Origin of the sequence: Acinetobacter sp. YH12142, from assembly GCF_013418435.1 — a bacterium.
Classification (GTDB): Bacteria; Pseudomonadota; Gammaproteobacteria; order Pseudomonadales; family Moraxellaceae; genus Acinetobacter; species Acinetobacter amyesii.
Genome location: NZ_VPCB01000016.1, coordinates 1 through 57,671 on the forward strand (window position 1 = coordinate 1; position 57,671 = coordinate 57,671).

General features: G+C 40.6%; 59 protein-coding genes (1 of these 59 running past the window's edge). 44 read left to right on the top strand and 15 right to left on the bottom strand.

Annotated elements, in window-relative coordinates; genetic code table 11:
- Window positions 1–150: 150 nt before the first annotated feature.
- The 19 genes from FTU77_RS12320 to der all read left to right on the top strand — a co-directional run bounded on the left by FTU77_RS12320 (window position 151) and on the right by der (window position 20,023).
- Window positions 151–975, top strand: coding sequence for a hypothetical protein (locus tag FTU77_RS12320; protein ID WP_257222235.1), 825 nt, complete (start codon window positions 151–153; stop codon window positions 973–975).
- An 834-nt stretch (window positions 976–1,809) separates the two neighbouring features.
- Window positions 1,810–2,310 carry a hypothetical protein gene (locus tag FTU77_RS12325; protein WP_180005392.1) on the top strand — a complete coding sequence of 167 codons (501 nt, stop codon included), beginning with the start codon at window positions 1,810–1,812 and terminating at the stop codon, window positions 2,308–2,310.
- 92 nt (window positions 2,311–2,402) lie between these two features.
- The gene (locus FTU77_RS12330; RefSeq protein WP_180005391.1) at window positions 2,403–3,131 is read left to right on the top strand and encodes a molecular chaperone; all 729 of its coding nucleotides are present in this window, start codon (window positions 2,403–2,405) and stop codon (window positions 3,129–3,131) included.
- A gap of 5 nt (window positions 3,132–3,136) precedes the next feature.
- Window positions 3,137–5,446: a fimbria/pilus outer membrane usher protein gene (locus tag FTU77_RS12335; protein WP_180055928.1), complete on the top strand. Its 2,310-nt coding sequence runs from the start codon at window positions 3,137–3,139 to the stop codon at window positions 5,444–5,446.
- A gap of 13 nt (window positions 5,447–5,459) precedes the next feature.
- Complete coding sequence (locus tag FTU77_RS12340) at window positions 5,460–5,870, top strand: hypothetical protein (protein WP_078189619.1); 411 nt, start codon at window positions 5,460–5,462, stop codon at window positions 5,868–5,870.
- A 369-nt stretch (window positions 5,871–6,239) separates the two neighbouring features.
- Complete coding sequence (locus FTU77_RS12345; protein ID WP_180055929.1) at window positions 6,240–7,814, top strand: 7TM diverse intracellular signaling domain-containing protein; 1,575 nt, start codon at window positions 6,240–6,242, stop codon at window positions 7,812–7,814.
- A gap of 57 nt (window positions 7,815–7,871) precedes the next feature.
- The gene (locus FTU77_RS12350; RefSeq protein ID WP_180055930.1) at window positions 7,872–8,156 is read left to right on the top strand and encodes a sensor histidine kinase; all 285 of its coding nucleotides are present in this window, start codon (window positions 7,872–7,874) and stop codon (window positions 8,154–8,156) included.
- A gap of 119 nt (window positions 8,157–8,275) precedes the next feature.
- On the top strand, window positions 8,276–9,553 hold the full coding sequence (locus FTU77_RS12355; RefSeq protein ID WP_373685823.1) for a glycosyltransferase family 4 protein: 1,278 nt from the start codon (window positions 8,276–8,278) through the stop codon (window positions 9,551–9,553).
- Window positions 9,554–9,746: 193 nt separating this feature from the next.
- Complete coding sequence (locus FTU77_RS12360) at window positions 9,747–10,298, top strand: phosphatase PAP2 family protein (protein ID WP_180055932.1); 552 nt, start codon at window positions 9,747–9,749, stop codon at window positions 10,296–10,298.
- Window positions 10,299–10,419: 121 nt separating this feature from the next.
- A complete protein-coding gene (iscX, locus tag FTU77_RS12365) occupies window positions 10,420–10,620 on the top strand; it encodes a Fe-S cluster assembly protein IscX (protein ID WP_078189615.1) in 201 nt (66 codons plus the stop codon).
- A gap of 109 nt (window positions 10,621–10,729) precedes the next feature.
- Window positions 10,730–11,161: a nucleoside-diphosphate kinase gene (ndk, locus tag FTU77_RS12370; RefSeq protein WP_078189614.1), complete on the top strand. Its 432-nt coding sequence runs from the start codon at window positions 10,730–10,732 to the stop codon at window positions 11,159–11,161.
- Between the two features lie 123 nt (window positions 11,162–11,284).
- On the top strand, window positions 11,285–12,520 hold the full coding sequence (gene rlmN / locus FTU77_RS12375; RefSeq protein WP_078189613.1) for a 23S rRNA (adenine(2503)-C(2))-methyltransferase RlmN: 1,236 nt from the start codon (window positions 11,285–11,287) through the stop codon (window positions 12,518–12,520).
- A gap of 15 nt (window positions 12,521–12,535) precedes the next feature.
- Window positions 12,536–13,339, top strand: a complete 804-nt coding sequence (gene pilW / locus FTU77_RS12380; RefSeq protein ID WP_078189612.1) for a type IV pilus biogenesis/stability protein PilW — start codon at window positions 12,536–12,538, stop codon at window positions 13,337–13,339.
- Window positions 13,330–14,124 carry a RodZ domain-containing protein gene (locus FTU77_RS12385; RefSeq protein ID WP_111884744.1) on the top strand — a complete coding sequence of 265 codons (795 nt, stop codon included), beginning with the start codon at window positions 13,330–13,332 and terminating at the stop codon, window positions 14,122–14,124. The genes pilW and FTU77_RS12385 overlap by 10 nt, the downstream gene beginning before the upstream one ends.
- A 23-nt stretch (window positions 14,125–14,147) precedes the next feature.
- A complete protein-coding gene (ispG, locus tag FTU77_RS12390) occupies window positions 14,148–15,269 on the top strand; it encodes a flavodoxin-dependent (E)-4-hydroxy-3-methylbut-2-enyl-diphosphate synthase (protein ID WP_180055933.1) in 1,122 nt (373 codons plus the stop codon).
- 3 nt (window positions 15,270–15,272) lie between these two features.
- Window positions 15,273–16,568, top strand: coding sequence for a histidine--tRNA ligase (hisS, locus tag FTU77_RS12395; RefSeq protein ID WP_180055934.1), 1,296 nt, complete (start codon window positions 15,273–15,275; stop codon window positions 16,566–16,568).
- Between the two features lie 30 nt (window positions 16,569–16,598).
- The gene (locus FTU77_RS12400; RefSeq protein WP_078189608.1) at window positions 16,599–17,297 is read left to right on the top strand and encodes a tetratricopeptide repeat protein; all 699 of its coding nucleotides are present in this window, start codon (window positions 16,599–16,601) and stop codon (window positions 17,295–17,297) included.
- Complete coding sequence (gene bamB, locus FTU77_RS12405; RefSeq protein WP_180055935.1) at window positions 17,294–18,439, top strand: outer membrane protein assembly factor BamB; 1,146 nt, start codon at window positions 17,294–17,296, stop codon at window positions 18,437–18,439. The genes FTU77_RS12400 and bamB overlap by 4 nt, the downstream gene beginning before the upstream one ends.
- A 174-nt stretch (window positions 18,440–18,613) precedes the next feature.
- Window positions 18,614–20,023, top strand: a complete 1,410-nt coding sequence (gene der / locus FTU77_RS12410) for a ribosome biogenesis GTPase Der (RefSeq protein WP_078189606.1) — start codon at window positions 18,614–18,616, stop codon at window positions 20,021–20,023.
- Window positions 20,024–20,099: 76 nt separating this feature from the next.
- Here the strand turns inward: der and FTU77_RS12415 are convergent, their stop codons facing one another.
- Window positions 20,100–20,669 carry a hypothetical protein gene (locus tag FTU77_RS12415; RefSeq protein ID WP_180055936.1) on the bottom strand — a complete coding sequence of 190 codons (570 nt, stop codon included), beginning with the start codon at window positions 20,667–20,669 and terminating at the stop codon, window positions 20,100–20,102.
- A 277-nt stretch (window positions 20,670–20,946) separates the two neighbouring features.
- On the opposite strand from FTU77_RS12415, the gene FTU77_RS12420 reads away from it, so the two are divergent.
- Window positions 20,947–21,588, top strand: coding sequence for a 4'-phosphopantetheinyl transferase superfamily protein (locus FTU77_RS12420; RefSeq protein WP_180055937.1), 642 nt, complete (start codon window positions 20,947–20,949; stop codon window positions 21,586–21,588).
- An 86-nt stretch (window positions 21,589–21,674) separates the two neighbouring features.
- Here FTU77_RS12420 and FTU77_RS12425 read toward each other — a convergent pair whose 3' ends face one another.
- The gene (locus tag FTU77_RS12425; RefSeq protein WP_078192655.1) at window positions 21,675–22,094 is read right to left on the bottom strand and encodes a hypothetical protein; all 420 of its coding nucleotides are present in this window, start codon (window positions 22,092–22,094) and stop codon (window positions 21,675–21,677) included.
- Between the two features lie 165 nt (window positions 22,095–22,259).
- Window positions 22,260–23,036: an SDR family oxidoreductase gene (locus FTU77_RS12430; RefSeq protein WP_180005383.1), complete on the bottom strand. Its 777-nt coding sequence runs from the start codon at window positions 23,034–23,036 to the stop codon at window positions 22,260–22,262.
- Window positions 23,037–23,140: 104 nt separating this feature from the next.
- Between FTU77_RS12430 and mazG the strand changes: the two genes are divergently transcribed.
- The 9 genes from mazG to yjgA all read left to right on the top strand — a co-directional run bounded on the left by mazG (window position 23,141) and on the right by yjgA (window position 29,814).
- Window positions 23,141–23,935, top strand: coding sequence for a nucleoside triphosphate pyrophosphohydrolase (gene mazG, locus FTU77_RS12435; protein WP_180025977.1), 795 nt, complete (start codon window positions 23,141–23,143; stop codon window positions 23,933–23,935).
- Window positions 23,913–24,344 carry a ComEA family DNA-binding protein gene (locus FTU77_RS12440; protein WP_180055938.1) on the top strand — a complete coding sequence of 144 codons (432 nt, stop codon included), beginning with the start codon at window positions 23,913–23,915 and terminating at the stop codon, window positions 24,342–24,344. Before mazG ends, FTU77_RS12440 begins: the two co-directional genes overlap by 23 nt.
- Window positions 24,345–24,478: 134 nt before the next feature.
- Complete coding sequence (pcnB, locus tag FTU77_RS12445; protein WP_180005385.1) at window positions 24,479–25,948, top strand: polynucleotide adenylyltransferase PcnB; 1,470 nt, start codon at window positions 24,479–24,481, stop codon at window positions 25,946–25,948.
- Window positions 25,945–26,430 carry a 2-amino-4-hydroxy-6-hydroxymethyldihydropteridine diphosphokinase gene (folK, locus tag FTU77_RS12450; protein ID WP_168378465.1) on the top strand — a complete coding sequence of 162 codons (486 nt, stop codon included), beginning with the start codon at window positions 25,945–25,947 and terminating at the stop codon, window positions 26,428–26,430. The genes pcnB and folK overlap by 4 nt, the downstream gene beginning before the upstream one ends.
- Window positions 26,431–26,476: 46 nt before the next feature.
- The gene (gene panB / locus FTU77_RS12455) at window positions 26,477–27,286 is read left to right on the top strand and encodes a 3-methyl-2-oxobutanoate hydroxymethyltransferase (protein ID WP_180020987.1); all 810 of its coding nucleotides are present in this window, start codon (window positions 26,477–26,479) and stop codon (window positions 27,284–27,286) included.
- 3 nt (window positions 27,287–27,289) lie between these two features.
- Window positions 27,290–28,138, top strand: coding sequence for a pantoate--beta-alanine ligase (panC, locus tag FTU77_RS12460; protein WP_078192648.1), 849 nt, complete (start codon window positions 27,290–27,292; stop codon window positions 28,136–28,138).
- Window positions 28,139–28,160: 22 nt separating this feature from the next.
- Window positions 28,161–29,012 (top strand): RNase adapter RapZ, encoded by an 852-nt coding sequence (rapZ, locus tag FTU77_RS12465; RefSeq protein ID WP_078189595.1) that lies wholly within the window; start codon window positions 28,161–28,163, stop codon window positions 29,010–29,012.
- A complete protein-coding gene (locus tag FTU77_RS12470; protein ID WP_067763492.1) occupies window positions 29,009–29,278 on the top strand; it encodes an HPr family phosphocarrier protein in 270 nt (89 codons plus the stop codon). Before rapZ ends, FTU77_RS12470 begins: the two co-directional genes overlap by 4 nt.
- A 2-nt stretch (window positions 29,279–29,280) precedes the next feature.
- A complete protein-coding gene (gene yjgA, locus FTU77_RS12475; protein ID WP_078189593.1) occupies window positions 29,281–29,814 on the top strand; it encodes a ribosome biogenesis factor YjgA in 534 nt (177 codons plus the stop codon).
- Between the two features lie 175 nt (window positions 29,815–29,989).
- On the opposite strand, the gene FTU77_RS12480 is transcribed toward yjgA, so the two are convergent.
- Window positions 29,990–31,630, bottom strand: a complete 1,641-nt coding sequence (locus FTU77_RS12480) for an acyl-CoA synthetase (protein ID WP_180055939.1) — start codon at window positions 31,628–31,630, stop codon at window positions 29,990–29,992.
- A 535-nt stretch (window positions 31,631–32,165) separates the two neighbouring features.
- Between FTU77_RS12480 and FTU77_RS12485 the strand changes: the two genes are divergently transcribed.
- Together FTU77_RS12485 and FTU77_RS12490 are read left to right on the top strand one after the other, a co-directional pair.
- A complete protein-coding gene (locus FTU77_RS12485; RefSeq protein WP_180040930.1) occupies window positions 32,166–33,446 on the top strand; it encodes a D-arabinono-1,4-lactone oxidase in 1,281 nt (426 codons plus the stop codon).
- Window positions 33,447–33,503: 57 nt separating this feature from the next.
- Window positions 33,504–34,655, top strand: coding sequence for an alanine racemase (locus tag FTU77_RS12490; RefSeq protein WP_180055940.1), 1,152 nt, complete (start codon window positions 33,504–33,506; stop codon window positions 34,653–34,655).
- Window positions 34,656–34,684: 29 nt separating this feature from the next.
- On the opposite strand, the gene FTU77_RS12495 is transcribed toward FTU77_RS12490, so the two are convergent.
- Window positions 34,685–35,992 carry an FMN-binding glutamate synthase family protein gene (locus FTU77_RS12495; RefSeq protein ID WP_218947326.1) on the bottom strand — a complete coding sequence of 436 codons (1,308 nt, stop codon included), beginning with the start codon at window positions 35,990–35,992 and terminating at the stop codon, window positions 34,685–34,687.
- 33 nt (window positions 35,993–36,025) lie between these two features.
- Window positions 36,026–36,274, bottom strand: a complete 249-nt coding sequence (locus FTU77_RS15890) for a Rieske 2Fe-2S domain-containing protein (protein ID WP_218947327.1) — start codon at window positions 36,272–36,274, stop codon at window positions 36,026–36,028.
- Window positions 36,275–36,593: 319 nt separating this feature from the next.
- Here FTU77_RS15890 and thrS point away from each other — a divergent pair, with 319 nt between their 5' ends.
- A complete protein-coding gene (gene thrS / locus FTU77_RS12500) occupies window positions 36,594–38,516 on the top strand; it encodes a threonine--tRNA ligase (RefSeq protein WP_180007231.1) in 1,923 nt (640 codons plus the stop codon).
- 5 nt (window positions 38,517–38,521) lie between these two features.
- Window positions 38,522–39,070 (top strand): translation initiation factor IF-3, encoded by a 549-nt coding sequence (infC, locus tag FTU77_RS12505; protein ID WP_078192643.1) that lies wholly within the window; start codon window positions 38,522–38,524, stop codon window positions 39,068–39,070.
- A 701-nt stretch (window positions 39,071–39,771) separates the two neighbouring features.
- Here infC and FTU77_RS12510 read toward each other — a convergent pair.
- Window positions 39,772–40,233 (bottom strand): Hsp20 family protein, encoded by a 462-nt coding sequence (locus tag FTU77_RS12510; RefSeq protein ID WP_168378471.1) that lies wholly within the window; start codon window positions 40,231–40,233, stop codon window positions 39,772–39,774.
- Between the two features lie 315 nt (window positions 40,234–40,548).
- On the opposite strand from FTU77_RS12510, the gene FTU77_RS12515 reads away from it, so the two are divergent.
- Window positions 40,549–41,166: a glutathione S-transferase N-terminal domain-containing protein gene (locus FTU77_RS12515; protein WP_168378472.1), complete on the top strand. Its 618-nt coding sequence runs from the start codon at window positions 40,549–40,551 to the stop codon at window positions 41,164–41,166.
- 28 nt (window positions 41,167–41,194) lie between these two features.
- Here the strand turns inward: FTU77_RS12515 and FTU77_RS12520 are convergent, their stop codons facing one another.
- Window positions 41,195–41,515 carry an energy transducer TonB gene (locus FTU77_RS12520; RefSeq protein WP_168378473.1) on the bottom strand — a complete coding sequence of 107 codons (321 nt, stop codon included), beginning with the start codon at window positions 41,513–41,515 and terminating at the stop codon, window positions 41,195–41,197.
- Between the two features lie 274 nt (window positions 41,516–41,789).
- Here FTU77_RS12520 and FTU77_RS12525 point away from each other — a divergent pair, with 274 nt between their 5' ends.
- Together FTU77_RS12525 and FTU77_RS12530 are read left to right on the top strand one after the other, a co-directional pair.
- Complete coding sequence (locus FTU77_RS12525) at window positions 41,790–42,074, top strand: hypothetical protein (RefSeq protein WP_078192639.1); 285 nt, start codon at window positions 41,790–41,792, stop codon at window positions 42,072–42,074.
- Between the two features lie 12 nt (window positions 42,075–42,086).
- Window positions 42,087–42,515: a YqaA family protein gene (locus tag FTU77_RS12530; protein WP_078192638.1), complete on the top strand. Its 429-nt coding sequence runs from the start codon at window positions 42,087–42,089 to the stop codon at window positions 42,513–42,515.
- Between the two features lie 56 nt (window positions 42,516–42,571).
- On the opposite strand, the gene FTU77_RS12535 is transcribed toward FTU77_RS12530, so the two are convergent.
- Both FTU77_RS12535 and FTU77_RS12540 read right to left on the bottom strand, forming a co-directional pair.
- Window positions 42,572–43,306 carry an energy transducer TonB gene (locus tag FTU77_RS12535; RefSeq protein ID WP_180055941.1) on the bottom strand — a complete coding sequence of 245 codons (735 nt, stop codon included), beginning with the start codon at window positions 43,304–43,306 and terminating at the stop codon, window positions 42,572–42,574.
- 104 nt (window positions 43,307–43,410) lie between these two features.
- Complete coding sequence (locus FTU77_RS12540) at window positions 43,411–44,664, bottom strand: MFS transporter (protein WP_180055953.1); 1,254 nt, start codon at window positions 44,662–44,664, stop codon at window positions 43,411–43,413.
- Between the two features lie 223 nt (window positions 44,665–44,887).
- On the opposite strand from FTU77_RS12540, the gene rpmI reads away from it, so the two are divergent.
- The gene (gene rpmI / locus FTU77_RS12545) at window positions 44,888–45,082 is read left to right on the top strand and encodes a 50S ribosomal protein L35 (RefSeq protein ID WP_065994397.1); all 195 of its coding nucleotides are present in this window, start codon (window positions 44,888–44,890) and stop codon (window positions 45,080–45,082) included.
- 11 nt (window positions 45,083–45,093) lie between these two features.
- Entirely contained in the window at window positions 45,094–45,453 is a 360-nt protein-coding gene (gene rplT, locus FTU77_RS12550) for a 50S ribosomal protein L20 (protein ID WP_004647525.1), read from the top strand.
- Window positions 45,454–45,530: 77 nt separating this feature from the next.
- Here the strand turns inward: rplT and FTU77_RS12555 are convergent, their stop codons facing one another.
- Complete coding sequence (locus FTU77_RS12555) at window positions 45,531–46,673, bottom strand: hypothetical protein (RefSeq protein WP_180055942.1); 1,143 nt, start codon at window positions 46,671–46,673, stop codon at window positions 45,531–45,533.
- Between the two features lie 575 nt (window positions 46,674–47,248).
- On the opposite strand from FTU77_RS12555, the gene FTU77_RS12560 reads away from it, so the two are divergent.
- Together FTU77_RS12560 and FTU77_RS12565 are read left to right on the top strand one after the other, a co-directional pair.
- On the top strand, window positions 47,249–47,800 hold the full coding sequence (locus tag FTU77_RS12560) for an adenylate kinase (RefSeq protein ID WP_180055954.1): 552 nt from the start codon (window positions 47,249–47,251) through the stop codon (window positions 47,798–47,800).
- A gap of 109 nt (window positions 47,801–47,909) precedes the next feature.
- On the top strand, window positions 47,910–48,122 hold the full coding sequence (locus FTU77_RS12565; protein ID WP_111884721.1) for a hypothetical protein: 213 nt from the start codon (window positions 47,910–47,912) through the stop codon (window positions 48,120–48,122).
- A gap of 84 nt (window positions 48,123–48,206) precedes the next feature.
- Here FTU77_RS12565 and FTU77_RS12570 read toward each other — a convergent pair whose 3' ends face one another.
- Window positions 48,207–49,235 carry a hypothetical protein gene (locus tag FTU77_RS12570; protein WP_180055943.1) on the bottom strand — a complete coding sequence of 343 codons (1,029 nt, stop codon included), beginning with the start codon at window positions 49,233–49,235 and terminating at the stop codon, window positions 48,207–48,209.
- A gap of 159 nt (window positions 49,236–49,394) precedes the next feature.
- Between FTU77_RS12570 and pheS the strand changes: the two genes are divergently transcribed.
- The 3 genes from pheS to FTU77_RS12585 all read left to right on the top strand — a co-directional run bounded on the left by pheS (window position 49,395) and on the right by FTU77_RS12585 (window position 53,180).
- The gene (gene pheS / locus FTU77_RS12575; protein ID WP_180024390.1) at window positions 49,395–50,375 is read left to right on the top strand and encodes a phenylalanine--tRNA ligase subunit alpha; all 981 of its coding nucleotides are present in this window, start codon (window positions 49,395–49,397) and stop codon (window positions 50,373–50,375) included.
- A gap of 130 nt (window positions 50,376–50,505) precedes the next feature.
- Window positions 50,506–52,887, top strand: a complete 2,382-nt coding sequence (gene pheT, locus FTU77_RS12580) for a phenylalanine--tRNA ligase subunit beta (RefSeq protein WP_180055944.1) — start codon at window positions 50,506–50,508, stop codon at window positions 52,885–52,887.
- On the top strand, window positions 52,884–53,180 hold the full coding sequence (locus FTU77_RS12585) for an integration host factor subunit alpha (protein WP_004649746.1): 297 nt from the start codon (window positions 52,884–52,886) through the stop codon (window positions 53,178–53,180). The genes pheT and FTU77_RS12585 overlap by 4 nt, the downstream gene beginning before the upstream one ends.
- A gap of 292 nt (window positions 53,181–53,472) precedes the next feature.
- Here FTU77_RS12585 and FTU77_RS12590 read toward each other — a convergent pair whose 3' ends face one another.
- From FTU77_RS12590 to trxA, 3 genes are all read right to left on the bottom strand, one after another.
- Complete coding sequence (locus FTU77_RS12590; protein WP_078192631.1) at window positions 53,473–53,718, bottom strand: hypothetical protein; 246 nt, start codon at window positions 53,716–53,718, stop codon at window positions 53,473–53,475.
- 413 nt (window positions 53,719–54,131) lie between these two features.
- Window positions 54,132–55,400: a transcription termination factor Rho gene (gene rho, locus FTU77_RS12595; RefSeq protein ID WP_067731074.1), complete on the bottom strand. Its 1,269-nt coding sequence runs from the start codon at window positions 55,398–55,400 to the stop codon at window positions 54,132–54,134.
- A gap of 323 nt (window positions 55,401–55,723) precedes the next feature.
- A complete protein-coding gene (trxA, locus tag FTU77_RS12600; protein WP_078192629.1) occupies window positions 55,724–56,050 on the bottom strand; it encodes a thioredoxin in 327 nt (108 codons plus the stop codon).
- Between the two features lie 266 nt (window positions 56,051–56,316).
- Here trxA and ppx point away from each other — a divergent pair, with 266 nt between their 5' ends.
- A protein-coding gene (gene ppx / locus FTU77_RS12605; protein WP_180055945.1) for an exopolyphosphatase crosses the window boundary here: on the top strand, window positions 56,317–57,671 show its 5' portion. It continues 166 nt past the right edge of the window; 1,355 of the gene's 1,521 nt are visible here — the first part of the coding sequence; it begins with the start codon at window positions 56,317–56,319; its stop codon lies beyond the right edge, outside the window.

The window sequence follows — 57,671 nt, forward strand, 5'->3', positions numbered from 1 at the left end:
GTATTTGGATTGTCACTGCTTGCTCCAAAGTTAACATGTTGAGCAGTCCAAAATGACCGCTATATTAACCAAGGGGGTCAGTTTTTAAATGCCATTAGGGGGTCATTTTTACACTGCCGCTAACAATGCTGCATGGAGTGTGTAATTGCAATGAAAATATCAAAACTCTCTCTCTTACTCGCTCTTTGTCTACCTGTGGTGAGTTTTGCACAAGTTTCAGATATAGCACAGTCTGAGTTAAAGCCTTTACCTGATGTTCGGATATCCATGCAGCGGATGCTTCGCTCTACTGAAGGGCGTTATTTCTTAGATTTGTATGCTGGCATATGGAATCCGCACGGGACTTTGACTGATTTGCAAGAGCCCAAACAAATTAACTTTAAAGGGACTCAAAAAGCAGATTTTATTGACTTGAATTCAGTCAATGTTGGGACGGAACAAAGTGCTGCAGCAGCTTATCGATTGGCAGGTACATTGAATGCAAATACAGGCTACTTTAAAGCTGAACTGACGGAACAAACGGCACCACCATCTACAAGTTATCTACAGTTTGAACCTGCGTTTAAAGCTGCAGATAAACCTATCCTGCTGTTTAAGTTTTATGGGGTGCAATCCGCAGACCAACCTTATGGGAAGTCTCTAAAACGCGTAGATGTGATTAATAAGTCAAATGGCACAGTACTACAGTCTTTACAAGGCTTTAATGCCTTTGGGAATAGTATGGGATTCTTAGATGTAAACTTTGATGGATACTATGATGTTGTACTTTCGGATACCTCTGATGGTCGAAAAATAGAAGATAAGCGATTTATTTATTGGATGTACAATCCTAAAACGAAGAATTTTCAACGCTCACCGCAATTGGAGAAAATTGCTGGCTTTCCAAAATTAAAAGGAGAGCTGCAGCAGATCGACTTTGGATCAGGTCAAATCTTTCGAGTCGATCAAGGATTGCTTTATCCAGTCAGTGAGTAAGTTAAATTTTTTAAAAAGCCCCATAACTTGGGGCTTTTTTATTTATAGAATTTTCTAAAGAAGAATCTAGGCAGTTTTAAAAGAGGTAGTCAGTATTTTGAATAAAAAATCAAAGTAAAAAGTGCGTTGAAAGAGAGGGGCAGAATTTCAATATGTGTGATAATTCATGTAATAAATGAGATTCTAAAAATTTAAAAACAAAAATCTGAAATTTAAAGAAAGAAAATATGATTTACAAAAGCTTAACATTGGAAACTAAGCCGTGATTCAAAACCTGTAATTTAATACAAAGGCTCAGTATTTGGTGACGTAATTCTTGTATTGCGTTTCAAAAGACATACCTGAAAGTGGTGATTATACATTTGAGATTCTATTTAAAATTTAAATTTAATCGGTCTTTACTATTAATATAGTTGAATATTCACGTAGTATTGTTTTGTTTGAAAATTATTTTGAACTATTTCACAAATATTTGGTGAAATATGTAACAGCCTATATTATTTTTAATGTTACTAAATTTAATAAAAACAATAAGATATAATATACCAAAAAATAGGGATATGAAAAAAATCCCCAAAATTTGGGATAAAGAGAAAAATTAAATAAAAATATAAAAATTAAAAATATTTAATATATTACAACCACATAATTTAAATATTCGTAAAAAATAATATTACATGAATATTCGTGTGAATATTCCGCATTAGGTTCTTTTTTTCTCCACATGATTAAGAATGAATCAGCACCTAGGGAAAGTAAGATTAATTAGTTTTTCTTAATAAATATCCTTTGATGCACATACTAATAAATCTCATATGAGAATGGAGAAGTGAAATGTCTACATCTAAAATTTTAACCGCAGTACTATCTGCAACATTGTTCGTAGCACTTCCAGCAACATCTGCAATCGCTGGTGGTAAAAAAGAATCTAAACAATGTGGCGGTGCGCCGTGTGAAGGCGAAATCGACATAAAGTTACAGATTCTTAAAGCATGTGAGCTTTTGGTAGGTAAAGACATCAAACTCGTTGAAGACAGTTATACGGGTGCTAGTGGCTTTACAGTTACAACGAACACTCCATATACATTAAATCTATCTACGCTAAACGCGGGTTCAAGTGCAGATACTTTTGTAAAACATGAAACCACTAGTGATAAAGTATTTACAAAAATCACGACTTCAAAAGGTGGTGTGAATTATCCAATCGGTTCTACACCTGTAGCTGGTATGAGCGTTGATAACTTTGCTGTATCTGTAGCTCCAAAAAATACAATTTCAGGTACTCAACGTGCTGGTACATACAAAGATACTTTATATATCAAAGTAGCTTACTAATCCAAATTTAGGGAGTTGATTCTACACAGTTAGGGTCAACTTCTTTTTATTTTTGAATTGATAATAATATTTAAATGTACTGGGGTGGGTATATGAAAAGTTTATTCAAAGTCGTTTCATTTAGTTTAATGACTTGCTTATTGAGTCCTCAAATATTTGCAGGTATTTCAATTAGCCCTGTGCAGTTATATTTAACCGATAAATCTAAACAACGCAGTGCGACATTTACTTTGGAGTCGAAAGGGGATGATGAGACACCACGTATTTTTGAGGCTCAAGCATTTAAATGGACTCAAAATGCCGCAGGGGAAGATGTTCTTTCACCTGAATCCAATATTATTATCAATCCGAAGAACTTTATTTTAAAACCAAATTCAAAACAAATGGTTCGTGTGGGTTTTACTCAATCTGTAGAAAGTATGAACCTACAACAAGAAGAAGCATGGCGTATTCTTTATACTGAGCTACCTCAAGTGACGAACTCTGAATCGAAAATTGCACTGTTATTAAGTATTAATGTGCCATTTTTTGTCGGCAAACAAGAACCCGCTTATTTGAAATTTATTGCTAAAAAATCGAATGGTCGCACCATTATTCAGGTTGAAAATTTAGCAAAATCACACATTCAAATCCAAAAACTTTATGTCATCGATAAAAGCAAGAAAACAGTCGCTGAATCTTCCGATATGAAATATTTATTGGCATTAGGTAAAAACCAATACGACATCGGGAGTGTTTCTTTACAAGGCGCTAGTAATTATAAAGTCGTTGTGGAAACAGATAAAGGTGACACTCCTTTGGAGTTTAATTTAGTTGAGTAGTGGCTATGAATAGAATTACATTGCTTCTATATTGTATTTTATGTGCTAATTCTGCTCATGCAGAAGCTGTTGATATGCCTGATGATTTATTTCCAACCAGTATTTGGGTAAACGAAGTAGACCGCAAGAGCGAAGTATTATTACTGACTGAAAATAACAAGTTTTATATAGAGTGCGCAGATCTTGATAAGCTGCAAATTAAAGTAGAAATTCTGAAACGACATGCAACTAAAAATTCATTTTGTTTGGTAGCGGATCAAGATATTCATTCTGGATTTGATCCTCAATTGCAAGCTATCAAAATTAATCTTCCATCAAAATATTTCTTTGGGCTAGAAACGGATGCCTTAATCAGTCAGCCGATGCCTGCAAATTTTGGTGCATTTCTCAATTATGAAATGCACTTTGAAAATAACACTCAACATAATAATTTTGGTGTACTGCCTGAACTTGGGGTGTTTAAAGACAATTGGATTTTAAGAAATAATGCCTTTTATCGAAATAATAAAGGGGATGATTATCGTGAAGAAAAATTTGTAAGGTTAAATAGTAGTCTTGAGTTTGATTTCTCCAAAAATGCGACCAAGCTGATTATTGGTGATACGACCTCTGCCTATAGCGCATTAATTCATGGTGTGCGATTTGGTGGTTTGAGTTTTGGTACAGACTATACGTCACGTCCAGATTTTGTGTATTGGAATATTCCAAGTCTAAAAGGTAGTGCAGTTTTACCTTCGACTGTTGATTTATATATTGATGGCGTAAATATTTATCAGAAAAAGATTTCACCTGGAGATTATAACCTACAAACAGGTGCCAATATTGAAAGTGCTGGTACAGCGCAAATGGTTGTACAAGATGTATTGGGGAATACCACTGTTCGAAGTTTTCCGGTGTTAATTAGCAGTAAATTGCTCAAAGAAAATTTAAATGATTACAACATATCATTAGGGAAACTACGCTTCAGTTATGACGAAGAAAATAGCGATTATCGCGATTTTTTCAGTTCAGCCTATTGGCGTAGAGGTGTCACCAGTCGTACCACGTTGGGTGCAAGTGCTACCTATAGTGACAAAGTAAAAAATGCAGGACTGCTATGGACGCAAGCGGTCAATCGATGGTTTGTTTTAGACAGTATTTTTTTAGGCAGTAAAACCGATAATGACGATGGCTATTCTGCAGGTTTGGCTATCAGTCGTAATTTCGGGAAACTTAATTTTGGTGTGAGTTCACGCTACGCTACAAATGATTATCGGGCGTTAGGTTATGAAGATAATCATATTTTTCCAAAATTTGAAAATATGGCGTATTTGAGTTTTGCTAATTTTCCATTCTTTCAAAATTTAAATCTGAACTATATCGAACAAACCCAGTATGAATCTAATGATCCTTTATTTGAGTTAGAGGATCGCAAAATGCTCACTGTGGGTGTGAGTCGCGAAATTACACCGAATTTAATGTATACCGCCAACTATTTCCAAGAATTTGGAGATAGCGATGACTCAGGTGCCTTTATTACATTTTCTTATAATTTTGGTGGTGGTAAGCGTATTCAGGCTGATGCGGGTACCAATAAATCCGGCGGTGTCCGTTTCATTCAAAATGCATTCGGTGAATATGGTGCAAATTATGCGCTCGGTGTGGATTATCGTAATGATGAAACGGTATTAAATGCCTATGGTGGTTTGTCCACTGATGTTGGTGATTTAACCTTAAGTCATCTCTATAGTGAAAATGATTCAACAACACAGGTTGGCTACCGTGGCGCTATGGTGTGGTTGGGTGGTCAATACGCATTGACCAGTTTTGTCGATAATGCCTTTGCTTTAGTGAATGTTGGTGGTCGTGAAGATATTGATGTCATGCGATCAATGTCTCCAGTCGCGAAAACCAATAAAAAAGGCTATGCCTTTGTACACGATATCGTTCCTTATATTAATTACGATATTTCATTTGATGAAAATCAATTACCGATCGAAAGCAAAGTTCCAAATGCTGCACATCGTTTAGTCGCATTAAGACAGCGTGGTTATAACATTAATTTTTCAGTATTTGATACACAACAAATATTGGTCAAAATATTGGATGAACAAGGTCATCAATTTGTTGCAGGAAGTGAAGTTGCAATTGATACCCCAGAAGCTGATGTTTATCCAGTGGGTTCAGATGGCACGGTAATGTTATATGGTTTGGTTGAAGGCTACTACAAGTTGACGGTGAGGACCAGTGGTGGTCGATCTTGCCAAACAGCGTTAACAGTGCCGAAAAAGGTAGAAAACCAAACTCCTGAATTAATTACATTGCAGTGTAAATAAAGGAGTATTTCCAATGAAAAGTATTTTACTCATCTCAGCAGCGTTATTTAGTTCAATAACATTTGCAGCACCGAGTCGCTGTGAAATGGGACGAATCAGTGAAACCAATATGCGCTTGGCGAATTACTATAATAGTCAAGCGGCGAGTTCATTTAGTGTCGATTGTTCTGGTAAATACCGCATACGCTTTAATAGCCGTAATTTGCAGGATACTTCGGGCAGTAGTTTTGTGACGAATGGCCCGATTAAGCTCAAAACACGAATGACTGTTTCAGGTGCGATGGAAAATCTGTGGAATGTTTCTACAGAGCAAGGCGCTGGCAAAAATAACTATGTGATTGCTGTGCGTTTGGTGGAGCGAGTGAATGCAACGACACCTGCAGGAATCTACCGCGATACAGTCTTTGTAAATATGGTGTTTTGAGAGGCTTAGTGAGTGATTTTATTTCATGGTTAAGGTGATTATATGCAGAGTGCTAAGTTCATGTCGCTAGATTGAAGCTTGAGTATAGATATTAATGTGAGTCTCTAGCTTCAATCTAAGTAGCTCCATTCTCTGTTGCAAATATAAAGTTGGATGTGAATGTCTTGAGTATTCGAGATGTTAAAATATCGATATAGCGTTAAGAATAAATAATTCAGAAAAAGTTTTTCTTATTAGAGTTCATAGGTTTAATATGTGATCTTGTTTTTATTTTAGCCATTTTATTTCGGCTAACGGGGAAGGTCAGTATTGAATCGCTATCATTCAAATGCTCCAAGTTGCGCATGTCGGAAAAAAGGTTCGATGTGCTTGGCGTATTGCGTTCAAACACGTCTGACATTTTTAAATGTCCTCATTTCTCTAATTAAACCTTTAAAGCTGAAATTTACCGTTCTTTGTCTTGTATTTGGTGCAATTGGGCTAAGTCCACAAGCTATTGCCCAATCATGTCAGTCAAAATTAGTCAGTCAAGAAGTCGCTCAGGCGCAGATGCCAAGCGGAGAATTGACCGGGCATGAGCATTGGCAAACGATAGAAAAGTTACCAGATCGTTGGAAAGATCGTTGGGATAATTATTCTGGCACAGCTTGGTATCGCTTGAAATGGCAATACACGTGTCAAGATGCAGGCTCAGATCCGCTTTCTTTGATGGTGAGTTACATCAATATGGCAGGGCAAGTGTATTTGAATGGTCAGCTGTTTTGGCAGGATGATTCATTACAAGAGCCTTTGTCACGAAGTTGGAATATGCCTCGGCAATGGGTAATTCCACCCAACAGCCTAAAGCAAGGTCAGAATGAAGTGCTGATACGAGTGGTGGGCGTCAATGCACTGAATCCAGGGCTTGGTGAGGTTAGTTTAAACCGCTATCACGATAATACCAAAGTGTATGAAAAACATTGGTTGGCTATGCGAGGCTTGCATAGCTACACCACTATTTTTGAGTTTATCTTGGGGATCATTGCGGGGCTGGTTTGGCTGTTTCGACGCGAAGAGAACGCTTTTGGTTGGTATGCCATAACCAGTTTTCTTTGGGTGCTATACGTTGGGCAACTTTTAGCTACCGAGACGCTTTGGGGGCTTTCAACGCTAGATTTCTATCGTTTGCATATCTTTATCTTTCTTTGTTTTACGACAGCGACTTGTCTCTATCCTTGGCGTTTTGCAGGACGAAAATTTCCACGTCTTGAAAAAGTCATGGGGATGACTGTTTTTGTATTGGGTTGCTTGATTTTTTTTACACCACAGTCTTTGGTACAACCTGTCTTAGATTTGAGTTTTATGGTGCGCTATGCTTGCTATATGCTGAATTGCCTGACATTTTCGTGGATTGCTTATAAATCAGGACAAGTTGAAGCCAAGTTGCTGGCAGGGATTATGTTGTTGATTTATGTCCCAATTGGTGCCCATGACGGTTGGCGCTTAATGATGAATGAAGGGGATTTGATTTCGGCATATGCTTCCCCGATAACAACCTTGGGTGTGGCGATTATTTTTGCACTACGCTTGACTAAAAGTGTGAGACGAATTGAAAAGTTTAATCAAACGTTGGCAACAACGGTCACTCAAGTAAAGGAAGAGTTGACGCATACCCTACAAAATCATTATCAGTTAGAAATGGAAAATACCCGCTTGCAAGAGCGTATTCAAATTGCACATGAGCTACATGATAGCTTAGGTGGCTCCTTGGTTCGTTCAATGGCATCGGTTGAGCAGAGTTCCAAAGATCTGACCAATTCGCAATTTTTATCGATGTTGAAAATTTTAAGAGATGATTTACGACATATCATTGATAGCGGTTCAAGTTTAGGCACCAAACTGCCTGAAACCCCATTGTTATGGATGGCACCCTTTAGGCACCGTTTTAATCAGTTATTTGATTAGCTCGATATACACGCTAAATGGTCAGTTCCTGCAAAATGGGAAGTGGATGTTACTCCAATGGAATGTTTAACCCTACAGCGTGTAGCCGAAGAAGCATTAACCAATATTGTGAAGCATAGTCATGCGACCGTGGTGCAGATTCGGATTTATTATGAAAACTCGGCATTGATAATGGAAGTAGAAGACAATGGTGTGGGGTTTGATGTGGATTTGGTCAATCAAGCCGGTTTGAGTGTGGGGCTTCGTAGTATGAGTGGGCATTTAGAGCGGATGAACGCAGATATGCAAATCACTTCTCGTGCGGGTCAGACGATTTTAAAAGTGATTAAAAATTACGGATAAATCATGATTTTGTAGAAGAAATTAGTCAATTTTTTTCAATAAACTGTCATCAAATAATCATCAAAATGCAAAAAACTGCTGCTTAAACTGTGACTATACATTTATAAGAAGCATGTAAGATCATGACAGAATCGGCTATTAATTTAGGGCGTATGCAGGATGAACCTGCGCGATTTCAGTTCCAATTTAAGCATATGCAATCACGAATGGATGTGCAAACGGTCTCAACATTAATCCGTCCAGGTCTAAAAATCGCCATTGTTACAGATACGTGGGCGCCAGAAATTAATGGTGTTGCACATTCTTTATTACAGCTGTGTAAGGGCTTGCAGCAACAAGGCAACTCAATATTTTTAATACGTCCTGAACAGCCCGAAAGTTGTCAGGATTTCAAACCTGATCAAGAGTGTTTGGTTCGAGCGCAGTCGATTCCTAGATATTCAGGTTTACAATTTGGCTGGCCGCAATTGATCAAGCTGAGTAAAGCTTTAAAAAAAGCCCAAGTCGACATTGTGCATATAGTCACTGAAGGGCCTTTGGGATTTGCTATGCTTCAACTGGCGCGTTCTTTACAGATTCCTGTGTCCAGTGGTTTTCATTCGGCCTTTCATGATTTTAGTCGATTCTTTGATTTAGCGTTTTTAATGAAGCCTGTACAACATTATTTACGATGGTTTCATAACAATACTCAACTCACCTGTGTCCCGAGCCAAGATACTGCAGATGCCCTGCATCGATTAGGTTTTAGTTGTCCATTGGTGGTGGTGGGGCGTGGTGTGGACCATAGTCGATTTTCTCCCTCACATTATCGAGCAGATCTGAGACAACAGTGGCAAGCAGATGAACATACCCGCGTGATGCTGTATGTCGGTCGGCTATCTCCTGAAAAAGAGGTAGATGTTTTAATTTCAGCCTATCGCTCGATGTTGGCTATGGATGCACGAACGAAATTGGTCATTGTGGGGGATGGCCCAGATCGTGCGCGATTAATGCAATTGGCAAAATCACTAGATGTTATTTTTATGGGAAGTTTAAGTGGTCAGGCTTTATCGGAAGCCTATGCTAGTGCGGATGTTTTTGTTTTCGCAAGTCAGTTTGAGACTTTTGGTAATGTGGTTTTGGAGGCGATGGCCAGCGGATTGCCTGTGATTGCATATAATGCTGCATGTGCCCAACTGCACGTGAGAAATCAGCAAACGGGATGGTTATGTCATTTATCTCGAACCGATGAATTTATGCGTCTTATGCAGCAATTGCCGCAACGCGCTAAATTAAAAACCATGGGCATCGAGGCGGCAAAAGACGCTGCTAAAATTGGATGGCAATATCCCGTACAGCAATTTGAGCAAGCGCTATATCGCGTGGTGGATCAAGCCATGATACGCCAATGGAGCTAGCGTTATTGGCTATATTGAAAAGTTCAGCATCTTCAAAAATCAATATTCATCGAACTGTCATCAAAGCATCATTACATTGTCAAAAAGAGAACCTAAGCTGAGTCAAACACAGATCTAAACTTGTAAAAATAACAACACAAATCTAGCTCAACCCCAACACAGTCAGGCTTTGACTGTAGATAGGAGATTAGCGATGAATTTTAAAAATGCAAAAACAAGAATGCTGCATCTCGATTTAAAAGGCTGTATTTATCTCAATCATTTTTCACATCAACAAGTTGTGGCTGACATATTTAAAATGGTGAGTCGACTTGGTGATGGTGTGTTTTGGTATGTCATGTTGGCGACGGTTTGGATCGTGCAGGGCATGTCTTACAGTGTACAAATCGTCTATGTATTACTGGGTGGTTCCGTCGGGACCTCGATCTATAAACTCCTCAAAAAGAAAACTGTGCGCCCAAGACCGTATCAAGTGCATCAAGTGATTCGCTTAGGTGAACGCCCTCTAGATCATTTTAGTTTTCCATCAGGGCATACTCTACATGCAGTGATGGCAACAACTGTGCTGGGCTATATTCAACCCATGCTGTTGGTCTTAATGTTGCCCTTTACTTTATTGGTGGCATTATCCCGCATGATCTTAGGTTTACATTATCCGAGTGATGTTGCCGTCGGTGCTGCAATAGGTGCTGCAGTGGGTGCTGCGATTATTCTCTGTGCACCTCTTTTTGGTTTGATTTTATAGTTTGAAGTGGACATCTCAATTGCAAAATTTGGTAATAAAAAAATTAAAAGGGTTTATCACGTCCAATTGCCGAAATTTGTTAAAGTAAGCCATCATTCTATAGACGATGTTAGGAAGACCCATGGGTTTACGCTGGACAGATACCATTGATATCGCAATTGAGCTGTATGAAGCTCACCCTGATGTTGATCCGCAATGGATTCGCTTTACTGACCTACATGCATGGGTATGTGCATTGCCAAATTTCACTGATGACCCTGAAAAGTCGACTGAAGGTCTGCTTGAGGGAATTCAGATGGCCTGGATTGATGAGGCAAGTTAATCCCTACATCGAAAAAAGCAATTTTTTTGTATAGCAAAAGCAGAAAATAGCGCATTATTCGGTATAATGCGGCAAATTTTTCACGTCAAATTGACTTAAGGAGCCTCTCATGGCTATTGAACGTACTTTATCTATCGTTAAACCAGACGCAGTTGCTAAAAACCACATCGGCGACATCTTTGCTCGTTTCGAAAAAGCTGGTCTTCAAATCGTTGCAACTAAAATGAAACACTTGACTCAAGCTGAAGCTGAAGGCTTCTACGCTGAGCACAAAGAACGTGGTTTCTTTGGTGACCTAGTTGCATTCATGACTTCTGGTCCAGTTGTAGTTTCAGTTCTTGAAGGCGAAAATGCAGTTCTTGCTCACCGTGAAATCCTTGGCGCAACTAACCCTAAAGAAGCTGCTCCTGGTACTATCCGTGCAGACTTCGCTGTAAGCATCGACGAAAACGCTGCTCACGGTTCTGACTCTGTAGCATCTGCTGATCGTGAAGTTAACTACTTCTTCGCTCAAACTGAGATCGCTCCACGTACTCGTTAATTCGAAGTATTCGAACCAGATAAGTGGTATACTGCTTGTCTGGTTTTTTTATTCTCTGAATAATTCTTCGCTCAAATACTGAGCATCTCCTTTGATCTTTAGACATGGTTTAGGTAATTACACATGAGTACTGAAGTAGTCGCTACATCAGCTGTTTCTGATGCACAGCAACAATCTCCATCCGCTCCGACGCAGCAAAATACTGTGGAGAAAGTGAACTTACTGGGCATGTCACGTCCGCAAATGGAAAAATTCTTCGAAGAAATGGGGGAGAAAAAGTTCCGTGCTGGGCAGGTGATGAAATGGATTCATCAGTTCTTCGTGACTGATTTTGCTGAAATGACCAATATTTCTGGTAAATTGCGTGAAAAACTAGAAAAGATTTGTGAAATTAAAGCGCCTGAAGTGGTGCATAAAAATTATTCAAAAGACGGTACTCGTAAATGGGTGTTCCGTGTAGGTGATGGTGCAGGTTCATTGGTTGAAACTGTACTCATTCCTGCAGAAGATAAAACCGGCGCACGTAAGACCTTGTGTATTTCGTCACAAGTGGGCTGTGCTCTGGACTGTTCATTCTGTTCAACTGGGAAACAAGGTTTTCAACGTGACTTGAGCCAAGCTGAAATTATTGGACAGCTTTGGATGGCGAACTTCTCTTATATGGAAGATGTGCCAGTTGCGGATCGTGAACGTTCAGTGACCAACGTGGTGATGATGGGCATGGGTGAGCCGTTGTTGAACTATGATGCTGTATTGAATTCAATGCGTATCATGTTGGATGACTTTGCGTATGGCATGTCGAAGCGTCGTGTGACTTTATCAACATCAGGTGTGGTACCTAAAATTGACCAATTGGCACAAGACATTGATGTAGCCTTGGCAATTTCACTCCATGCGCCAAATGATGAACTACGTAACGAACTTGTTCCGATCAATAAAAAATATCCGTTGGAACAATTGATTGCAGCGTGTCAGCGTTATATCGCCAAAGATGGTAATGAAAGTTCGCGTAAACACGTGACCATCGAATACGTGATGTTAGATGGTGTAAATGACCATCCTGAACATGCACAGCAAATGTTAAAGCTGTTGAAAAACCTACCAAGCAAAATTAATTTAATTCCGTTTAACCCGTTCCCGCATGCGCCATACGGTCGTTCAAGCCGTAACCGTATTATTTCTTTCCAAAAAACTTTGTCTGATGCCGGTTTTGTGTGTACGATTCGTCAGACACGTGGTGATGATATCGACGCTGCGTGTGGACAACTCGTGGGGCAAGTTGCTGACCGTACTCGTCGTGCGGAGCAATGGAAAAAGAAAGTTGCGCAGCAAAATGAGATACTGCGCTCACAAGGATAATAAAGAGGCAGCCAATTGAAAAAGTTAACGTATAAGTTCACTTTCGTTTCAGCTTTATGTGCATCGGTTTTGGCATTAACAGCATGTCAAACGCCTGAGATTGGGAAAAAAGACCCAGAGAAAGCCGTAAAAATCAGAACGCAATTGGCTGTTGAACACCTGAAAGCAGGGGATTTGGACTCTGCTAAACGTGCATTAGATCAGGCTTTAGAGGTGGATTCTCGCGATTCCCAAGCCAATATGATGATGGGTGTCTTACTACAACGAGAAGGCAGTCCAGCCAACTTAGAAAAAGCAGATAGTTATTTTAAGCGTGCAATTTCAGCAGACTCAAAAAATTCTCAAGCACGTAACAACTACGGTACGTATTTATATCAAGTTGAGCGCTATAATGATGCGATTGAACAGTTCAGCATCGCAGGTTCAACTTTAGGTTATGATCAACGTTTCAAAGCATTGGAAAATTTAGGTCGAATTTACCTGAAAGTGGGTGATGTGGCGAATGCTGAAAAATCATTCAAACAAGCTTTGCAGGCTAATCGTGATTCCTATGTTTCAATGTTAGAGTTGTCTGAAATCTTTTATTTGAATCAGCAGTTCCCTGCTGCCACACAAATGTATGAACAATTTGTACGTGCAGTAGGACAAAAAAATCAGGGTGCGCGTGCACTCTGGATTGGCATTCGAACAGCGCGTGCCAATGGCGACAATTTGGGTATGCAAGTACTGGTTAACCAGTTACGTGCTTTATTCCCAGAAAGTCCTGAATACCAACGCTATTTGCAATTACAGTACAGTACTGAGGCCGTATGGAAGTAAATCCTAATTCACCGCAATCGAATGGTTCGAGCGTAGCTCCAAATGCATTAGGAAATGTACAACGCCCAGGTGAGTATTTACGTCAAGTACGTATTACGCAAAAACTGGAACTTGAAGCTGTCGCATCAGAACTCAATATTCCATTAAAAACACTGACTGCACTTGAGCAAGATGATTATAAGTCATTGCCTGAAGCGACCTTTATTAAAGGTTACTACCGCACTTATGCCAAATATTTAAAAGTTGATGCAACCAATATCATTCAACGTTTTGATGATATTTATGCTAACGATACGGGTTTGTTGCCAAATCACGCGTTAAACAATTCACCGATTAAAATTATGGGTAAATTACCCGGTTCTAACCGTGACCGTAATCGTAAATGGATCAAACGTGGTCTGATTGCATTGGCGGTGTTGGTGGTCATTGGTGCGATCGTGGCAGCGATTCAGGGCATGACCTCGGGCAGCGATAATGAAGACGCTGTGACCAGTGATGTCGCTTCAGAAGTTCAAGTCCTCGACATGAATGGCGGGAATGCAGCGGTCAGCGGTGATCAATTGACATTGACCTTTAGTAGCCCGACTTCAGTACATATTGTTGATTCGACGGGTAAGGTGTTGGCGACGGGTCGTCAAGCATCGACGCTCAACTTAAACGGTGAAACACCATTCCAAATTCGTTTGGATGATGCAACAGTAGTGTCATTAAGCTTAAATAATGAAAATATTTCATTGTCACCATATACCGTAAACGGCAAAGCAGATTTCCGTTTATCACGTTAAGGGACAACAGAGCAGACTGAACAATGATTGAAAATCCAATTAAGCGCCGTCCAACGCGTAAAATTAAAGTAGGTTCGGTGTATGTCGGTGGTGATGCGCCGATCAGCATCCAAAGTATGACCAATACTGAAACCTGTGATGTCGAAGCGACCGTGGCACAGATTCAGCGCTGTGTAGACGTCGGTGCGGACATCATGCGTGTTTCTGTACCGAGTATGGAAGCTGCTGAAGCTTTTGGTGAAATTCGTAAACGTGTGCAAGTGCCACTGGTTGCCGATATTCACTTTGATTATAAAATTGCTTTACGTGTTGCAGACCTTGGTGCAGATTGTTTGCGTATTAACCCAGGTAATATTGGCTCGGAAGCTAAAATCCGTGAAGTGGTTGCTGCTGCACAACATAATGACATCTCTATGCGTATTGGTGTCAATGCAGGTTCGCTCGAAAAAGATATTCAAAAGAAATATGGTGAGCCTACAGGTCAGGCCTTGCTTGAATCTGCAATGCGCCATATTGATATTTTAGACCGCTTAAATTTCCATGAATTTAAAGTCTCAGTCAAAGCATCGAATGTATTTTTGACATTGGATGCGTACCGTTTGCTTTCTGCACAAATTGATAACCCATTACACTTAGGTGTGACTGAAGCAGGTGTCTACCGTACGGGTTCAGTCAAATCTGCTATCGCTTTAGGCGGTTTGTTGATGGAAGGCATTGGTGACACCATGCGTATTTCATTGGCAGCAGAGCCTGAAGAAGAAATCAAAATTGGCTTTGATATTTTAAAATCATTGGGCTTACGTTCAAACGGCATTAACTTTATTGCGTGCCCAAGTTGTTCACGCCAAGAGTTTAATGTCATCAAAGTTATGCAAACATTGGAAGAGCGTTTAGAAGATATTCGTACCCCAATGGATGTATCGGTGATTGGTTGTAAAGTGAATGGTCCGGGTGAAGCCAAAGAAGCCGATATTGGTGTAGTAGGTGCAAGTCCGCGTTCACTGGTGTATCGTAATGGCGAAAAGAGCCATTTAATTGACACAAATCAGTTGGTTGACGAAATCGAAGCGATGGTTCGTCAACGTGTTAGCGATCTTGAAGACGCTAAAGCTAAAGAGATTATTCGCACAAGTTTTTCTGAGTAGATCATGAGTTCAATCGTCGCAATCAAAGGTTTTAATGACATTCTCCCTACGCAAAGTCCTGCATGGAGACGTCTAGAACAGCATCTATCTAGCCTGATGGATGCTTATGGTTATCAGCAAATTCGCTTGCCGATTGTGGAGCAGACTCATCTGTTCAAACGTTCTATTGGTGATGCAACGGATATCGTTGAAAAAGAAATGTACACATTCTTAGACAAAGGTAATCCGCCTGAGTCTTTGACTTTGCGTCCAGAAGGAACAGCAGGGTGTGTACGTGCAATGCTTGAACATAACTTACTTCGTGGTGCTACACCGCGTGTATGGTATGTCGGCCCAATGTTCCGCTATGAAAAACCACAAAAAGGTCGCTACCGTCAGTTTCATCAATTTGGCGTAGAAACCTTTGGTGTTGCAACACCAGATCAAGATGCAGAATTGATTTTAATGACTGCGCGTTTGTGGAAACGCATGGGCGTTGCAGATAAAGTTCAATTAGAACTTAATACTTTAGGTGAGTCTGATGAACGTGCTGCCTATCGTGCGGCATTGGTTGAATTTTTAGAGTCGCATAAAAATGACTTAGATGAAGATTCACAGCGTCGTCTAACTACGAATCCACTGCGTATTTTGGATTCTAAAGATGCAAAAACACAAAGCATTTTGGAAAATGCGCCAAAACTTCACGACTTTATGGGTGAAGAAACGTTGGCTCACTTTGCTCAATTGCAGCAGTATTTGACTGATGCTGGTGTTGGTTTTGTGATCAATCAAAAATTGGTTCGTGGTCTCGACTATTACAACAAAACGGTCTTTGAATGGACAACTACACACTTAGGTTCTCAAGGAACGGTATGTGCTGGTGGTCGTTATGACGGTTTAGTCGGTCAGCTTAAAGGTAAAGTAGACCAGTCGGTGCCTGCTGTTGGTTTTGCAATGGGTATGGAGCGTTTGCTTCTTCTACTTGAACAAGTGGAAGACAATACTCCTGTACGTGACTGTGAGCTATTCTTAGTTTCAGATCCTGCAACTCAAGGTAAGGCATTGGTCCTTGCTGAACAAATTCGTGATCAACTTGAAGCGGCGGGTAGTAACATTCGCTTAAAAGTTGGTTCACAAGGTTCAATGAAATCGCAAATGAAAAAAGCCGACCAATCCGGCGCTTTATTTGCTGTGATTTACGGTGAACGTGAGCAAGCAGCAGGGCAAGTGCTGGTGAAAGAGCTAGCTATTGCAGAACAACACGAAGTGAATGTGGCAGACTTTGTTGCCTTCATTATCGAAAAAATTTCTTCAAAATAATCCCTATAACATAAGGAAAAAGGTAATTTCATGAGCGCATTGAGTGAAGAAGAACAACTTGATAATTTAAAATCGTTTGCTAAAAAATATGGCTCTGCCATTGTTAGCGGCATTTTAATTGCGTTGATTGCCTTTTTCGGATGGGAATACTGGCAGAAGAAAACTTTGGCTGAATCGCAAATGCAAACAGCCAAAGTCCAGCAGTTAATGGATGATGCTCAGTCGGCGACGGGTGACGCTTTTACACAACTTTCTGCGACTGCAGATAAAATTGTAAAAGAAGCACCAGATTCGCCACAAGCCATCCAAACTCAGTTGCTTATGGCAAAATTGGCGTATGATAAAGCGGATTATGCCAATGCTGAAAAAGCTTTGAAAAAAGTTGAAAATTCAAAAGTTGATGATGCAGGCTTAGTTCAATTGGTGAAATTACGTTTGGCGTATGCACAATTGGCACAAAAGAAATTTGATGAAGCATTAAAAACTTTAGAAGCGGTTAAAGAACCTGCTTTTCAAGCAACTGCAGATGAAGCCCGTGGCGATGTCTATGTTGCAAAAAATGATATCGAAAATGCAAAGAAAGTTTATCAAAGTGCATGGGATGCTTTGGTTGAGCGACAAGAAGAACGTCAAATTTTACAAATTAAACTCGAAAGTGTAGGCGTTTTAGTTGATGATCCTGAAATTGAACGTCCGATTATAGATACACAAGTGGAAGCAACTGAATGAATAGAAAATACAAAATTACCTGTGCGCTGACAGTTTTAACACTTGCTTTGGCTGGTTGTGCAAATAAAGGAAAAGTAGAAAAAGTAAAACCAAATCCTTTACCAAAATTGGAACAGGCAAAAACTTTAGCACCTGTATTTTCAAACAGTGTGGCTTCAACTGAAGAAGCAGATCCGCTGCGTTTACGTATGGATGCAGATAATGGCGTTGTTTTTAGCGTAAATCCTAATGGTGAAGTTCAAGCCTACAAAGGCAAAGAGCGTTTATGGCAGAAGAAAATCTCTAAACAAGGTTTGACTGCAGGTGTAGAAGCAGCTGACGGAATTGTGGTTGTTGGTAATGCAAAAGGTCAATTATTTGCATTAGATCAGGCAACAGGTGAGCAAAAGTGGACGGCGCAATTAACCGGCTCGTTACTTTCACCGTCGTTGATTCAAGCAGGTCGCGTTATTTCAGTTACCAATGATGGTACGGTATACGCAAACGATGTGGCAACGGGCCAACAAACTTGGACCTATAACTTGCCAAATGTACAGTTTAGTTTACGTGGTATGGCAGCACCGGTATCACTCGATGCGCGTCATGTTCTCATCGCTTCTTCAAATGCCTATATCTATGTGATTGATGCATTGAGCGGTATTCCGAAAATGCAGCGTCGTGTTGCAGTGTCAGACGGTCGTTCAGATGTACAACGTCTCATTGATATTGACGGTGAACCAACTGTAGCAGGTCAATTTTTAATTACTACCAGTTACCAAGGCCAAGTGACAGCACTTGATCTTGCATCACAACAAGTGATCTGGAGCAATGATGCGAGCAGCATTCAGCGTCCTGAAGTTGCGGGCAATGGTGTCTTTGTGACACAAACTGATGGTAAAATTGTGGCTTATGAAATTACCACTGGTCAAACATTGTGGGAAAATGACCAATTGCTTAATCGTAATTTGAGTAACCCAGTGATGTTAGGTCAAGACCTTGTGGTTGGTGATCTGGATGGTGTACTTCACTTAATCAACCCAGCGACAGGCGAGTTGGTTGGTCGTTCTAAAACCAGTGGTGAAGTACGTTCACTACGTGTAATTGACAACCAATTATATGTGTCGACACGTAAGGGTGCATTAAGCATTTGGCAGAACCGTTAATTTTTCTGCGGCTTATGTTAAAATAAGCCAAACCGTATTTTTGAACGCGGGGGATTGAATCATCAATGCCCCGTGTTTTTATTTATTTTAGGCATTTATCCTATTTCCATTCTTCCTATGCTTTCTGATGTTCAGACCAGACCAAACTGGCTGATCTGGAATAAAGGTTAATCTATGAAACCCGTAATTGCGCTCATTGGTCGTCCGAACGTCGGAAAATCAACGTTGTTTAACCAGATAACCAAGAGCCGTGATGCTCTCGTTGCTGACTTTGCCGGTCTGACTCGTGACCGTAAATATGGTGACGCGACTTATCAAAATAAATCTTTCATTGTCGTTGATACTGGGGGTATTGGCGAAACTGAAGGTGGTATCGATTCGTACATGGCAGAACAGTCAAAAACTGCCATTAATGAAGCAGATATTATTGTCTTCGTTGTTGATGCTCGCGCAGGCTTATTGGCATCTGATGAACAAATTGCTCGTGACTTACGTACGCTAGGTAAAAAAGTTTACCTTGTTGCCAATAAAGTTGATGGTGTTCATGCCGAAGCAGCTTTAGTTGAATTCTTCAAATTGGGTATGGGTGAACCACTTCAAGTGGCTGCCAGCCATGGTCGTGGTGTTCAGCAAATGCTTGAAGAAGTGTTAGCTGAAGTGCCTGAAGATGAAAGTGAAGAACAACACGATAAAGACACAGGCTTACGTTTAGCGATTATTGGTCGTCCAAACGTGGGTAAATCGACTCTAGTGAACCGTTTGTTGGGTGAAGACCGTGTGGTTGCATTTGACCAACCGGGTACTACACGTGACTCAATTTATATTCCATTTGAACGTGATGGCCGTAAATACACATTAATCGATACTGCGGGTGTACGTCGTAAAGGTAAAGTGGACGAAATGATCGAGAAGTTCTCGATTGTGAAAACTTTACAAGCGATGAAAGATGCGCATGTTGTGGTTATTGTTGTCGATGCACGTGAAGGGATCGTTGAGCAAGACTTGCATTTGATCGGTTACGCGCTTGAAGCAGGCCGTGCGATGGTGATTGCCATCAACAAATGGGACAACATGTCTGACTACGACCGTAAACAATGTAAATTAGATGTTGAACGTCGTTTTGACTTTATTCCATGGGCAAAAATTCACTTAATTTCTGCACTTCACGGTACAGGTGTTGGTGATCTTTATCCATCGATCCACCGTGCTTATGATTCTTCGCATTTGAAAGTATCACCTGCGAAAATCACTCAAATCTTGAATGATGCAACTGATGCGCACCAACCACCAATGGTTCAAGGTCGTCGTATCAAAATGCGTTATGCGCATATGGGCGGACAAAATCCACCGACGATTGTGATTCATGGTAACAAAGTTGATAAAACGCCAAATGACTATCGTCGTTACCTAGAAAACGTGTTCCGTAAAGTTTATAAACTTGAAGGTACGCCAGTCAAAATTGAATTTAAAACCTCTGATAACCCATTTGAAGGTCGTAAATCCCAAATCGATGAGCGTACGGCTGCACGTAAACGCCGTTATGTTCAGAAGTTCAAAAAAGCGGAAAAGAAATTCAAACGCTAAGTTTAGATGAACAAAAAAAGCCTGCAGATATGCAGGCTTTTTTATTTCACTTTATTTATCTAAAAAGATGTAGAAATTAGTTTTTACACTTTTTAGCTTGGCGGTAAATATCAATATTATCCAGGTTAGCTTGAGCAATTTCCATGGCTTGCTGTGCGCTGCTGCTATCCTGTTGTGTATTTTTATTGCCAGAAAAAGCCGTAGCAAATTGTCCCATACGCGCCGCTGTTTCAGATTGACCTGAAAATGCGGATAGCGCGTTACCAGCAAGCCCCGCCCATTTTGAAACTTGATTATTTTGCTGTGCAGACGCTTGGCTTAATGCCAGTTGCGATGCTTCCAATGTACGTTCGAAAGACTTACGTTCAACGCTCAGATCAGTGCAATCTAAGGTTTTTAAATAACTGGTGCTATAAACACTATTGTTGGTTTGACTAGCTTGATTGAAATTTGAGGCATAGCCACGGTCTGCTTGAGCTACAGCATTGGCAGCTTCTTGACGGCTTTGATTCATACGTGCTTCAGCTTGGTCCATGATCGCGCCATTTTTGGCACCCATCACTGCAACGGCCGCATCCAATAAACCTGCTTGAGCGAAACATGGTAGGACACAAAGTGAACTGATTAAGGTGATTTTTCTTAGCATCTGGTTTACCCCGAGTTTTAAATTAAAGTTATAAGAATCTAGAGTATTTTATCTAATTGAAGATGTATTTGAAATATTTATTATACTTAAGTGTTTGAATATATTTATAATATTAAGTATTTCTTAAGTGGTTAGAAATATTTTTAAACTGAGTTTTAAAATCTCGACGAGTCAAAGGACCGATGCGCTCATCTGTAATGTGGTGTATTTTGTGTCGGAGTGTCGCATAAAATATAGCGTCATGGACGTAGTGTAAAAGATATTGGATCAACAACTTATGGCGAAAATTCAGCTTGAATATAGTGCAATTACTGACTTCTTTGTGGAGCCGCATGGCTTGAGTCGTCAAGAGGTAATTGCCGTGCGTAAACAAGCCATTTACCAATATCGCAATCAATTACTTGCGCAGCGGCTAAATAGGTCAGTTGAAAATTCAGATTTTTCAAAGTCTGCATTTGGTAAGCCTTTTCTTCCTGATTTTCCACACTTTCATTTTAATCATAGTCATAGCCAGCAGCATTATGTTTTGGCCAGCAGTGAAAAAATCGCCAATATTGGTGTGGATATTGAAGATTTAAATCGAAAAGTTCGTTTTGATGCGATGGCTCAACACAGCTTTCATCCCGAAGAATTGCTCAATTGGGACAGTTGTGAGCATAATCCTGATTATTGGTTTAAAGTTTGGACCACCAAAGAGGCGGTACTTAAAGCGTCAGGTTTAGGGATTCGAGTGAACCTGAATGAACTGAATACACAGTGTCATCCTGAGCAGAATGGTGGGATGTGTAGCCATCCCGCAATTGGCACTTTTGCTTATCAGAATATTCAACTACCGCATGTGATGTTGACGGTGGCATGGCAAAGTGAACAATCTTGCCGAGGCTTTCATTTGCCTAATATTGAGTTGAATGTCTTATAAATCGGTATGACATATAAATCACCATGAAAAAAGCCCTGTTCTGGCTGAACAGGGCTTTTTTTAAATCAATCTAAACTGGCTTTAGATTAGATTTTGCATTTTTTAGAACCTTGGTAGATACCAATGTTGTCGATGTTTGCTTGAGCAGCAGATTTGTTCGCTTGTTGAAGTTCAAGGTTGCCTGCATCAGAAGTATCTTGCTCACCAGCCAAGCTGTTTGCAATGTTGCCTGCACGAGCAGCTTTTTCAGAGTTACCACCGAAAGCAGCAAGAGCGCCACCCGCTAAACCAGCAAATTTGCTCAATGATTTGCCTGGCGCTTGAGCAGATGCTTGGATGTTTGCAATGTTTTTGTCAGCAGCTTCTAAAGAGCGCTTAGCATTCGCTTTTTCAACAGCAAGAGTTGCACAATCCATCGCTTTTAATTCTGAAGATGCGAATTGAGTTGTAGCAAAAGCAGAAATTGAAATAGAAGTAACAGTTGCAAGAACAAGTAATTTTTTCATGAAATAATTCACTTTTATTGTTAGAAAATAAACGCCCGAAAGTAATGGGCGGGTGAATATTATTCAAAAAAAGGAATTTTGTCCTGTTAAAATGTGACAATTGTGTAACTTTGTGTAATTTGCGTACAAATATGATTGCAAAATTAAATGATTAGTAACACGTTGCTATTTGGGTTTTTGTGCAATCCAAATATTACTTAAGCGATTGACAAATTGCGGGCTAAACTTCGATAAATTAAATAAAAATTTAGCTTTCATCCCCACAGGTGTATGTGTGGCCATTAAGACCGTATCCTTTTTTTGTACCAAGGTATAAATTTGCTGAGCGACATCGCTCGGTTGAAGATTGACGCCCATTTTCTTAATGCTTTGGGCATCCATGTCTTGCACCATCGCGGTTTGAACAAATAAAGGCATCACATCTAAAACGCGAATATTGTATTTTTGCCATTCAATATCTAAGCTTTCAGTGAGCCCACGTACAGCAAATTTAGATGTGGCATAGCTGGCTAAATCTGCTTGTCCATAAATAGCTGAAGCCGAAGAGAGGTTAATCACACGAGCAAAATTGCTTTGTTGTAAATAGGGGAATGCCGCATAGCAACCGTTTATCACCCCTTTGACATTGATATCAATCGTTCGGTGGTGTGCAGACAGTTCCGTATGTTCAAAGCTGCCTGAATACAGAATTCCGGCATTATTGACTAAGATATTCAGCTGACCTGCCCAAGCAACAAATTCAGCTAAAGCGCTTTGCCATTGCTCTGGTTGTGTCACATCTAAAAGCCCAGCTTTGGCATGGCTACCGAGTTCAGCAGCTAATGAGGTGACTTGAGATTGGTTAATGTCGTAGAGCCCAACTTTATAGCCTTGTTGTATGAACAGTCGTGCAATTGCTGCGCCAATCCCTTGTCCTGCACCGCTAATAAAAATACTTTGCATGTTATGCTTCCCTGAATTGAGTTGCTCATTCCCTGAGTGAATTTTGAGCATATCAAATTCTGTAATCGAAACAATGTACTGATGAGTAAATAGCTGGAGTTCACATGGAACAATTATTAGCAGTGATGAAAGAATTACGTGAAAAATGTCCATGGGATCAAAAGCAAACCCCAGAAAGTCTGACTCGTTATGCTATAGAAGAGGCCTATGAAGTTGAAGCGGCGGTTCGTTCAGGTCAGATTGACGATGTGCGAGATGAACTGGGGGATTTGTTGCTGCAAGTGGTTTTTCAGTCGCAGATGTATAGCGAACAAGGCGCGTTTGATTTTCAAGATGTGGTGCAAGCCATTACAGATAAATTAATTCGCCGTCATCCCCATGTGTTTCAGGCAGAGCAGTTTTCTGCACTCAATGCGGATGATGTGGCAACACTATGGAAACAGATTAAACAACAAGAAAAAGCAGGGAAATCAGCATCTAGATTAGATGAGGTTAAACATGCACCTGCATTAAGCCAAGCAGATGAAATCCAAAAAAATGTGGCGAAAATTGGATTTGATTTTCCAGATATTGAAGGGGCTTATGGCAAGCTTGAGGAAGAGCTAGGGGAGTTAAAAGAGGCCTTGGCAGGCAAAAAATCCGACGAAATATTTGATGAATTTGGTGATTGCTTATTTTCTCTAGTGAATGTTGGACGTAAGATTGGCATCTCAAGTGAGATGGCACTGTTAAGTACCATTCATAAATTTAGAAGCCGTTTTGCTTATATTGAAGCACAGGCCACATTACAACAAAAACATGTAGAAGACTTGTCCCTGACTGAAATGGATCAGTTATGGGAACAGGCAAAACAACAATTAAAACAACAGGCTGAATATGTACCACATCCTAAAGAATAAATACTCTACACAATTACTTGTCTTGGTTTTGAGTTTAATGGCAAATTTGACTTATGCTCAAAGCCCTTCGGGCTACGCGGAATGGAAAGCCATGCAACAAGCTCAAGATCAACAATTAAAAAAGCAATCTGAGGCCTCTAAGTCCAAATCGGCAACTGCACCCAGCAATGCCAACTATTATTTGTCACGACCCAGCACTCAGCAAAATAGCCGATCAGATCAGGTACGCTTAAATACAGCCTCAGTCGATGAACTGCAAACTTTGCATGGAATTGGTCAGAAAAAAGCAGAAGCCATTGTGCAATATCGTAAAAGTAATGGCTTATTTAAAAGCATTGATGATATTCAACAGGTTAAGGGCATCGGTCCTGCGCTGTTTGCTAAAAATAAAGCAAAATTGGCACTTTAAGTGAAGTGTAAAAAAAAGAATTAGGTTAAGCTCAACTTGAGCATTGAGATAATCAAATTGCCCTTTGATTGTGTTAGAGATATCATTAGCGACATCTTAAGAATTTTACGTTCAGACGTAGGAGACAGCGTCTTTTGCAAACTTTGCGCGCGTCCAAATGTGGTTTATCAACCGCACAATTACCTTCTTCCATTTTAGATGTGATTGATGCCTTAACTAAGGCAGGCTATGAAGCTTATATCGTGGGTGGCGGTGTCCGCGACCTAATGTTGGGTCATGCACCTAAAGATTTTGATGCCGTAACTAATGCGACACCAGCTCAGGTGAAAGAAGTCTTCGGGCGACGTTGCCGAATTATTGGTCGTCGTTTTGAGCTGGCGCATGTCTACTCAGGACGTGAACTGATCGAAGTTGCGACCTTCCGTGCGCCGCCTAAAAAAGCCGTGACTTCTGCAGCGGGCATGATTTTACGTGATAATAATTGGGGTACGATTGAGCAAGACTTTGCACGTCGTGACTTCTCGATCAATGCAATGTATTACCAACCACGCAAAGGTGAAGTGCTAGATTTTTGTCATGCAGTAGATGACATTAAGCATAAAACGTTGCGTTTATTGGGTGATCCACAATTACGTTTTGAAGAAGATCCTGTGCGGATGCTTCGGACTTTACGTTTTGCAGCCAAATTAAACTTTAATATTGATGAAAAAATTCTGGATGTCTTTACTCCAGAACTTACTCAATTGCTGCGTGATGTGTCTCCACATCGTTTATACGATGAGTCACAAAAACTCTTTACCATGGGGCATCTCAATCGCGTCTTACCGATGCTGATCGATTTTGGTATCTGGTATCAATTATTTGCAGATATCAAACCGGTCGTAACGCCATTTATTGAGTTGGCAGCAAAAAATACCGATCAACGTATTTCGATTGGGAAAACCATTAACCCTGCATTTTTCTATGCCGTATTATTGTGGATTCCGTTCCAAGAACGTTGTACGTTCTATCTGAATAAAGGTGTTGTTCCAGCTGAAGCACGTGCTCAAGCGGGCTTAGATGTATTGAAACGTCAAGCTACACGAACCATTATTCCACGCTTTGCCGAAACGTTTATTCGTGAGGTTTGGGAAATGCAAACCCGTTTGCTGAATCCAAAACCACAGCAAATTGAAGCACTTTCAGGTCATGCACGTTTCCGTGCAGGCTTTGACTTCTTGCTGCTGCGTGAAAAATCGGGTGATACAAGCACGCAAGGTATGGGCCAGTGGTGGGATGCTTATCAGCAGATGAGCACTGACGAAAAAGAACGGGCAATTAGCCAATACAATCGTCAACGTGCCAAGAGTCGTCGTAAAGCGGCGCATGAAGATGTGGAAACGAAAACTTCTGCACATCAGCAAGTTGAAATTGAACCGCTGGTGAATGAACCAGAAAGCAGAAGTCGCCGTCAACGTAAGCCTAAATCACATGCCAACAGTCCAGCGACAGTGTCAATCGTGGCAGCGTCAGCCAGTGGTGAAATTGGTGCAGATCATCCGATTTTAAAACGTAAACGTGTGAAACGAGATTTGACTCAGGTTATTTTTGGGCCAACACAATGACGCTGACATATATTGGTTTAGGCAGTAATTTAGGTGATTCTCTACAGATCCTTAGTGAAGCGGTGCATAAACTTGCAACACTCGGAAAAGTGAAAGTCTCAAAACTGTATCAAAGCCCGCCAATGGGGCCACAAGATCAGCCGAATTATTTAAATGCAGCGGTTGCATTAGAAACTGATCTAGCACCTTTGGCCTTGTTGGATGAATTGCAACGCTTTGAACAAGAGTCGGGGCGTGTACGCCTACGTCATTGGGGGGAGCGTACACTGGATTTAGATTTACTGATTTATGGTGAACAGCACATTCAAAATGAACGTTTGACGGTGCCTCATGTTGGTGTTTTAGAACGTGATTTTGTGTTGAAACCTTTGTTGGATTTAGATGAGAATCTACAGATTAAAGGACAATCATTAAAAGATTTACCTATTTTGAATAATCCAAATTTAACTGTATTGGATGCAGGAAACTGGGCCCATCTTTAATTTTTGTATGACCACTTGAGAAAGCCGTCATCTGAGGAATATTGAAATGATTAGTCTAAGTGACTTGAAAAAATTTAAAGCGGAAGGCCGCAAATTCTCCTGCCTGACTTGCTATGATGCGAGCATGGCAAAAGCAATGGAAGTTGCTGAAGTCGATAGTATTCTGATTGGTGATTCATTGGGGATGACCATTCAAGGGAATGACTCAACTTTGCCTGTCACTGTTGAAGATATGGTATATCACACTGCTGCAGTGCGTCGTGGCAATAAACATGCGTTTATTTTGACTGATTTGCCCTTTATGACCTATGCCACTTTGAATGACGCTTTGGTGAATTCAAAGACTGTGATGCAAGCAGGCGCACAGATGGTCAAATTGGAAGGTGGTGCATGGTTGTCAGAAACAGTTGAAGTATTGACCCGTAATGGTATTCCAGTGTGTGTGCATTTAGGGTTAACTCCGCAATCGGTTCATGTGTTTGGCGGTTATAAAGTGCAAGCACGTACACGCGAAACCGCGGATCAACTCATTGCAGATTGTAAAGCTGTGGTTGATGCAGGTGCAGCAATTTTACTTTTGGAATGTGTTCCTGCCCAAGTGGGTAAAGAAATTAGTGAATTATTCCCAAATACACCTGTGATTGGGATCGGTGCCGGTGCAGAAACGGATGCTCAAGTCTTGGTTCAACAAGATATGTTGGGACTGACGTTTAGTCACGTGGCGAAATTTGTTCGCAACTTTATGAAAGAGCAAGCAGGGGAAACAGCAATTGTGGATGCGTTTAAGGCGTATCATACTGCCGTACTTGATGGTAGTTTCCCTGCCAAAGAACATACATTCCAAATTGAGCTGTAAGACATGAAAACTGAAACAACGATTCAAGGTTTAAGTGCATCGCTAAATCCAGCACGTGCTGCGCGCAAAATCATTGGTTTTGTACCAACGATGGGGAACTTGCATGAAGGTCACCTTAATTTAGTTCGTGAAGCACGTAAACTGTGTGATGTCGTGGTGGTGAGTATTTTCGTTAACCCAATTCAGTTTGGTCCAAATGAAGACTTTGACAACTATCCACGTACTTTGGAACAAGATCAGCACTTATTGGCTGAAGTGGGTTGTGACATCGTGTTTGCACCGACTGTTGAACAAATGTATGGCAACAAACCGCGCTTAACCAATATTAGCGTGGGCGGCATTACCAATGATTTGTGTGGCGAACAGCGTCCGGGTCATTTTGACGGTGTTGCTGTTGTTGTGACAAAACTCTTTAATATTGTTCAACCGAATTTTGCATTCTTTGGGCAAAAAGATTACCAGCAACTTGCAGTGATTCGTCAGTTTGTACGTGACTTAAATATTCCACTAGAAGTGATTGGTGTGCCGATTACTCGTGCTGAAGATGGTTTGGCATTGAGCTCACGTAATGGTTATTTAAGTGCGGAAAATCGTGCGATTGCACCAACGATTTACCAAAGCTTGAAAACGGCTGAGGCAGAATTACATGCTGGAACTCAACTTGCAGATGTGTTAGCGAATATTAAAGCAACATTGACAGCAGCGGGTTTTGTTGTGGACTATGTTGAAGCACGTACACCTGAATTACAGAAAATTGAAGAATTTGATCAAGACGTGGTGTTGTTTATTGCGGCTAAATTAGGCGCAACACGTCTTATTGATAATATGCAGGTTAAATATACTGCAGTTTAAAACGGCTATGGGGTAGCAAGCGATGAAGCGCATTTTAATTGTTACAGGACAATCTGGATCTGGAAAGTCATCTGCATTACAGATACTTGAGGATTTAGGCTATTACTGTATCGATAATTTGCCATTGGCCTTACTCCCCGAAATTGTTGAAAAACTTGATTCAGAAAATAATCTTGAACAATTGGCACTGGGTGTGGATGTCCGCAGTACACGTGCAGATTTACAAGAGTTCGATTTGGTTTTTCAACAGCTACAACGCCATGGCTCAGTCGATATTATTTATTTGACCACGCGTGATCAGGAATTGATTGCGCGATTCAGTTCATCTCGACGTCCCCATCCGTTGGCAAGTCGTTTCAAAAGTTTAAATGAGTGCATACAGGAAGAAAAATCTTTACTGTTGCCGATTCAATTACGCTCGACAGTACATATTGATACTACAGATAAGAGTGTACATGATTTAAAACATACCTTGCTGTCTAAACTTGGACAGGCAGATAATTTAATTTTGATCTTACAGTCTTTTGGCTATAAGCATGGTATTCCACTCGATGCAGATTATGTTTTTGACGTCCGTCATTTGCCCAATCCGCACTGGGATATGGAATTACGTAAGTATTCAGGATTAGATGAGCCAGTTCGTCAATTTTTACAGCAAAGTGAACAAACCAATGAAATGTTCCAAGATATTTATAATTTCTTGGATAAATGGCTGCCGGCATTTGCCGAAGGGCATCGTCATTACATGACGGTGTCGATCGGTTGTACAGGTGGGCAACACCGTTCGGTATATATCGTAGATAGACTAAAAAAAGCACTTGAGGCAAAATGGTCTATTCAGGTTCTACATAGAGAAATGAAGCACTGGTCATGATCGACACAACTGTTGACGTAATTAATAAACTGGGTTTACATGCGCGTGCATCTGGCAAGCTAATCGAAGTCACGACCAAATTTCGCTCGTCGATTCAAATTGGTAAGGGTGGAAAATTAGTAGATGCCAAAAATATTATGTCTTTGCTGATGCTTGGCGCAGGCAAGGGCACAACTTTACGCTTAGTGATTGAAGGTGCAGATGAAGAAAAAGCTTTATCTGAAATTCAAGCACTGTTTGCAGCAAAATTTTACGAGGCAGATTAAACGTGGCACGTCGACCGAACCGCTATACCGAAGAAGACTTTGAATCCTTAGAAGGACGTGCAAGTAAAACTGAGCAAAAGAAAGCTGTACAACGTATGGCTGCTTTGGGCGAGGAACTTGCAAAACTGAATCCTAAACAGATTAAAAATCTTCCTGTTGAAGAGCGTCTGATCGAAGCACTACTAGATGCACAAACAATTACTTCACATGAAGCACGACGCCGTCAGTTTCAACGTGTAGGTAAATTGCTGCGTAATGAAGATGAAACCATGATTTTATCTTACTTAACCCCGCAGCAAGGTGCGAAAAAAACAGCGCAGCTTCAACGCTGGACTGAACGTATGATTGCCCAAGGTGATCCCGTCATTAAAGAGTTCATGAAAGCACATAATGCTGCTGAACATCATCCTATTCGTCAGCATATTTTGCGTATTCAACGTGATATAGCAAAAAATGTAAGCGAAGAAGAACTGACTGCGTCAAAGTTGAAATTGTTTAACTACATTCAACAAGTGGCTTTATTATCTGATAACTAATGCATGATTAGATAGCCAAGTACTTAGATAGCTCAATGATCAGAGAATTCAACATGATCTGATCATTGAAGCAAAACGTGAAGTTATAGACTTCACATCAAAAAAGCGACCTGATTAGGTCGCTTTTTTTGCTTAAATGATTGAAAAAATCATGCTTGGCTTTTGAGTTTTAACATTAACCAAATTCACCAACAGCGCGCTCTTTAGCCCATTCACGGAGAACGAACTTCTGAAGTTTACCTGTCGAGGTTTTTGGAATTTCGGTAATCACTACATCTTTAGGTACTTTGAAACGTGCAAGGTGCTGCTTACAGAATTCGATCAGTTCTTCAGGCGTTGCTTCTTTACCTGCTTTTAATTCAATAAAGGCACAAGGCACTTCTTGCCAACGAGGGTCAGGTTTTGCAACCACTGCAGCTGTCAGTACAGCAGGGTGTTGATATAGAATTTCTTCTACTTCGAGCGATGAAATGTTTTCACCCCCTGAAATGATCACATCTTTAGAGCGGTCAGTAATTTTGGCATAACCGTCAGGTTGGCAGACTGCTAAGTCGCCGGTATGGAACCAGCCACCGGCAAAGGCTTCAGCCGTTGCTTCTGGGTTTTTCAAATAACCTTTCATTACGATGTTGCCACGGAACATGATTTCACCCATGGTCTGGCCATCATGCGGAACAGGTAACATGGTCTCAGGATCAATGACTTTCATGCCATCTTGAAGCGGGTATGGCACACCTTGGCGAGAATGCAACTGTGCTTGTTCTTGAATGGAAAGATCAGACCAACCAGCTTGCGATGCGCAAAGTGCCGATGGACCATATGTTTCAGTCAAACCATAAACATGTGTGACATTGATACCAATATTACGCATCCCTTCAATAATCGCTGCAGGTGGCGCTGCACCAGCAACCATCACTTCAACGCGATGGTCAAATTGTGCTTTTTTCTCTTCAGGCGTATTGATCATCATTGAAAGTACGATTGGCGCACCGCAGAAATAATCTACTTTGTGTTCTGCAATCAATTTGAAAATCAGTTCAGGGTCGATTTTACGTAGACAAATATTGGTTCCACCATTGGCTGCCATTGTCCAAGCAAAACACCAACCATTACAGTGGAATAGGGGGAGCGTCCACAGATACGTTGCACGCGGTGTCATGCCGCAAGCAATGATATTACTCGCTGCATTGATATATGCGCCGCGGTGATGATAGACCACGCCTTTTGGATTGCCTGTCGTGCCCGAGGTATAGCTTAAGCTAATTGCATCCCATTCATCTTGAGGTAAGTGCCATTCAAAATTGGCATCGCCTTGCGCCAACCAGTCTTCAAATTCGATTTGTCCAATCGGTTGTGCTGTGCCTTCAAATTCAGCATCTGCAACATCAATGACATAAATCTCTTGATCGATTAAAGCTAAAGCTTCTGTGGCAACCTGAGTGAATTCAGGGTCAACCAATAGGACTTTGGTTTCCGCATGTTTCAGCATGAAGGCAATGGTTTTCGCATCAAGGCGTGTATTTAGCGTATTCAGTACTGCACCGGCCATCGGTACTGCAAAGTGTGCTTCAACCATAGCAGGAACGTTCGGTAATAACACAGACACGGTGTCGTTTTTGCCAATGCCTAATTGTTGCAATTGATGCGCAAATTGACGACAGCGGTTATACGTTTGGCGCCATGAAATATGACGATTGCCGTGGATAATGGCATCCTGATCAGGATAAATATAGGCTGCACGCTCTAAATAACGTAGAGGCGAAAGTGCCACAAAATTTGCCGGGGTCCGTGGCAATTCATCGTATGCGCTAACCATCGTGGTACTCCAAGTCCATGTATATTTGTTTTAAATCTGACTTAACAATAATTCAGTCCATAGGGTCTCTGCATTTATGCTTTAGTCGAGTATTTATACTAATTTTTTAAATGATTGAAAATGAATAAAATAAAATACAATTCAGTGGCGAAAATGAACCCTGTAGTTCTCAAAATTGATTTTTTAGAATAAATAATTTAGCTGAAAAATAGACAATAATTGTTGGTTTTTTATGCTGATTTTGCAGATATTTCCGTGTGTGATCCTCTTTATTGATAATGTTTGAATGATGCTGATCGAATAATCTAGAGCGTCCTTAAAAGTCTGTCAGGGCTTTCAAACGAATGGTTTTATCTCTTTGATTTATGGATTATTTGCTGTTTTATAACAATAAACTTAAATTTGAGTAGATGCTGAACTTCGTATAATCTAAGTAAAAAATCAAGATGGCTTGTGCATCAACATTGCAAAAGCGGAAATCAAAAATAAAACAATACGGCTGAATACAATAAAAAGTATGGCGATAAGGATGAATATGACAATTCAACACGACATTGCATGGGAAAATTGGTCAGGTGCTCAGAAGTCGATCCCGAAGTCATTTATACAACCGAAAAATCTTGAGCAGTTAATGGAGGTGGTTCAATCCCAACCTAAGATTCGTATGGTTGGCGCAGGGCACTCTTTTAGCCCTTTGGCAAAAACCACAGATACCTTAGTAAGTTTAGATCATCTCAAAGGTATTCTAGATATCGATGCTGAACGCTGCCAAAGTACCGTCCAAGCTGGCACACGATTATTTGATTTGGGCGAGAAGCTCGCGTCTTTTGATCAGGCACTGATCAATCAAGGAGATATTGATCGTCAAAGTTTGGCTGGAGCTATCGCAACAGGGACACATGGCACAGGACTCGAATTGCCGTGTTTATCGGCACTGGTTAAGGGGTTTGAGTTATTAACCGCGCAGGGCGAGTTACTACAATGCAGTGCTGAACAGAACAGCGAAATTTTCCAAGCAGGGCGTGTTTCACTCGGGAGTTTAGGCGTGCTGACGCATGTACAGCTGCAAAATCGACCGATGTATAAACTCAAAGAACAGACGCGATTATGTCCACTGAACGATGTCATGCAGAATATGCAGCAATGGCAATATGAACATCGACATATTGAGTTCTGGGCATTTAGTCATGCCGATCAGGTTATTTTAAAAACCTTAGATGAGACGGAAGATAACCTTCAACCTCGAAAAGAACAGTGCTTAGATGACGACGTATTACTCAAACTTTGTGCAGAATTGACGCGAATTTTTCCACCACTGAATCCATGGCTACAAAAATTATTAGGTGTTTTTGTCAAACCTTCGATCAACGTAGACTGGTCAAGTCGAATTTTTCCTTCTGCTCGAAGTACCAAATTTAATGAGATGGAATACCAGATTCCGCTGCAACACGGGATGAATTGTTTAGAAGAAATTTTGCATACCCTTCGACGACATAAGGTTCCGATGTTTTTCCCGCTAGAATATCGACTTGTACGTGGGGATGATATTTGGCTCAGTCCGTTTTATCAGCAAGATTCGGCCTCAATTTCGGTGCATCAGTTCTATAAGCAAGATTATCAAGTCATCTTTAAGCTCGTGGAGCCGATTTTTTTAAAATATGGCGGGCGTCCGCATTGGGGGAAATTGCATAGCCTAAATGCGCGGCAGCTTCAAAATGTGTACCCCAAGTGGCAAGATTTTTTGAATATTCGACAAGAATTAGATCCTCAGCAAAAGTGGCTCAGTCCAGAGCTACAGCAATTACTAATTGAATAAGCGTCGTGGAAGGTTAAACACTGAAGACCAATTGAACGATATGAAAAAGGGGATGGCATGGATGCATATTTTCAACAGTTGAATACGCTGTTAAAGCAAAACGGGACGGGGATGCCCCAGTTAATCGTGGATGTTGATGCATTAAATCACAACTTGGTGATCACTCAGCAGCAAATACCACATAGTCTGCATCCGCGCTTGGTAGTGAAATCCTTGGCGTGCATGGCATTGCTTCAACACTGTGCTACACAGCTCAAGACACAGCGTTTCATGCTATTTCATTTTGCACATCTGAAAACACTTTTCGAGTCGATGCCACAAGCCGATGTGTTGTTTGGAAAACCGATGCCAATTCAGGCCTTGAAGCATGCAGACAAGGCAGTTTTGCAGGCCACGCAATCGCAAGTGCAATGGCTGATTGATAGTGAACAGCGTTTAGCCCAATACCTCAAATTTGCTGAGCAGCATCAACTGTGTCTACGCATCAATATTGAAATCGATGTGGGTTTACATCGCGGTGGTCTGAAAACGATCGATGAGCTAAAGGCTATTTTGGATGTAATCGTTCAACATCCTCAACATTTAAAATTTTCAGGATTGATGGGCTATGACGCACATGTGGCGAAGATTCCACGACTGATTCAATCTGCTGAACAGACTTATCAACAATCCCAGAAAAGTTATCAACAATTCAAAGCTTATGTACAACAGCGCTATCCAACTTTATGTGATGAACACACCTGTTGGAATGGTGGTGGTAGTCCTAGTTTTAGTTTTCATTGTCAGCAGAGCGTCTGTAACGAAGTCTCGTTTGGCTCGATGTTATTAAAACCCGCAGATTTTGAACTGAAAAATTTACAAGCTTTCCAAAGTGCCTTGTGGCTCGCCACACCAGTGTTAAAAGTGTTGCCGCGGACTGAATTACCACAGTTAGAATGGCTCAGTCGTTGGGCAAAATCTCAGGCTGTATTTATTTATGGAGGCTATTGGCGAGGGGACTATGTTTATCCTCAAGGCAGTCAGCCACATGCATTATATGGTCGCAGTAGTAATCAGGAACTTGTGCAAATTCCACAGACAAGCAGCATAGAAGTAGATGATTATATTTTTTTACGTCCTGCACAAAGTGAAATGATCATCCCTCAATTTGCACAGCTTTGGTTGTACCAAGCCGATCAATTCATGGCCTTCGAGACCTTCAGAGAATAAAAAGAGCCCGTTTGGACTATTTTTTAGGTTCAATGGTTTTGAAAAAAGCTCATGATTTGATGCTTATTCAAAACCTCCATAGTGAATACCCGTGAGGTTCGACATTTCTTTTTCCATGTGGTCAGGTCATCTTTGCAGAATTGATTCAGATGATGATGTCCGCAGGCACGAGGCATGACTTGCATCAGTTCAACGGATGCATTTAGAAAATTCGCCAGTTGCTGTGCCGATTTATCTATTTCTAAACGACGACGTAAATGATCTTGTTGCGTGGCTATGCCGACAGAACAATCATTGCTTTGACAGGCACGCATAGCTAAACAGCCAATGGCTTGCATGGCAGAGTTTGAAATCGCGATGGCATCTGCACCTAAAGCCAGTGCCTTAATAAAATCTGCGGGTACACGGAGTCCACCTGTGATCACTAAGCTAATATCTGATCGTCCTAGACGGTCTAAATGACGACGTGCTCGTGCTAGTGCAGGAATGGTTGGTACAGAAATATTGTCATGAAACAGCGTGGGTGCTGCACCTGTACCACCGCCACGTCCATCTAAAATAATATAGTCCACACCAATGCTCAGAGCTGCGTCAATATCACGTTCAATATGCTGTGCAGAGAGTTTATAGCCGATCGGGATGCCGCCGGTCTCGGCTCGGACATATTCTGCAAATTCACGATATTGTGAAAGATGCGTCCAGTCGGGGAAAGTTGCAGGAGAAATGGCTGCGGTGCCTTCTGGTAATTTACGCACTTCTGCAATCTTGCCAACCACTTTATGGCCTGGCAGATGTCCTCCCGTACCTGTTTTTGCAGCTTGACCGCCTTTAAAATGAAAGGCCTGACACTTTTTAACTTTTTCGATGTCATAGCCAAAGTTGCCCTTGCAACAAATGCCTGTACCTGCAAGTTCAGCACCTGTTGCAAGGGCAACTTTGGCTTCTTGAGATAACGCACCAAAACTCATATCTGACACAAACAGGGGGATTTTGAGTTTTAAGGGGTTTTTAGCATTTGGGCCAATTACCACTTCGGTTGCTACGGGTGCATCATCTAACAATGGAATTTTCCACAGTTGTGCGGTGATCAGTTGAATGTCCTCCCATTTCGGAAGTTGATTGAAAGGCACGCCCATGGCAGCTGTCGGGCCATGATGTCCAAATTTACTTAAGCCATTGCGTGCAAGTTCCAAGATCAATTTATTATGTGGTTCTTCTGGTGCGGGTGCGGAGTCAGCATATAGACCTTGATATTGATTACGCTTATATTGTTGAGGATTTCTTTTCTCCCACGCTTGAATTTCTTCAAGATCGACATACACCTGATCGCCTTCCACCCACGCTTTAAACTTTTGCAGGTTTTTATTGAGTTAACGCGGGTTGATGCCCGTTTTATAAATATAGTGCGAGCCATGCAGTCCACAGACGATTTTATCCCCTTGAATATGGGCATCGGCCATAAGTGCGCCGCGATGCTGACAGCGACCATACATGACCACGACTTGTTCTACATCATCATCTTCGAGCCTTAAGACCACAAGATCGACATTGACTGCGAGGGCATAAGCGGGTTGGAGCGGTTTTAAACTAGACCAAGATATAAGTGAATGTGCTTGCATGATACCTGCCTAAATAGAGATTTCAGTGGGTATAGGTGTTCGAAATTCGGAATAATTTTATGAATTAGAACGTGATTATTATGTTGACAGCATAAAGTGCATTTCGGCTGAAATCTGCTTGAATTATCAGGAGTCTTGTAAAAGGCGGTAGAAAAATCAACTTCCATGGGATTAGAGGTTTATTAAAGTTGGCAGGGCGTGTAAAATTTAGGTCGAATTTTATTTATCCACCGTTTTTATCTTTTGAGGGTCTCCCTCGATCATAATCTCGCGGTGACATGCTCCATTGTACGGGGCATCACTCCTTAAGGATTTTTATATGCCAATTATCACTTTGCCAAATGGCGATCAAAAAGAATTTGATCATGCCGTGTCTGTGATGGAAGTTGCTCAAAGCATCGGTCCTGGTCTAGCAAAAAATACAGTTGCAGGTCGTGTAAACGATCGTTTAGTTGATGCGTCTGATTTAATTACAGAAGATGCTAGCCTACAAATTATCACGCCTAAAGATGAAGATGGTATTCACATCATTCGTCACTCTTGTGCGCACTTGGTGGGTCATGCAGTTAAGCAATTGTTCCCAGAAGCAAAGATGGTCATTGGTCCTGTCATTGAAGAAGGTTTCTACTATGACATCTGGATGCCACGTCCGTTTACTTTAGACGATATGGCTGCGATCGAAGAGCGCATGAAAAAGCTCATCGACCAAGACTATGATGTCATCAAAAAAATGACTCCACGTGATGAAGTGATCAAAGAGTTCACTGCACGCGGCGAAGAATACAAACTGCGTCTGATCGAAGACATGCCTGAAGAAACTGAAATGGGCTTGTACTATCATCAAGACTACTTGGATATGTGTCGTGGTCCGCACGTTCCAAATACTAAATTCTTAAAATCGTTCAAGTTGACTAAAATCTCTGGTGCTTACTGGCGCGGTGATGCGAAAAACGAACAGCTGCAACGTATTTACGGTACAGCTTGGGCTGACAAAAAACAGTTAGCTGCGTATATCAAACGTATTGAAGAAGCTGAAAAACGCGATCACCGTAAAATTGGTAAAGCGTTAGACTTGTTCCATATGCAAGAAGAAGCGCCGGGTATGGTGTTCTGGCATCCAAACGGCTGGACGATTTACCAAGTGCTTGAACAATACATGCGTAAAGTTCAACAAGCCAATGGTTACCAAGAAATCCGTACACCGCAAGTGGTTGATTTCACGCTTTGGGAAAAATCAGGTCACGCAGCAAACTATGCTGAAAACATGTTTACGACTCACTCAGAGAACCGTAACTATGCAGTAAAACCAATGAACTGCCCATGTCACGTGCAAGTCTTCAACCAAGGTTTAAAATCTTACCGTGACCTGCCAATCCGTTTAGCTGAGTTTGGTTCATGTCACCGTAACGAACCATCGGGTTCATTACACGGTATTATGCGTGTACGTGGCTTTACACAAGATGATGCGCATATCTTCTGTACGAAAGAACAAATCGGTACTGAAGTTGCAGACTTCATTAAATTGACTTTAGATGTTTATAAAGACTTTGGTTTTGAAGAAGTTCAAATGAAATTGTCGACGCGTCCAGAAAAACGTGTAGGTGATGACAAACTTTGGGACATGGCAGAAAAATCTTTAGCAGATGCTTTAGATGCTGCAGGCCTAGAGTGGGAACTTCAACCGGGTGAAGGTGCATTCTACGGTCCGAAAATTGAATTCTCATTGAAAGACTGCTTAGGTCGTGTATGGCAGTGCGGTACAATTCAATGTGACTTTAACTTACCAGAACGTCTTGACGCATCTTATGTGACTGAAGATAACGACCGTGATCAGCCTGTAATGTTGCACCGCGCAATACTTGGCAGTTTCGAGCGTTTTATTGGTATACTTATTGAACACTATGCTGGTTTCATGCCACCTTGGTTGTCTCCAATTCAAGCATGTGTGATGAACATTACTGATTCACAAGCTGAAGCATGTGAGTCAGTCGTCGCTAAACTTAAAGAAAGCGGTATCCGCGCGATTTCAGACTTGAGAAATGAGAAAATCGGCTTTAAGATTCGTGAACGTACTTTAGAGCGTATTCCTTACTTATTGGTTCTTGGAGACCGTGAAGTTGAGGAAGGTACTGTAAACGTCCGTACTCGCTCTGGAAAAAATTTGGGTACTATGTCAATTGATGCATTCATCGACTTAGTAAAAGCAGCCGTAGCCGAACGCGGCCGGTACATTGTGGAGTAAAAGCGATTAAACAGCCTGACCGTAATCAACAGGGCGGAAAGTCAAACCGTCCTGCCTTGAATGATGAAATTCGTGCAAAAGAAGTCCGTCTAGTAGACGAAAATGGCGAGCAAAAAGGGATTGTATCTCTTGCTGACGCTTTGCGTGCTGCAGAAGCAGTAGATCTTGACCTTGTTGAGATCGTTGCCAATGCTGAGCCACCAGTCTGCAAAATCATGGATTTCAACAAGCATTTGTTTGATCTAAAACAAAAGCAAAAAGAAGCGAAGAAAAAACAACATCAAGTACAGGTGAAAGAAATCAAGCTACGCCCTGGTACTGATGTTGGTGACTACAACGTTAAACTACGTGCCATTATCAAGTTCCTTGAAGAAGGCAATAAGGTAAAAATCACGCTTCGTTTCCGTGGTCGTGAAATGGCACACCAACAGTTAGGTTTGGCTCAATTGCAAAAAATTGAAGCTGACGTGGTTGACTATGGTGTTGTTGAACAAACACCAAAAATGGAAGGCCGTCAAATGGGTATGCTACTTGGTCCTAAAAAGAAAAAGTAAGTATCCATTAAAAAAGCACTGCATTTGCAGTGCTTTTTTTTGCCTATATTTTGGTTTTTAATCTCAATGATGTTCAAGGGCACAAATAATTTTTGCTGCGTATTGATTGGAAAATAGAGCAAAGTCATGAATGCGAACTTATGTCTGAGAGTATTAAGTAAGTTTCTTTAAGAAAGACAAATTTGATTATATTTTAATTGATATTCAATCGTTGTTTCGATTTAGACGTTTTGAAATGCTTTAATTTAGTTTTAATGTAGGTATAAAGTGAGCAAAGCTTTTTATTGAGCTAACTATGTGAGATCTATTTACATAAAACAGGCCGTGAAATAGGGGTTTTCAGTACCCTCCAATAGATTTTCATCTTGGTAATATTAGGTCGTATATTCCATGTCATAAAAGCAATCAGAACAAAGTACATTTCATATAAATAGATAGTAATACAGAGTAGGATTATTTTTTGCAAGATACGCCAAAATTTAAAAAGAGTAGATGAGCAGCTTGTAAGCCAGACCCACCAAGGATTCATTAAAAACACCTATATGGAGTATTTAGTTTGGAATAAAAAATCAGAACATAAAATTTGCAATCTAGACACTATATTTTTGAGATGGGATGATTTTAATTCTTTTTTATCATGTTACGAATTTAACTATTTTTTTCAAAAAAAAGACCCCGAAGGGTCTTTTTTTTATGAGGGTTTACTCAGCGCTATTTTCTTGGACAGGACTTTCTATCAATGCCTTTTTGCCAATTGGAATTTGGCGTGGCAGTTTTTCTTCAGGAATAATACGCTGTAAGTCCACTGTCAATAAACCATTTTCATATAGGGCTTGTTGCACTTCTATATGTTCATCTAAGCGTAAAGACAGTTTAAATGTACGACGAGCAATGCCTTTATGCAGGAATTCCACAGTTGTATCTTGCGCTTCAGTTGGTTTACCTGAAATGCTTAGCACTTGATTTTCTAAGTTTAGCGAAAGTTCATCTTCTGTAAAACCTGCGGTTGCCACCACAATGCGATAGCTATTTTCAGCCGTTTTTTCAATATTGTATGGCGGGTAATTTGGTGTGTCGCTTTGCATGGCATAATCAAATAAATCGTTGAAACGATCAAAACCAATGCTACGACGGAAAAGTGGGTTAAGATTTAAACTACTCATAATTAGAACTCTCTTTAATAAGCAAAGTTGTAACAATAAGAAATGTTCAGTGATGCTTGGCATCCACTGTTCACTAACAAGATCGTTTGATCCTTGTACATGTATCAATATCGGTCTGTGCTGATTTTTTTCAAGGGATTTTTATAAAAAAATTATATTTTTTGAATTTTTGTACCTTAAGTGATTTTAAAAGCAAAGTGATAATTCACATTTTAACGTTACTTTTCAGAAAAACTGACAAGCTTTCACTGGATTAAACATGTTATACATAAAGCAAAATGAGATTGCCTTACTGAAAATTAAAAAGGAATATAGATGATTGATCTCTACTATTGGGGTACACCCAATGGACATAAAATTACCATCGCTTTAGAAGAAATGGGTTTGGAATACCAAATTTTTCCGATTAATATCTTGGAAAATGATCAATTTCAGCCAGACTTTTTGAGAATTTCTCCGAACAATAAAATCCCTGCAATCGTGGATCAGAATGGCCCACGAGGAGAGTCGATTTCAGTTTTTGAGTCTGGTGCGATTCTGCAATATCTTGGACGTAAAACAGGTTTGTTTTATCCAGAAGATGAGTTTGAGCGCGTTGAAGTTGAACAATGGTTGATGTGGCAAATGGGTGGTTTTGGGCCCATGTTAGGACAAAATCATCATTTTAGTCGTTTTGCACCTGAACGTATTCCGTATGCAACTGAACGTTATGTAAATGAGTCTAAACGCTTATATAAAGTTTTGAACCATCAGTTGATTGGTCAAAAATTTGTGGCTGGAGAGTATTCGATTGCAGATATGGCTATTCTGCCTTGGGCACTGCGTCATGAATGGCAGCAAATTCAGCTGGAAGATTATCCATACGTGAAAGACTATATCGATCGACTGACGGCCCGTCCAGCGGTACAAAAAGCCTTAGCAATACACGTTTAAAAAAAGAGCATGGAAACATGCTCTTTTTTTACGAAATAAATAGAAGCTTTTTCCACCAAGGTCTTTGGTTTTCTTTCAGGGTCTTGAGTGAGAAGGGCTGTACGGCAACAAAGGGGGAGGCTACACCATTTTCGATATAAGGTTTGAACTTGGCACGTAAAAGTGACTGCTCAACCCGCTTATCAATGTGTGTAAGTCCAGAGCTTTTGATTAATTCAGCTTTTTGAACTTCGCCGGTGGCTAAAACATATAGTTTGAAACTGAGGTCACGATTTTGATTGCCCAGATCGTCATTGTTGAAGTTAAAAATAGGTCGCTTTTTCCAAATCATTTGATCTTGTGTAATCAAGTGTTGTTTGGCAATTTCAGAAGGACTTTGTGCATATTAAGCGGTCAAAATTTGTAATAACACGATAAAACTTAAGCAAAGAATTTTTTTCATAAAGTGAGTTAAAATTATTCAATATTTGCGTGGCAGATTAGAAGTCTCATGTATAAAAGTAAAGTGCGGAAAGACTCACCTTAAGATTTTAGATAGGACGGAAGAAAATTCTAACGCTGTGTTAGAATGCGGCGCTGCCGAAAAGAACGCGTTGTTGACGGCTTAGTTGGACGATTTTGCGATGAAAGACTTTTTCTTAAATTTTACCCGTATTGTTGAAAATAACCCAAGAATCTATTGGAGTATTATTTTTGGTATTGCAGGCTGCTTAGTGCTATTTGTCGCTGAAATTGTGCATGTTCAAAATATTCTTGCAGATTTACATACCAAAGATCAAAACTTGATGCGAGCTGCGATTGAACCGATTTCTTCACAATATAAATGGTCGAGAATCGTTGTAATTGTTGCAGCAGTGCTTTGGTCAAATTTTGAATATTTGAAGTCGAAGAAAAAATTAGGTCTCTAAGCATTCGTTTCGATGTGGTCGTTTTTAGTTTTATTCTTCGCGGCATTTGGGGCTGCGACCTTACTTCCTTTACAGTCCGAAGCCGTATTGCTCGGCTTGTTGAGCTATGGTCAACACAATCCATGGCTACTGATTGTGGTGGCCAGTATTGGTAATATTCTCGGTTCTTGTGTGAATTGGTGGCTCGGTTTAAAAGTAGAACATTATAAAAATAAAACATGGTTTCCCGTGTCAGAGCTGAAAATGCAGCAGGCACAGGGTATTTATCACAAATATGGTTATTGGTCTTTGCTACTGAGTTGGCTGCCGATGATTGGAGACCCTATTACTTTAATTGCGGGTTTAATGAAAGAAAACTTCTGGCGCTTTGTGTTCATGGTGACCGTAGCGAAAACCGGGCGTTATCTCTGTATTTATCTTATATTTTTAGGTTTCTTCTGAGATAAAAACAGGGCATTGAAACATTCAATCCCTGTTTGAAATGTTGAATCTATTACTTATTTACAGCCATTCACTTTAAATTGAATTTCATCTTTAAAGTTCGACTTTTTGTAGATCCAAAGGGTGCTCGCAGTACGTTTAACCGAGATCTGACTATTTCTTAGTGCTTCAACGACTTTCTGATCGAGTACATAAATGCCAGAGCCTTGCTTGATCTTGACCTTTTTTACTTGTCCGTGTTTATCCACTTTAAAGTTAAATTTGACTTTACGATCATGCTGTTTCAACTCATGACTAGTGAGATCTAATTTTGGTTGAGATAAATATTGGAATGGCGTTTTCTTATTTGCACTTTGTGCATTCCAAACTTTTGAATCAAAGTTGAAATCACATTCAGGCGTATTGCCTTTAACTCTCAAATTAAACGCTTGATAGCCAATAATGGCTTTGGCTTCACCATTTTCTAAATGTGGTTTGACTTTAGCTTTTTTGACAGCAGAAATTAAGATTCGGTCGAGTTGATCGACACCTGTACTTTCTTCAACACTTGCATCGGTAATTGTACCTTTTGCATTCGCTGTGACACGAATAATGGCTGCGCGGTCACGTTGCTTGAGGTCTTCATTGGCATATACCGGCTTTGGAAAAACCGACCAATTTAAGCGTGTAGTTAAATGTACAGGAGCAACTTCAATATTCTGTGCCGGAAGTTGATGGGTTTTGGTTGAAGCACTAAACGCTGTAGAAAATGGAGCGCAGGCCAAAAGGGTTAAGCACAGATATTGTTTCATAAGTCTATTCTAAGATCACTAAGTGAGTGATGAATGCGTCGATATTGCTGCGCAGTATTTCCTGTATTGGAAATACTGGCAAGGTTTAAATGGAAAATATGCCATTATTTTTTTGACTGATGGGTAATGTCGATCCAAAACAAGTCACGGGTTTTTGCCCAACTGATTGCAACAACAGCCATGGTCATACAACCACCAAAAAGTGTCGCCATGATCGTGCCCATATATTTGGCAGCCAATCCAGATTCAAATGCACCAAGTTCATTACTACTGGAGACAAACATGCCATTGACCGCGGCAACACGCCCACGCATATTTTCCGGCGGGTAGAGCTGTAAAATGGTTTGGCGAACCACCACGGAGATGCTGTCACATGCGCCGGTCATTGCCAGTGCGAAGAGTGATAACCAAAGATTGCTTGAAAATGCGAATAAAATGGTAAATACACCAAAACCCGCTACAGCCAATAACATATTACGCCATGCATGATGAGTTGGAGGGAATTTGGTCAATGCAATCATGGTGATCAGGGCGCCAATAGACGGTGCTGCCCGTAAGTAGCCTAAACCTTCAGGCCCCACTTTTAAAATATCTTCGGCAAAAATCGGTAAGAGGGCAATCACGCCACCAAAAAGCACAGAAACTAAATCGAGTGAAATCGCCCAAAGGACAATTTTGGTTTTCCAGATAAAACGAAAACCTTCACTTAAACTATCTTTTAAATTGTCAGATTCAATTTTAGGAAAACTGCGTTTATTGAGTAGGTAAATGAGAACGAAGCAGACCGTTAGTAGCGCCGCAACACTGAGTAAGCTGGTTTCACGACCTAAAAATGCCAACATAAAACCGCCAAGCATTGGCCCAATAATCACCCCACTTTGCCAACCAATCGTTGTCCATGTTGCACCATTGGCATAGAGCTCCCGCGGGATTAAAAAAGGTTTAAGCGACGTTGCCGAGGGATTATAGAAACCTCGGATCGTTCCAAGCCCAAAAATGACCGCATAAATACCCCAAGACAGTTGGGTGACATCAATTTGGCCGAGACCGTATTGGTGAAATAACCCCCAAAGAATCAGTGGCATCGGTACAGAAAAAAACAGACAAATTTTCATAATGGTCTGTTTATTGAAACGATCTGCAAAGTATCCTCCCCACAAAGAGAGAGCAATAAAAGGAATTGCTTCGGCTAAACCAATTAAGCCCAGTGTTAGCGGGTCTTTAGTGATTTGATACAGTGAGTAAGCAACAATAATTTCTTGAATCAAAATGGCTAAGGTCAAACAAAATTGATTGAGCGTAACAATCGAGAAATCCCGATAACGTAGGGCTGCAAAAGCATCCTGTGCAGGTTTCATAATGGACAGTAATAGTTGGCGTGCCGACATTATATAAGCCTTATTGGGCATCGCTTATAAAATCATCGGAAAATCTATATCAGAAAATTAATTAAGTTCGATATTCGGTAGAAAGATTCGCTTTTGTTTTGAGCAAAGATGCTTTAGAATACTCGCTCCCTTACCTGCAGGGCGTCTTTGCAATGGTGCAGACGTGCCGAACAGGTGTTCAAAAGAGGTTCTTATGCCTAAGATGAAAACTCGCCGTGGTGCAGCTAAACGCTTCAAGCCAACTGCAAACGGTTTTAAACGTCACCAAGCGTTCAAACGACACATTTTGACCAAAAAATCTGCTAAGCGTATCCGTCAATTACGCGGCTGTGTAATGGTTCACGTAAGTGACGTTGCTTCAGTTCGCCGTATGTGCCCATACATCTAAGGAGATTATAAATGGCTCGTGTTAAACGTGGTGTACAGGCTCATCGCCGTCATAAAAAAATTCTTGCTCGTGCTAAAGGTTACTACGGCGCTCGTTCACGCGTATATCGCGTAGCGTTCCAAGCAGTAATCAAAGCAGGTCAATATGCTTACCGTGACCGTCGTCAAAAGAAACGTCAATTCCGTGCTCTATGGATTGCGCGTATCAATGCTGGTGCTCGTCAAAATGGTTTGTCGTACAGCCGTATGATCGCTGGCTTGAAAAAAGCTCAAGTGATTATCGACCGTCGCGTACTTGCTGACATCGCTATGCATGACGCAGTTGCGTTTGCTGCTTTAGCTTCTAAAGCTAAAGATGCATTAGCTGCATAAGTCTTTATGACTTAAAAAGGGACCGCTTTTAGCGGTCTTTTTTTGGGCTTTAAATTCTTATGTAAGCTTAACCAATATTAATCGGTTTTTGTTTTAAGCTGGACATAAGCAAGGTCTCGGTGCTGAAAATGATAGTTATGCCAATGATAATAAATGGGAAATTCATAAATTGCATTTATTTTAAAGTGCGTGTTGTAGAAAGGTGTTTTGGGTAAAATATGAAAAGTTTGCTGGTTGTCTAATAACAACCATTTCTGACCATCTGCATCCATTGAGAGTAATTGCGCATCGGTCATTTTATGAGTGCCAAAATGCAAAGCATAATAACTATGCAATACCGGCATTAGAAAAAAGCTCAGGCTCAGCGTTAAAAATGTACTGGACAGCACGCTTCCTGTAAACGCCATTTTGGGAATATCTTTTTGTATCCACAATACGCTTGGAATGAAAATCAGCAGAAAAATAATGGCCAAACACAGCAAAACCGGATAATTGGAAATGTAAAAGAACTGCGCTTGCGCGTTTAAATATAAGCCCAAAATACCAATAGGAACGCTGCCGATAATCAGGTAGGCGATCCGCGAGCTGATCTTGGTTTGCAGAATTAAATTTTGCAGATCTTCTTGAGAAAGCGTCAGCGCCGCAATCTCATCCTGAAAATTATAATATTGTTTGAGTATTTGAATCAGCTGCCCTTTTTCATGTTCACTTAAGCATGCAAGGTGCAGTTGAGATTGAACATTTTTAAGGGGGAAGAATAAAAGCTGTGGATTTTCTTTGTTGGCAGTCTGATAAATAGGACGCTGCAGCCATGAGATCCGTTTTGGGCGTTTTATACCAAGAATGGCAAATTGACAGTATTCTACCTCCTGCCGCTGAATGAATGTGCTGAGAGGTATTTTCCACAAGCGGTAATAAATTTTATCAGGCGTAATGACCAGTTTAATCTGCGTTTTTAAGTAATCAATGACAATTATAGATACGATGTAGAGCAGGATCAGCTGGGCATGATCGGCTTGCAGCTTGTAAATCGGGAAATTTTTTAGGGTGAATTGCAGGTATTCAATCACTATGCTGACGTTAAGCGGTTGAGCTTGATCTCTAAACCATTTGAAAAAAGGTATAATAAAGACCATCGCAATGCCTAGTAAAATAAGCATTAAAATTGTTGGCCATGAAATCAGCGGTTTTTTAGCATAAATGTCAAATTCTGTTTTCATAAAGTCTCATAATAATTATGTTGAAATTTTATATTTAAGTGTTTGGTTACTATATTTAAATTTTGAATATTTGATCGATGCTTAGCGCTAAATTATATCTGAAAATGAATAGGCTAGGTAGGTGCTGCGCCCCGAGCCACGGTTTGTGCGTATTATGTCGTGATTTCAATGTTTAGCTTCGATCTTGTTGCCTGGCCGGTTTGTTTAATGCTCAGTTGAAGGCCCGCACATGCACACGGTGCTTTTCGCTCAGAACGGGAAGGTATTTATATTGCGCATGTTCATCATAATTGCGGGCAGAATTAATTCATTCATCTGGGGACAGCTAGAATCTGTTTTTTTTATAAGGCGTGCAGATAGGGGGGACGGCCATAAATGAATGGATAAATACCAACTGAAAAATTATTGGATCAATATAGTCTGTGAAAAGTGTGTTTTTATACTGCAATTGAACCTGACTTTATCAATATCGATGCAGATCTTTTAAATTATCGTGAAGAATAAAAGTTAACCTATCTTATCTAATACTGTTATCTTGAAGTAGGTTCACTTGACTCAAGTAGATCATCATGACAATGAAAAAAATAAACGTAGTCGGTACATCTGCTACAGGAAAATCAACATTTTCTAGGGCATTGGCAACAAAGCTTGGTTTGCATTACATTGAATTAGATAACTTGTTTTGGCTAGATGATTGGCAAGAATGTCCTGATGAGATCTTTTTTGCACGTATTGAAGCTGAAACCGCTAAAGCGAAAAATGGTTATGTTATTGATGGCAACTATACTCGAACGATTCCTGTTAAATGGTCTGAAATAGATACGGTGATATGGTTAGACCTTCCGTTTCCAGTCAATTTATACCGCTCTGTAAGGCGCGCATTTTCTCGGGCTAAGTCCAAACAAGATCTTTGGCCAGATTCAAATAATCAGGAAAGTTTGTGGCGAATGTTTGGTCGAGATTCAATCGTTTGGTGGATGATTAAGACCCATAAAAAGAATCGTGAAAAATATCTACAGATGATGAATGCACCTGAATATCAACATATTCAATGGATTCGTTTAAAGTCTGCAAATGCAGTTGATGCATTTTTAGAACAATTGGACTCTTATGTTTTTGATGTTTAAGTTTTGATGTTTATCAATAAAAAGTGCAGTTAAGTTACAGAAATAATCTTTATACCGCGCTTTGCGCCATGCCTAATGTATGGATAGAAAAGAACAAAAGGAAAATAAAATGTTGGCTGAAATAGTTGGTATGGGTCAAGGTAGCATCACTGTAGAGCTCGAAATGATTCCCCGCAAAGGTGAGGCGGTCAAAATCATGTATGGTGCAGACGCAGAGCTTGAGGGGGAAGTAGTCTCTGTCAGTCATTATATTAATCAACATGCCGATCAGCATCGCGTTCGATTAGAAATTCGTCCGTTTAATTATTTAACGACCTCATAATTTTGAGGTCATTCATACATAAGCATGTTCATAAAAAAGCCCTTCCATGAGAAGAGTTTTTTAGTGTTGATCACATTTATACAGTTAAAGTCCGAAGTAATAAGCCAATAAGCAAATCACTACCGTAATAATAATTAAGGTAATCACTCCACCTGCACCGGGTTTATGGGTTGGATTTGGCGTGTGTGCATGCTGAGGATTTGATTTTCTTTGCTCAGTTTTAAATCCATCCAGAGGAGAGCTTTCGACCACAGGAGTTAAACGTGCAGTTTTATAGTGATTGGCGATTTTTACGATAAATTTAGCCGTTAAATCTTCAGTTTTTTGAGCAAAATGGCGCAAATTTAACTGTTCTTCAGGTGTATAGATGCTGCCATCTGCATGATAGGGATGCTGAATTTTAGACTGAATGTGGCGGTTTAATGCATCTAAGCGATGCAAGCTGTCATGTGCAAAATCCGCTTGTGCATCCGTTGGCAAGAGTCCAAGTTTTGTAGATTCATTCGATTCGCTGCTCGGATCAGGCTGCGTACCATAATAAGGTGTGCCCAACACCTCCGGCTCAATAAAACCTTCCGCAGGTTTTTGTAAAAATAATTCTGCTTCAGTGAAGTTATGAATATCATCCCATCTTGGTAACTGCATATCCGCTTCGATGCGTTTAATGAGTTTATGGTTCAGCTCATAGCGCCAAAAGGTTTCTCGACGAATTTGCAGTTGTTGGGATGCCGGTGCTTCATAGTCATTTTCTGCGTTATACCACTCGGCAAGTTCTTTACCAAAAATCCACGCCTGCTTTTTATTTTGTTCGTGGCTCACAATAAAATGGGCAAAGGGAAGAAGTTCAACGTTAGCATTCGGATTTTGTTCATCATTTAGCAAGCTAGAGCTATGTAAACTTAAGCGTTGTACCCCTTGTTTTTTTAAGCCTTCTAGCCAAATTTGGAAATGTTGAGCCAATAAATGCTGTGATAGCAAATCACGAAAATGGAAACTGTGCTGATCAAAAATGTGGTGATTCAACCAACGTTGAAAACTCAAACCTTGGTTGAGAAATTCATTGCCATAAGTGACGAGTGTGAGCTGTTGTTTCCAGATTGGATCGAGTGCCATAAAGATTGGATCCCATTGATATTGTGTTTATCTTATACTTTTTTTAAAACTTGATGCTAATGCAATTTTAACTTGTGAATGCGCTTCATCATAACGGCTAAAAACTGTTAGAATAAGGGGTTTATATTATTTTTTTAAATTGTTGCTTTGAGAGTTACTATGTCACTGGAAGCCCTGACCACTGAAGCGCTCGCTGCGATTGCAGCAGCAGAGGACCTTGCTACACTCGACCAAGTGCGAGTGCAATTTACAGGGAAGAAAAGCCAGCTCGCGGAACAATCGAAGTCGCTCGGTAAAATGGACCCAGAAGAACGTAAAGTTTTTGGTGCTCAAATTCATGCCGTTCGTGAATCGATTACTGGCGCACTGACTGCTCGTCAAGCTGAATTACAAAAAGCTGCATTAGAACAAAAGCTTGCTAGCGAAACGATTGATATTACTTTACCCGGCCGTGGTCAAACGGTGGGTAGTATTCACCCTGTGACTCAAGTTCAAGAACGTATTTGCCAATTCTTTACCAAAGCTGGCTTTACTGTTGCGACTGGTCCAGAAGTTGAAGATGATTATCACAACTTTGAAGCATTGAACATTCCGGGTCATCACCCTGCACGTGCGATGCACGACACTTTCTATTTTGATGCGAATCATTTACTTCGTACGCATACCTCAGGCGTGCAAATTCGTACGATGGAAACTCAGCAGCCTCCAATCCGTATTGTGTGCCCTGGTCGTGTTTACCGCTGTGACTCAGATCAAACGCATTCTCCAATGTTCCATCAAATCGAAGGTTTGTACGTTGCTGAAAACACCAGCTTTGCAGAACTTAAAGGTTTGTTGGTGAACTTGTTAAATGAATTCTTTGAAAAAGATTTGAAAGTACGTTTCCGTCCATCTTATTTCCCATTCACAGAGCCAAGTGCGGAAGTGGATATCATGGATGAACGTGGTAAATGGTTGGAAGTTTTGGGCTGCGGTATGGTGCATCCAAACGTTTTACAAGCCGCTGGCATTGACCCAGAAAAATACAAAGGCTTTGCCTTTGGTTTAGGTGTAGAACGTTTTGCAATGTTGCGTTATGGCATTAATGACCTACGTATGTTCTACCAAAATGATGTGCGTTTCTTACGCCAATTTGCTTAAACAGTTTTATACCTCTCCCTAACCTCTCCTAAAAGGAGAGGGGTTGTCCATCATGACTTAGGGTTCGTCCTCTTTCTTTAAAGGGGAGCTAGAGGGGATTAGAAATTTAGAATTAATAGGTTTTTATACAATGAAAATTAGCGAAAATTGGTTGCGTACATGGGTTAACCCAGCCATTGATAGCGATACACTTTCTGACCAACTGACCATGTTAGGTTTAGAAGTTGATGATTTATCTCCTGCTGCAAAACCATTTACTGGTGTAGTAGTCGGTGAAGTTTTAACAGTGGTTCAACATCCCGATGCTGACCGTTTACGTGTCACTACTGTAAACATCGGTTCAGGCGAGCCGTTACAAATCGTTTGTGGTGCTCCAAACGTGCGTGTAGGCATGAAAGCTCCTGTAGCAACCATTGGTGCAGTACTTCCGGGCGATTTCAAAATCAAAAAAGGCAAGCTTCGTGGTGTTGAATCGCAAGGCATGCTGTGCGGTGCGTCTGAAATTGATCTTGAAGACAAAATCGACGGTCTATTAGAGCTTCCTGCAGATGCTCCTGTTGGTGTAAATGTGCGTGAATATTTAGATCTTGATGACAATGTGATTGATATCAGTATTACACCAAACCGTGGTGACTGTTTCAGTATTCGTGGTATTGCACGTGAAATTGGTGTGATTAATCAACTCCCTGTGACTGCCCCTGAAATTAAAGAAGTTGCTGCAACAATTACTGATGAGAAGAAAGTTGTTATTGAAACTGATGGTTGCCCACGTTACTTAGGTCGAGTGATCAAAAACGTCAATACCAAAGCACCAACTCCTGAGTGGATGGAACGTGCATTGGCTCGTGCGGGCATTCGTCAGCACAGTATTTTGGTCGATATTACCAACTACGTTTTAATGGAATTGGGTCAACCTTTACATGCATTCGATGGCGGTAAAGTTGAAGGGTCAGTTCGTGTACGCCAAGCAACAGCAGCAGAAAAATTAACGTTGTTGAATGAACAAGAAGTTGAATTATCTGAAAACGTGATGGTGATTGCGGATGATCAAAAAGCTTTGGCGATTGCAGGAATCATGGGTGGCCTAAGTTCAGCGGTTTCTGATGATACCACTGAAATTTTCCTTGAGTCGGCGTTCTTTGATCAACTCTATATCGCAGGTCGTGCACGTAGTTTTGGTTTGCATACTGATGCATCTCAGCGTTATGAACGCGGTGTAGACTTTGAATTGCCGATGACTGCAATGCATCGTGCTTCTCAGCTTATCGCTGATTTAGCTGGTGGTGAGTTTGGTCCAATTACTGTTGCTGAAAAAGTTGAATTATTACCAAAACGTGAAGCCATTGAACTGAACCAAGCGCAAGTTGATCAACTGCTCGGTTATAAAGTTGAATCTGCATTTATTACGGATGCTTTAACGCGTTTGGGTTGCAATGTCACTGTGAAAGCAGAAGGTGAGTGGACTGTTTTACCACCATCACACCGCTTTGACATGGCGATTTATCAAGACCTCATCGAAGAAGTAGCACGTATTCACGGTTACGACAATATTCAAATTAGCTTGCCGGTGATTGATGTCAAACTAGCGAAATACCAAGACCAATTTGAATTGGTTCAGTTACGTCAAACTGCAGTGGCTTTGGGTTATCAAGAAGCGATTAGCTTTAGCTTTGCAGATGCGAAACTAGAGAAACAATTGAATCCACAGGTTCAACCACTAGCGCTTGCAAACCCGATTTCTAGCGATCTTGCAGTGATGCGTTCAACCTTATTATCAAGTTTGATCCCATGTGTGCAATACAACGTGAACCGTCAGCAAAATCGTGTTCGTTTCTATGAGCTTGGTCTACGTTTTGATTATCAAGGTGCGAACAGCATTCATGATCTTAAACAGATCCCAACATTTGCACTGGTTGCAACAGGTTCGCGTACGACTGAATCTTGGCATGGTAAAGCACAGCCAATGGATTTCTTTGACTTTAAAGGCGATGTAGAAGAGATTTTAAATTCTGCACGTTTAAATGTTGAATATGTACGTTCAGAGCGTACGTGGTTGCATCCAGGTCAATCTGCTGAAATCTTAGTCAATGGTCAATCAATTGGTTACTTCGGTCGTTTACACCCATCTTTAGAAGATGAGTTGGATTTGGCGACTACTTGGGTCGCTGAATTAGATCAATCGGCTGTTTTGCAAACTTATGTATCTAATTTTACAGAATTATCACGTTTTCCGTCGGTTCGACGTGATATTGCGCTTTTAATTAGTGATAAGATTAATGTTAGTGAAATTCAGCAACTTATCGAAAAAACCGGCGGTGAGCTTTTAGACGCAGTTTGGTTATTCGATGTGTACACTGGTCAAGGTGTCGAAGAAGGCAAGCGCTCATTGGCATTTGCAATTCAATGGCAACATCCAACACGTACATTAGAAGATGCTGAAATCAAAACCGGTATGGATAACATACTTCAGGTGTTGGAAAACACTTACCAGGCGACATTGAGGGCTTCATGACAGCATTAACAAAAGCAGAAATGGCTGATCATTTAAGTGAGCTCACGAGTTTAAACCGTCGTGAAGCAAAACAAATGGTCGAGTTATTCTTCGATGAGATTAGCCAAGCGCTAATCTCTGGGGAACAAGTTAAACTCTCTGGTTTCGGTAACTTCGAGTTGCGTGATAAACGTCAACGCCCAGGCCGTAACCCGAAAACGGGTGAAGAAATTCCGATTTCTGCCCGTCGTGTAGTGACCTTCCGTGCGGGACAAAAATTCCGTCAACGTGTTGGAAATGAGCAGATCGATTGATCTGCTTTTTTTTGCCTTTGATTTAGGAGGTGCAGTGTTCATCATCTATCGCACAAGTCATGTTGAAGAATATTCGTTTTAAAGTGAGATGATATATTTGAGTTGAGTTGAGTTGAGTTGTCGTAGAGATTGATTATGGCTTTCTTTTAGCAAAATCGTCAGTTTTTATTTTTCAATAAGCATGGGTTTAGTATTTTGAATTTAAGCTCTTTTTATGAACTAGGCTTTAAAGTTTCAGGCAATAAAAAAGAGAGCCAAAGGGCTCTCTTTTTGTGCTGAATAATCGGTTAGATTATTGAGCTTCAGAAGCAGCAGCAGTAGCTTCAGATGCAGCAGCAGTAGCTTCAGATGCAGCAGCAGTAGCTTCAGATGCAGCAGCAGAAGCTTCAACAGCAGCAGCGTCAGACGCAGCAACTACTTCAGAAGCAGCAGCTTCAGATGCAGCAGCAGGAGCAGCTTCTTCAGTTTTTTTAGCACAACCAACGAAAGCTAAAGTAGTAGCAACTGCAGCAGCAATAGCGATTTTTTTGAATAACATGGCATCACTCTCTAAAATATGAGATTAAAAAATAACCTGCGTTAGTCTGTTGTGTGCTTTTTATTATGCCTAATTTGAATAGGTATTAAAAATGCATAGAGCAGTCTAACTGGTCTGCGTGTATGCTATCACTGAGTATTTTGAAATGCTACTAGTGACTTTGAAAAAACCGTTAAAAATAGGTGAAAAACGGCCATTTTTTAACAGAAAATAACAATTAAGAGAAAGTTTTATATTGGCGAAATAGCAAATAAACTACTAAAAAGAATAGGGTTTTTTAACATATATTTTTTATAATCATAAACTTGAAAATAAGTTTATATGGAGATCTATCAAATGTTTCTTTGTGTAACTAAAGTCAACCAAATAAAAAGGCCATCGTTATAGATGGCCTTTTCAGTCAAACATTCAACTTAGTTGGATGCTTTACGTTTCATTTGATCGAAGAAATCATCATTGGTTTTGGTTTCTTTCATGCGATCAAGCAAGAATTCCATCGCTGCAAGTTCGTCTTGTGTATGAAGCAATTTACGTAAAATCCAAACTTTACGGAGGTTATCTTCAGACATTAGGCGCTCTTCACGACGTGTACCTGATTTTTTGATGTTCATCGCAGGGAACACACGTTTTTCAGCAATACGACGGTCTAGGGTAATTTCTTGGTTACCTGTACCTTTGAATTCTTCGTAGATCACTTCATCCATCTTACTGCCAGTTTCAATCAACGCAGTTGAGATAATCGTCAGTGAACCACCTTCTTCGATATTACGTGCTGCACCGAAGAAACGTTTTGGACGTTCTAAAGCATGGGCATCCACACCACCAGTAAGAACTTTACCAGATGAAGGGATTACAGTGTTGTAAGCACGTGCTAAACGAGTAATTGAGTCAAGCAAAATCACTACATCTTTTTTGTGTTCAACAAGACGTTTAGCTTTTTCAATCACCATCTCTGCAACTTGAACGTGACGAGCTGGTGATTCATCGAATGTTGAAGCAACCACTTCACCACGAACAGTACGTTCCATTTCTGTTACTTCTTCAGGACGTTCGTCAATCAGAAGGACAATCAAGAAACATTCAGGATTGTTACGAACAATCGACTGAGCGATGTTTTGTAACAACATGGTTTTACCCGCTTTTGGCGGTGCAACGATAATTGAACGTTGACCTTTACCAATCGGAGCAACCAAGTCAACCACACGCGCAGTTAAGTCTTCTGTTGTACCATTACCTAATTCCATTACCAATTGTTCGGTTGGAAATAAAGGTGTTAAGTTTTCGAAAAGAATCTTATTACGTGAGTTTTCGGGTGTGTCGTAGTTAATTTGATTAACTTTTAATAATGCAAAGTAACGTTCGCCTTCTTTAGGTGGACGAATCGTACCTGTAATAGTGTCACCAGTACGAAGGTTGAAGCGACGGATTTGTGATGGGCTCACATAGATATCGTCAGGGCCGGCTAGGTAAGAACCCGCTGCAGAGCGTAAGAAACCAAAGCCGTCCGACAGAATTTCTAGAACGCCATCACCAAAAATCTCTTCGCCGTTCATTGCGTGGCGCTTTAAGATGGCAAAAATAATATCTTGCTTACGGTTACGAGCCATTCCTTCGAGGCCCATAAACTCGGCAATCTTGATGAGTTCGCCAATCGGTTTTTTCTTGAGTTCGGTTAAGTTCATAGGTGGTCAGATAGAATCTAAAATTCTGAGGTACAGGTTGGAAAAGGGAGCAACAAATGTGCCGCAATCATGCAAGAAACGATAGCAATTGGTTTGCACAAAACAATTCAGAGATCTGATTCGTTATATGAAGAGAGATGTGAAAAACAATTCTGTTGCCGAGCGGCATTTTATGTGTTGTGTTGTAAGAAAATGACAGGATTTGAGATCCTTAATTTCTTGAGTAAACAATATAAGAGAGAACACAGCATTTGTCAATTTATCAACCAAAAAAATACGCTGTGTAAAACAGCGTATTTTCGAGTGTTATTATCGAAAAAATATTAGATGTTTTCTTCGATGAAAGCTGTCAATTTAGATTTTGGTGCGGCACCGACTTGGGTTGCTACAACTTCGCCGTTTTTAAACATTAATAATGCAGGAATGTTACGGATGTTGTAGTTTACAGCTGTTTGTTCGCAAGAAGTTACGTCTACTTTAACGATTTTAACTTTGCCTTCAAACTCAGTTGAAAGTACTTCAAGTACAGGTGCAATGGCTTTACAAGGAGCACACCAACCTGCCCAGAAATCTACAAGTACAGGAGTATCAGACTCTAGTACATCGGCTTGGAAGTTTTCATCAGTTGTATTTACGATATTGCCAGACATGGATTTTGCTCCGGAATTAATTTTTAAGTTGACTCTATGTTTATAAGTATTACATAGCCAACTATAACAATGTAGGGGGTTATGTAAATTTTCGACCTGAATGGTCAGTTTGTCTAATGGATGATCACGATGCCGATGATCGTGTATGACTATCATTGCTTCAGATAAAAAATCGATAAGTTCCGCCCGAACTACTCATAAATGGCTTTTAAATTGCATGTATGTGAATTAATCTAAGCACAATTCTGAACAGGTTTTTTTGAATAATGTCTGATTTTTTGATTGATGAAGAATTACTTGCTGCTATCGATATGGGATCGAACAGCTTCCACTTGGCTATCGCACGCGTAGACCATGGTGAAGTGAAAAAAGTTGCATCAATGTCAGAAAAAGTACAGCTTGCCGCAGGTCTAGACGAAAATAAAAATTTGACTGAAGCCGCACAGCAACGAGGATTAGCCTGCCTAGCACGTTTTGTGGGGCGTTTAAATCCTGTACAAGCTAACCGTTTACGTATTGTGGCGACTAATGCCTTGCGTCAAGCAAAAAATGGTCATGAATTTATCCAAAAAGCCGCTGAAATTTTACCAAAACCAATTGAAATCATTGCTGGTCGTGAAGAAGCCCGTCTAATTTATTTAGGGGTTTCACATACTATGGCAAATAGTGGTCGCCGCCTTGTGATTGATATCGGTGGGGGTTCAACAGAGTTGATTATTGGTGAAGAGTTTGAACCGATTCATACAGAATCTGTGCAAATGGGCTGTGTCGCTTTTACCAAAGCGTTTTTTGCTGATGGTGAAATTAACCTGAAAAGTTTTGATAAAGCGGTAAATGCTGCTCGCAAGGAAATCGCAGGCATTGCCAACACTTATAAAGCTGCGGGCTGGGATACTGTTGTCGGTTCAAGTGGCACGATCAAAGCATGTCGTCAGATTTGTGTCAATATGGGCTGGAGCAACGATCAGGAAGAACTGACACGTGACGGTTTATTTAAACTCAAAGATAAATTGCTTAAATATAAGCATGTCAATGAAATGGAATTTGATGGTCTAAAAGAAGACCGTCGAGCAGTTTTGCCAGCCGGCATTGCCATTTTGTATGCAGTCTTTGATGTGCTGAATATCGATAAATTGGTTTATTCTGATGGCGCGTTACGTGAAGGCGTGATGTACGACCTATTGGGACGTTTCCAACATGAAGATGTTCGTGACCGTTCTGTACATGCGTTGATGGGTCGCTACAACGCAGATGTAAAACAAGCTGAGCGTGTGGTAAATACCGCGCAACAACTGTTTAATGGTGTGGCGACCGCACTGAATTTGACCAGTGATGACAGTGATTTACTGCGTCGTGCCGCGTATTTGCATGAAATTGGTTTAGCGATCAGTCATAGTGGTTACCATCGTCATGGTGCTTATTTACTGCAACATTCGGATATTCCTGGTTTCTCACAAATTGATCAAAATCATTTGTCGCATTTAGTAGCGCATCATCGTCGTAAGTTACGCAGTGACGCGCGCATTGATGTGATGAAAGTCGGTGGTAACAAACTTGTTTACTTATGTCTATTGCTTCGTTTAGCAGTTTTATTAAATCATAGTCGCAGCGATGAGATGCT

Excerpts from the sequence above, each read along its gene's own strand:
- ndk (WP_078189614.1), top strand. The coding sequence starts at position 10,730 with ATGGCTATTGAACGTACTTTATCTATCGTTAAACCAGACGCAGTTGCT.
- FTU77_RS12325 (WP_180005392.1), top strand. The coding sequence starts at position 1,810 with ATGTCTACATCTAAAATTTTAACCGCAGTACTATCTGCAACATTGTTC.
- thrS (WP_180007231.1), top strand. The coding sequence starts at position 36,594 with ATGCCAATTATCACTTTGCCAAATGGCGATCAAAAAGAATTTGATCAT.
- FTU77_RS12385 (WP_111884744.1), top strand. The coding sequence starts at position 13,330 with ATGGAAGTAAATCCTAATTCACCGCAATCGAATGGTTCGAGCGTAGCT.
- FTU77_RS12530 (WP_078192638.1), top strand. The coding sequence starts at position 42,087 with ATGTGGTCGTTTTTAGTTTTATTCTTCGCGGCATTTGGGGCTGCGACC.
- FTU77_RS12515 (WP_168378472.1), top strand. The coding sequence starts at position 40,549 with ATGATTGATCTCTACTATTGGGGTACACCCAATGGACATAAAATTACC.
- FTU77_RS12420 (WP_180055937.1), top strand. The coding sequence starts at position 20,947 with ATGGCGAAAATTCAGCTTGAATATAGTGCAATTACTGACTTCTTTGTG.
- rho (WP_067731074.1), bottom strand. The coding sequence starts at position 55,400 with ATGAACTTAACCGAACTCAAGAAAAAACCGATTGGCGAACTCATCAAG.
- FTU77_RS12570 (WP_180055943.1), bottom strand. The coding sequence starts at position 49,235 with ATGGCACTCGATCCAATCTGGAAACAACAGCTCACACTCGTCACTTAT.
- FTU77_RS12525 (WP_078192639.1), top strand. The coding sequence starts at position 41,790 with ATGAAAGACTTTTTCTTAAATTTTACCCGTATTGTTGAAAATAACCCA.
- rapZ (WP_078189595.1), top strand. The coding sequence starts at position 28,161 with ATGAAGCGCATTTTAATTGTTACAGGACAATCTGGATCTGGAAAGTCA.
- FTU77_RS12565 (WP_111884721.1), top strand. The coding sequence starts at position 47,910 with ATGTTGGCTGAAATAGTTGGTATGGGTCAAGGTAGCATCACTGTAGAG.
- panB (WP_180020987.1), top strand. The coding sequence starts at position 26,477 with ATGATTAGTCTAAGTGACTTGAAAAAATTTAAAGCGGAAGGCCGCAAA.
- FTU77_RS12440 (WP_180055938.1), top strand. The coding sequence starts at position 23,913 with ATGTACCACATCCTAAAGAATAAATACTCTACACAATTACTTGTCTTG.
- trxA (WP_078192629.1), bottom strand. The coding sequence starts at position 56,050 with ATGTCTGGCAATATCGTAAATACAACTGATGAAAACTTCCAAGCCGAT.
- FTU77_RS12335 (WP_180055928.1), top strand. The coding sequence starts at position 3,137 with ATGAATAGAATTACATTGCTTCTATATTGTATTTTATGTGCTAATTCT.
- mazG (WP_180025977.1), top strand. The coding sequence starts at position 23,141 with ATGGAACAATTATTAGCAGTGATGAAAGAATTACGTGAAAAATGTCCA.
- rpmI (WP_065994397.1), top strand. The coding sequence starts at position 44,888 with ATGCCTAAGATGAAAACTCGCCGTGGTGCAGCTAAACGCTTCAAGCCA.
- FTU77_RS12490 (WP_180055940.1), top strand. The coding sequence starts at position 33,504 with ATGGATGCATATTTTCAACAGTTGAATACGCTGTTAAAGCAAAACGGG.
- FTU77_RS12555 (WP_180055942.1), bottom strand. The coding sequence starts at position 46,673 with ATGAAAACAGAATTTGACATTTATGCTAAAAAACCGCTGATTTCATGG.
- FTU77_RS12560 (WP_180055954.1), top strand. The coding sequence starts at position 47,249 with ATGAAAAAAATAAACGTAGTCGGTACATCTGCTACAGGAAAATCAACA.
- rplT (WP_004647525.1), top strand. The coding sequence starts at position 45,094 with ATGGCTCGTGTTAAACGTGGTGTACAGGCTCATCGCCGTCATAAAAAA.
- FTU77_RS12470 (WP_067763492.1), top strand. The coding sequence starts at position 29,009 with ATGATCGACACAACTGTTGACGTAATTAATAAACTGGGTTTACATGCG.
- FTU77_RS12585 (WP_004649746.1), top strand. The coding sequence starts at position 52,884 with ATGACAGCATTAACAAAAGCAGAAATGGCTGATCATTTAAGTGAGCTC.
- FTU77_RS12510 (WP_168378471.1), bottom strand. The coding sequence starts at position 40,233 with ATGAGTAGTTTAAATCTTAACCCACTTTTCCGTCGTAGCATTGGTTTT.
- FTU77_RS12540 (WP_180055953.1), bottom strand. The coding sequence starts at position 44,664 with ATGAAACCTGCACAGGATGCTTTTGCAGCCCTACGTTATCGGGATTTC.
- FTU77_RS12480 (WP_180055939.1), bottom strand. The coding sequence starts at position 31,630 with ATGGTTAGCGCATACGATGAATTGCCACGGACCCCGGCAAATTTTGTG.
- panC (WP_078192648.1), top strand. The coding sequence starts at position 27,290 with ATGAAAACTGAAACAACGATTCAAGGTTTAAGTGCATCGCTAAATCCA.
- FTU77_RS12330 (WP_180005391.1), top strand. The coding sequence starts at position 2,403 with ATGAAAAGTTTATTCAAAGTCGTTTCATTTAGTTTAATGACTTGCTTA.
- bamB (WP_180055935.1), top strand. The coding sequence starts at position 17,294 with ATGAATAGAAAATACAAAATTACCTGTGCGCTGACAGTTTTAACACTT.
- pheT (WP_180055944.1), top strand. The coding sequence starts at position 50,506 with ATGAAAATTAGCGAAAATTGGTTGCGTACATGGGTTAACCCAGCCATT.
- der (WP_078189606.1), top strand. The coding sequence starts at position 18,614 with ATGAAACCCGTAATTGCGCTCATTGGTCGTCCGAACGTCGGAAAATCA.
- FTU77_RS12340 (WP_078189619.1), top strand. The coding sequence starts at position 5,460 with ATGAAAAGTATTTTACTCATCTCAGCAGCGTTATTTAGTTCAATAACA.
- FTU77_RS12320 (WP_257222235.1), top strand. The coding sequence starts at position 151 with ATGAAAATATCAAAACTCTCTCTCTTACTCGCTCTTTGTCTACCTGTG.
- FTU77_RS12360 (WP_180055932.1), top strand. The coding sequence starts at position 9,747 with ATGAATTTTAAAAATGCAAAAACAAGAATGCTGCATCTCGATTTAAAA.
- rlmN (WP_078189613.1), top strand. The coding sequence starts at position 11,285 with ATGAGTACTGAAGTAGTCGCTACATCAGCTGTTTCTGATGCACAGCAA.
- iscX (WP_078189615.1), top strand. The coding sequence starts at position 10,420 with ATGGGTTTACGCTGGACAGATACCATTGATATCGCAATTGAGCTGTAT.
- FTU77_RS12590 (WP_078192631.1), bottom strand. The coding sequence starts at position 53,718 with ATGTTATTCAAAAAAATCGCTATTGCTGCTGCAGTTGCTACTACTTTA.
- FTU77_RS12350 (WP_180055930.1), top strand. The coding sequence starts at position 7,872 with ATGGAATGTTTAACCCTACAGCGTGTAGCCGAAGAAGCATTAACCAAT.
- hisS (WP_180055934.1), top strand. The coding sequence starts at position 15,273 with ATGAGTTCAATCGTCGCAATCAAAGGTTTTAATGACATTCTCCCTACG.
- ispG (WP_180055933.1), top strand. The coding sequence starts at position 14,148 with ATGATTGAAAATCCAATTAAGCGCCGTCCAACGCGTAAAATTAAAGTA.
- FTU77_RS12400 (WP_078189608.1), top strand. The coding sequence starts at position 16,599 with ATGAGCGCATTGAGTGAAGAAGAACAACTTGATAATTTAAAATCGTTT.
- pheS (WP_180024390.1), top strand. The coding sequence starts at position 49,395 with ATGTCACTGGAAGCCCTGACCACTGAAGCGCTCGCTGCGATTGCAGCA.
- FTU77_RS12415 (WP_180055936.1), bottom strand. The coding sequence starts at position 20,669 with ATGCTAAGAAAAATCACCTTAATCAGTTCACTTTGTGTCCTACCATGT.
- FTU77_RS12485 (WP_180040930.1), top strand. The coding sequence starts at position 32,166 with ATGACAATTCAACACGACATTGCATGGGAAAATTGGTCAGGTGCTCAG.
- FTU77_RS12535 (WP_180055941.1), bottom strand. The coding sequence starts at position 43,306 with ATGAAACAATATCTGTGCTTAACCCTTTTGGCCTGCGCTCCATTTTCT.
- FTU77_RS15890 (WP_218947327.1), bottom strand. The coding sequence starts at position 36,274 with ATGCAAGCACATTCACTTATATCTTGGTCTAGTTTAAAACCGCTCCAA.
- FTU77_RS12430 (WP_180005383.1), bottom strand. The coding sequence starts at position 23,036 with ATGCAAAGTATTTTTATTAGCGGTGCAGGACAAGGGATTGGCGCAGCA.
- FTU77_RS12425 (WP_078192655.1), bottom strand. The coding sequence starts at position 22,094 with ATGAAAAAATTACTTGTTCTTGCAACTGTTACTTCTATTTCAATTTCT.
- folK (WP_168378465.1), top strand. The coding sequence starts at position 25,945 with ATGACGCTGACATATATTGGTTTAGGCAGTAATTTAGGTGATTCTCTA.